The 57,671-nt window shown below is 61.0% G+C and carries 51 protein-coding genes, 2 pseudogenes and 1 riboswitch (1 of these 54 running past the window's edge); of the genes and pseudogenes, 24 read left to right on the forward strand and 29 right to left on the reverse strand.

All coding sequences use genetic code 11. The features are described 5' to 3' along the window. Complete coding sequence (locus tag ACZ5YV_RS17225; RefSeq protein WP_464789959.1) at positions 1–1,113, forward strand: tyrosine-type recombinase/integrase; 1,113 nt, start codon at positions 1–3, stop codon at positions 1,111–1,113. 142 nt (positions 1,114–1,255) lie between these two features. Here the strand turns inward: ACZ5YV_RS17225 and ACZ5YV_RS17230 are convergent, their stop codons facing one another. Genes ACZ5YV_RS17230 through ACZ5YV_RS17240 form a run of 3 tightly spaced genes read right to left on the reverse strand, consistent with a single transcriptional unit; the run spans position 1,256 to position 4,108 of the window. Beyond that, positions 1,256–1,819, reverse strand: a complete 564-nt coding sequence (locus tag ACZ5YV_RS17230) for an ATP-binding protein (protein WP_464789960.1) — start codon at positions 1,817–1,819, stop codon at positions 1,256–1,258. Continuing rightward, the gene (locus ACZ5YV_RS17235; protein WP_464789961.1) at positions 1,816–3,342 is read right to left on the reverse strand and encodes a GNAT family N-acetyltransferase; all 1,527 of its coding nucleotides are present in this window, start codon (positions 3,340–3,342) and stop codon (positions 1,816–1,818) included. The genes ACZ5YV_RS17230 and ACZ5YV_RS17235 overlap by 4 nt, the downstream gene beginning before the upstream one ends. Continuing rightward, entirely contained in the window at positions 3,317–4,108 is a 792-nt protein-coding gene (locus ACZ5YV_RS17240) for a helix-turn-helix domain-containing protein (RefSeq protein WP_464789962.1), read from the reverse strand. The genes ACZ5YV_RS17235 and ACZ5YV_RS17240 overlap by 26 nt, the downstream gene beginning before the upstream one ends. Positions 4,109–4,527: 419 nt before the next feature. Between ACZ5YV_RS17240 and ACZ5YV_RS17245 the strand changes: the two genes are divergently transcribed. The 4 genes and pseudogenes from ACZ5YV_RS17245 to ACZ5YV_RS17260 all read left to right on the forward strand — a co-directional run bounded on the left by ACZ5YV_RS17245 (position 4,528) and on the right by ACZ5YV_RS17260 (position 7,736). Continuing rightward, complete coding sequence (locus ACZ5YV_RS17245; protein ID WP_464789963.1) at positions 4,528–5,415, forward strand: HEPN domain-containing protein; 888 nt, start codon at positions 4,528–4,530, stop codon at positions 5,413–5,415. Positions 5,416–5,440: 25 nt separating this feature from the next. Then, the gene (locus ACZ5YV_RS17250) at positions 5,441–5,830 is read left to right on the forward strand and encodes a hypothetical protein (RefSeq protein WP_464789964.1); all 390 of its coding nucleotides are present in this window, start codon (positions 5,441–5,443) and stop codon (positions 5,828–5,830) included. A gap of 215 nt (positions 5,831–6,045) precedes the next feature. Continuing rightward, a pseudogene (locus tag ACZ5YV_RS17255) lies at positions 6,046–7,220 on the forward strand (IS3 family transposase). 69 nt (positions 7,221–7,289) lie between these two features. Next, complete coding sequence (locus ACZ5YV_RS17260; RefSeq protein ID WP_464789965.1) at positions 7,290–7,736, forward strand: hypothetical protein; 447 nt, start codon at positions 7,290–7,292, stop codon at positions 7,734–7,736. 37 nt (positions 7,737–7,773) lie between these two features. Here the strand turns inward: ACZ5YV_RS17260 and ACZ5YV_RS17265 are convergent, their stop codons facing one another. The 7 genes from ACZ5YV_RS17265 to ACZ5YV_RS17295 all read right to left on the reverse strand — a co-directional run bounded on the left by ACZ5YV_RS17265 (position 7,774) and on the right by ACZ5YV_RS17295 (position 14,452). Then, a complete protein-coding gene (locus ACZ5YV_RS17265; protein ID WP_464789966.1) occupies positions 7,774–8,745 on the reverse strand; it encodes a reverse transcriptase family protein in 972 nt (323 codons plus the stop codon). Continuing rightward, positions 8,702–9,031 (reverse strand): helix-turn-helix domain-containing protein, encoded by a 330-nt coding sequence (locus tag ACZ5YV_RS17270; protein ID WP_464789967.1) that lies wholly within the window; start codon positions 9,029–9,031, stop codon positions 8,702–8,704. Before ACZ5YV_RS17270 ends, ACZ5YV_RS17265 begins: the two co-directional genes overlap by 44 nt. 703 nt (positions 9,032–9,734) lie before the next feature. After that, on the reverse strand, positions 9,735–11,570 hold the full coding sequence (locus tag ACZ5YV_RS17275; RefSeq protein ID WP_464789968.1) for a ParB/RepB/Spo0J family partition protein: 1,836 nt from the start codon (positions 11,568–11,570) through the stop codon (positions 9,735–9,737). 47 nt (positions 11,571–11,617) lie between these two features. Continuing rightward, positions 11,618–11,809 carry a hypothetical protein gene (locus ACZ5YV_RS17280; protein WP_464789969.1) on the reverse strand — a complete coding sequence of 64 codons (192 nt, stop codon included), beginning with the start codon at positions 11,807–11,809 and terminating at the stop codon, positions 11,618–11,620. 291 nt (positions 11,810–12,100) lie between these two features. Continuing rightward, on the reverse strand, positions 12,101–12,850 hold the full coding sequence (locus ACZ5YV_RS17285) for a hypothetical protein (protein WP_464789970.1): 750 nt from the start codon (positions 12,848–12,850) through the stop codon (positions 12,101–12,103). A gap of 203 nt (positions 12,851–13,053) precedes the next feature. Continuing rightward, complete coding sequence (locus ACZ5YV_RS17290; RefSeq protein WP_464789971.1) at positions 13,054–13,452, reverse strand: DUF3768 domain-containing protein; 399 nt, start codon at positions 13,450–13,452, stop codon at positions 13,054–13,056. A 61-nt stretch (positions 13,453–13,513) separates the two neighbouring features. After that, complete coding sequence (locus ACZ5YV_RS17295) at positions 13,514–14,452, reverse strand: ArdC family protein (protein WP_464789972.1); 939 nt, start codon at positions 14,450–14,452, stop codon at positions 13,514–13,516. Positions 14,453–14,794: 342 nt separating this feature from the next. Further along, positions 14,795–15,038: riboswitch (cobalamin riboswitch) on the forward strand. A 176-nt stretch (positions 15,039–15,214) separates the two neighbouring features. Here ACZ5YV_RS17295 and ACZ5YV_RS17300 point away from each other — a divergent pair. Next, positions 15,215–17,356: a TonB-dependent receptor gene (locus tag ACZ5YV_RS17300; protein WP_464789973.1), complete on the forward strand. Its 2,142-nt coding sequence runs from the start codon at positions 15,215–15,217 to the stop codon at positions 17,354–17,356. After that, the gene (locus tag ACZ5YV_RS17305) at positions 17,343–18,818 is read left to right on the forward strand and encodes a PepSY domain-containing protein (protein WP_464789974.1); all 1,476 of its coding nucleotides are present in this window, start codon (positions 17,343–17,345) and stop codon (positions 18,816–18,818) included. The genes ACZ5YV_RS17300 and ACZ5YV_RS17305 overlap by 14 nt, the downstream gene beginning before the upstream one ends. 58 nt (positions 18,819–18,876) lie before the next feature. On the opposite strand, the gene ACZ5YV_RS17310 is transcribed toward ACZ5YV_RS17305, so the two are convergent. From ACZ5YV_RS17310 to ACZ5YV_RS17340, 7 genes are all read right to left on the reverse strand, one after another. Further along, positions 18,877–19,791, reverse strand: a complete 915-nt coding sequence (locus ACZ5YV_RS17310; RefSeq protein ID WP_464789975.1) for a cation diffusion facilitator family transporter — start codon at positions 19,789–19,791, stop codon at positions 18,877–18,879. A 30-nt stretch (positions 19,792–19,821) separates the two neighbouring features. Beyond that, positions 19,822–20,205, reverse strand: coding sequence for a hypothetical protein (locus ACZ5YV_RS17315; RefSeq protein ID WP_464789976.1), 384 nt, complete (start codon positions 20,203–20,205; stop codon positions 19,822–19,824). A 63-nt stretch (positions 20,206–20,268) separates the two neighbouring features. Next, positions 20,269–20,766: an SRPBCC family protein gene (locus ACZ5YV_RS17320; protein ID WP_464789977.1), complete on the reverse strand. Its 498-nt coding sequence runs from the start codon at positions 20,764–20,766 to the stop codon at positions 20,269–20,271. A 71-nt stretch (positions 20,767–20,837) separates the two neighbouring features. Beyond that, on the reverse strand, positions 20,838–24,080 hold the full coding sequence (locus ACZ5YV_RS17325) for an efflux RND transporter permease subunit (RefSeq protein ID WP_464789978.1): 3,243 nt from the start codon (positions 24,078–24,080) through the stop codon (positions 20,838–20,840). Between the two features lie 4 nt (positions 24,081–24,084). Next, positions 24,085–25,245 carry an efflux RND transporter periplasmic adaptor subunit gene (locus ACZ5YV_RS17330; RefSeq protein WP_464789979.1) on the reverse strand — a complete coding sequence of 387 codons (1,161 nt, stop codon included), beginning with the start codon at positions 25,243–25,245 and terminating at the stop codon, positions 24,085–24,087. A gap of 3 nt (positions 25,246–25,248) precedes the next feature. Then, complete coding sequence (locus ACZ5YV_RS17335) at positions 25,249–26,517, reverse strand: TolC family protein (RefSeq protein ID WP_464789980.1); 1,269 nt, start codon at positions 26,515–26,517, stop codon at positions 25,249–25,251. Between the two features lie 577 nt (positions 26,518–27,094). Then, entirely contained in the window at positions 27,095–27,733 is a 639-nt protein-coding gene (locus ACZ5YV_RS17340) for a cation efflux transmembrane domain-containing protein (RefSeq protein WP_464789981.1), read from the reverse strand. Between the two features lie 69 nt (positions 27,734–27,802). Here ACZ5YV_RS17340 and ACZ5YV_RS17345 point away from each other — a divergent pair, with 69 nt between their 5' ends. Then, complete coding sequence (locus tag ACZ5YV_RS17345; protein ID WP_464789982.1) at positions 27,803–28,210, forward strand: MerR family transcriptional regulator; 408 nt, start codon at positions 27,803–27,805, stop codon at positions 28,208–28,210. 39 nt (positions 28,211–28,249) lie between these two features. On the opposite strand, the gene ACZ5YV_RS17350 is transcribed toward ACZ5YV_RS17345, so the two are convergent. The 10 genes from ACZ5YV_RS17350 to ACZ5YV_RS17395 all read right to left on the reverse strand — a co-directional run bounded on the left by ACZ5YV_RS17350 (position 28,250) and on the right by ACZ5YV_RS17395 (position 37,701). Continuing rightward, positions 28,250–28,615, reverse strand: a complete 366-nt coding sequence (locus ACZ5YV_RS17350; RefSeq protein WP_464789983.1) for a copper-binding protein — start codon at positions 28,613–28,615, stop codon at positions 28,250–28,252. Further along, entirely contained in the window at positions 28,612–31,767 is a 3,156-nt protein-coding gene (locus ACZ5YV_RS17355) for an efflux RND transporter permease subunit (RefSeq protein ID WP_464789984.1), read from the reverse strand. The genes ACZ5YV_RS17350 and ACZ5YV_RS17355 overlap by 4 nt, the downstream gene beginning before the upstream one ends. Continuing rightward, a complete protein-coding gene (locus tag ACZ5YV_RS17360) occupies positions 31,764–33,248 on the reverse strand; it encodes an efflux RND transporter periplasmic adaptor subunit (RefSeq protein WP_464789985.1) in 1,485 nt (494 codons plus the stop codon). The genes ACZ5YV_RS17355 and ACZ5YV_RS17360 overlap by 4 nt, the downstream gene beginning before the upstream one ends. Then, complete coding sequence (locus ACZ5YV_RS17365; RefSeq protein WP_464789986.1) at positions 33,245–34,474, reverse strand: TolC family protein; 1,230 nt, start codon at positions 34,472–34,474, stop codon at positions 33,245–33,247. Before ACZ5YV_RS17365 ends, ACZ5YV_RS17360 begins: the two co-directional genes overlap by 4 nt. Positions 34,475–34,608: 134 nt before the next feature. Further along, positions 34,609–34,881 (reverse strand): hypothetical protein, encoded by a 273-nt coding sequence (locus ACZ5YV_RS17370; RefSeq protein WP_464789987.1) that lies wholly within the window; start codon positions 34,879–34,881, stop codon positions 34,609–34,611. A gap of 75 nt (positions 34,882–34,956) precedes the next feature. Then, on the reverse strand, positions 34,957–35,316 hold the full coding sequence (locus ACZ5YV_RS17375) for a hypothetical protein (protein WP_464789988.1): 360 nt from the start codon (positions 35,314–35,316) through the stop codon (positions 34,957–34,959). A gap of 292 nt (positions 35,317–35,608) precedes the next feature. After that, complete coding sequence (locus tag ACZ5YV_RS17380) at positions 35,609–35,905, reverse strand: type II toxin-antitoxin system RelE/ParE family toxin (protein WP_464789989.1); 297 nt, start codon at positions 35,903–35,905, stop codon at positions 35,609–35,611. Then, positions 35,902–36,159, reverse strand: a complete 258-nt coding sequence (locus ACZ5YV_RS17385; RefSeq protein WP_464789990.1) for a type II toxin-antitoxin system ParD family antitoxin — start codon at positions 36,157–36,159, stop codon at positions 35,902–35,904. Before ACZ5YV_RS17385 ends, ACZ5YV_RS17380 begins: the two co-directional genes overlap by 4 nt. A gap of 61 nt (positions 36,160–36,220) precedes the next feature. Continuing rightward, positions 36,221–36,820: a thermonuclease family protein gene (locus ACZ5YV_RS17390; RefSeq protein ID WP_464789991.1), complete on the reverse strand. Its 600-nt coding sequence runs from the start codon at positions 36,818–36,820 to the stop codon at positions 36,221–36,223. Beyond that, positions 36,817–37,701, reverse strand: coding sequence for a DUF7146 domain-containing protein (locus ACZ5YV_RS17395; RefSeq protein WP_464789992.1), 885 nt, complete (start codon positions 37,699–37,701; stop codon positions 36,817–36,819). The genes ACZ5YV_RS17390 and ACZ5YV_RS17395 overlap by 4 nt, the downstream gene beginning before the upstream one ends. A 91-nt stretch (positions 37,702–37,792) precedes the next feature. On the opposite strand from ACZ5YV_RS17395, the gene ACZ5YV_RS17400 reads away from it, so the two are divergent. From ACZ5YV_RS17400 to ACZ5YV_RS17475, 16 genes and pseudogenes are all read left to right on the forward strand, one after another. Next, positions 37,793–38,083 carry a hypothetical protein gene (locus ACZ5YV_RS17400; protein WP_464789993.1) on the forward strand — a complete coding sequence of 97 codons (291 nt, stop codon included), beginning with the start codon at positions 37,793–37,795 and terminating at the stop codon, positions 38,081–38,083. Positions 38,084–38,261: 178 nt separating this feature from the next. After that, on the forward strand, positions 38,262–38,567 hold the full coding sequence (locus ACZ5YV_RS17405; protein ID WP_464789994.1) for a hypothetical protein: 306 nt from the start codon (positions 38,262–38,264) through the stop codon (positions 38,565–38,567). Beyond that, a complete protein-coding gene (locus ACZ5YV_RS17410) occupies positions 38,567–39,238 on the forward strand; it encodes a lytic transglycosylase domain-containing protein (RefSeq protein WP_464789995.1) in 672 nt (223 codons plus the stop codon). Before ACZ5YV_RS17405 ends, ACZ5YV_RS17410 begins: the two co-directional genes overlap by 1 nt. Further along, the gene (locus ACZ5YV_RS17415) at positions 39,238–39,615 is read left to right on the forward strand and encodes a TrbC/VirB2 family protein (RefSeq protein ID WP_464789996.1); all 378 of its coding nucleotides are present in this window, start codon (positions 39,238–39,240) and stop codon (positions 39,613–39,615) included. The genes ACZ5YV_RS17410 and ACZ5YV_RS17415 overlap by 1 nt, the downstream gene beginning before the upstream one ends. A 64-nt stretch (positions 39,616–39,679) precedes the next feature. Then, the gene (locus ACZ5YV_RS17420; protein ID WP_464789997.1) at positions 39,680–40,024 is read left to right on the forward strand and encodes a VirB3 family type IV secretion system protein; all 345 of its coding nucleotides are present in this window, start codon (positions 39,680–39,682) and stop codon (positions 40,022–40,024) included. Positions 40,025–40,052: 28 nt separating this feature from the next. Further along, positions 40,053–42,534, forward strand: a pseudogene (locus tag ACZ5YV_RS17425) (VirB4 family type IV secretion/conjugal transfer ATPase). Between the two features lie 13 nt (positions 42,535–42,547). Then, the gene (locus tag ACZ5YV_RS17430; protein ID WP_464789931.1) at positions 42,548–43,258 is read left to right on the forward strand and encodes a type IV secretion system protein; all 711 of its coding nucleotides are present in this window, start codon (positions 42,548–42,550) and stop codon (positions 43,256–43,258) included. Then, a complete protein-coding gene (locus ACZ5YV_RS17435; protein WP_464789932.1) occupies positions 43,258–43,566 on the forward strand; it encodes an EexN family lipoprotein in 309 nt (102 codons plus the stop codon). Before ACZ5YV_RS17430 ends, ACZ5YV_RS17435 begins: the two co-directional genes overlap by 1 nt. A gap of 47 nt (positions 43,567–43,613) precedes the next feature. Then, on the forward strand, positions 43,614–44,600 hold the full coding sequence (locus ACZ5YV_RS17440; RefSeq protein ID WP_464789933.1) for a type IV secretion system protein: 987 nt from the start codon (positions 43,614–43,616) through the stop codon (positions 44,598–44,600). Positions 44,601–44,611: 11 nt separating this feature from the next. Further along, entirely contained in the window at positions 44,612–44,938 is a 327-nt protein-coding gene (locus ACZ5YV_RS17445) for a hypothetical protein (RefSeq protein WP_464789934.1), read from the forward strand. Positions 44,939–44,940: 2 nt separating this feature from the next. After that, positions 44,941–45,633, forward strand: coding sequence for a VirB8 family type IV secretion system protein (locus ACZ5YV_RS17450; RefSeq protein WP_464789935.1), 693 nt, complete (start codon positions 44,941–44,943; stop codon positions 45,631–45,633). Further along, positions 45,630–46,475, forward strand: a complete 846-nt coding sequence (gene virB9 / locus ACZ5YV_RS17455) for a P-type conjugative transfer protein VirB9 (protein ID WP_464789936.1) — start codon at positions 45,630–45,632, stop codon at positions 46,473–46,475. Before ACZ5YV_RS17450 ends, virB9 begins: the two co-directional genes overlap by 4 nt. A 1-nt stretch (position 46,476) precedes the next feature. Further along, positions 46,477–47,658, forward strand: coding sequence for a type IV secretion system protein VirB10 (virB10, locus tag ACZ5YV_RS17460; RefSeq protein WP_464789937.1), 1,182 nt, complete (start codon positions 46,477–46,479; stop codon positions 47,656–47,658). Continuing rightward, positions 47,655–48,668, forward strand: a complete 1,014-nt coding sequence (virB11, locus tag ACZ5YV_RS17465; RefSeq protein ID WP_464789938.1) for a P-type DNA transfer ATPase VirB11 — start codon at positions 47,655–47,657, stop codon at positions 48,666–48,668. Before virB10 ends, virB11 begins: the two co-directional genes overlap by 4 nt. Next, complete coding sequence (locus tag ACZ5YV_RS17470; RefSeq protein ID WP_464789939.1) at positions 48,665–50,461, forward strand: type IV secretory system conjugative DNA transfer family protein; 1,797 nt, start codon at positions 48,665–48,667, stop codon at positions 50,459–50,461. Before virB11 ends, ACZ5YV_RS17470 begins: the two co-directional genes overlap by 4 nt. Further along, a complete protein-coding gene (locus tag ACZ5YV_RS17475) occupies positions 50,462–51,241 on the forward strand; it encodes an LPD7 domain-containing protein (protein ID WP_464789940.1) in 780 nt (259 codons plus the stop codon). 24 nt (positions 51,242–51,265) lie between these two features. Here the strand turns inward: ACZ5YV_RS17475 and ACZ5YV_RS17480 are convergent, their stop codons facing one another. Next, positions 51,266–51,796: a toxin-activating lysine-acyltransferase gene (locus ACZ5YV_RS17480; RefSeq protein WP_464789941.1), complete on the reverse strand. Its 531-nt coding sequence runs from the start codon at positions 51,794–51,796 to the stop codon at positions 51,266–51,268. Between the two features lie 15 nt (positions 51,797–51,811). Next, on the reverse strand, positions 51,812–57,671 hold the 3' end of the coding sequence (locus tag ACZ5YV_RS17485) for a cadherin domain-containing protein (protein WP_464789942.1). Its footprint extends 7,061 nt past the window's final position; 5,860 of the gene's 12,921 nt are visible here — the last part of the coding sequence; its start codon lies beyond the right edge, outside the window; it ends in the stop codon at positions 51,812–51,814.

Here is a 57,671-nt window from a genome sequence, read left to right on the forward strand (position 1 = left end):
ATGCCTAAAAGCGCTCTCTCTCCCGCATCCAAACAGGTCTTGGCCGGCGTCGTCGCCGACGTCCAGAGCCTGGTCGGACCGGGGCGGCCGGTCGATATCGAGCTGATTGGCGCGGCGGTGCGGGGCTGGTCGGTTAACACGCGCCGCGCTTTCGCCTCCGATCTCGTGCTTTGGGGGCAATGGTGCCGCAGCCAGGGCGTGCCGCCGTCGGCCGCCGACGCGCGCACCGTCGCCGCTTGGGTTCGGGCGCTGGCGGGGATCGATGCCTCAAGTTGGACCATCCGCGCGATGGCGACGATCGAGCGCTATTGCGTCCATGTCGGCTGGGCCTATCGCATGACCGGGCTCGCCGATCCAACGGCCGCGCCGCTGGTCAAGCTGGAGAAGAAGGCGGCGCGCAAGCAATTGGGGGTCGCGCCGCGCCAGGCGCGCGCGATCCGCTACAAGGGTGACATCGCCGACCTCGACAGCCCGGCTGCGGGGGTCTGCCTCGCGCACCTGCTCCTCGCCTGTCGCCGCGACCTGATGGGCCTGCGCGACGCGGCGCTGCTGCGCGTCGCTTATGACAGCGGCTGCCGCCGGTCCGAACTGGTCGGAATCGAGCTCCGTCATATCGAGGAAGCGGACGGGGAGGGGAGCCTGCTCCTGCCGAAGAGCAAGACCGACCAGGAACGGCAAGGCGCCTATGCCTATTTGTCGCGCGCGACCATGGCGGCGATCGCGCGCTGGCAGGATGAGGCGGGAATCGAGAAAGGGCCGCTGTTCCGGCGGGTGCGAACGCATTTCGACGGATCGGTGCTGGGGGTCGGGGACACGCCGTTGCACGCCAACAGCATCAGCCCGATTTACCGTCGGTTGATCCGGGCGGCTTATGCGAAAAAGCTGCTCGGCGCGATGAGCGAGGCCGAGATGGAACGTTGGGTCGCGGCGGTGTCGAGCCATTCGATCCGGGTCGGCGTGGCGCAGGACAGCATCGCGGCGAACGAGGGGCTTCCGGCGATCATGCAAGCCTATCGCTGGCGCGACCCGAAGACGGTGCTGCGCTATGGGGCGCGGTTGGCCGCGCGCAACGGTGCGAGCGCGCGGCTCGCGGCGCGTTTCGCGGATGATTAGCGGGCGTCAATGGGCGACTGTGGGACTTAGTGACAGTCGGCTGCGGAGGAGACGCTTGACGATAGCTGCCGCTGAGAGGCTGAATTTGAGTTTGTCCTTTGCGCCAGCTCAAGCCAACCAGCCGCCGGGCTGCAACGCATCGTTAGTGGGCGGCTCGATCACATGCCCCGCTGATGAAATCCAGCACGGAGCCGAGTTCGCCCTCTGCGATGAGAATGAAGGGGCGTCCTAGGGTATCCGCGATGCGTCGGGCCTGGGCTTCGGCCAGATACTGATGCTGCTCCAGAGTCGGAATGTCGCGATGCGGCCGCTCGCGACCGACATCTGCGCGACGTCGCGCGGCAATCACATGGGGATCAGCCGCCATGTGGCAGATCGCATCCAGTTCGAGTTCCGCGAAGACCGAAGCCGGAATCTCGATGAGGCCATTTCGGCCGTCAATTATACTGTGCCCGTCGAAGACGATGGGCAGATCGGTAGCCGCAGCCTCCCGTCTGTAGGCTGCGATCATGAGCGACTGATTGTCGATCACGGCCCCGGTCCGCAGGGCTTCCGAACTATCCGGGCTCCTTTCTCGATGCGCCTGCTCGGCTTTGATCAACCCACTGGCCTGCAAATGCAGCAAGGGCACGGTCTCACGAATTCTTCCAATGAGCGTGGACTTGCCGACGCCAGACAGGCCGAGGATCGCTATCCGTCTTTTCATATCGCGAACCCAAACGCTCCCTGCCCGAGAACCGACATCTGCTGAGCCGGCAGAAGGTTCTTGATCGACTGTGGCGGGTGCCCGGCGAATACGCTGCTGCTCTTGAGGGTGGCGAGCTGCATGGGCGGCTCAAGATGAGCGGCCAGGAGAAAGTTGATCACTTTCACAGGGCGGCTTGGCGTCGCAGCCAAATTTCTGAGCTGCGTATCACTGTATACAGAGCGGCCACCTGCAAGTCGGCGCAGTTCCTCGGTCGAATGGGCGAGCTTCATCTCCTCGAACACGCCAACGGTTGTTATCGCCTGCGATGGCTGAGAACCTGACTTGCCCTTGTAGAAGAACAGTAGCGCACCCGGCTGGGTTAGCTGCGCGGGCGCCCGGCACAAATAGACCTTGCGGATGGTATTCCCAGGCCGCTGGAAACCTGTGTCGCTAAAGAGGCTGAGCTGGCTGCGGTTCACCAGTTCCGGAAAGAGGATTTCGTGAAACTCTTCCTGGATCGGGATCGCATAGGCGGCGACACCGTCTCCGGTCGCGAACCGAGGATAATTTTCGCGAGCAAGGTCGAAAAGCGACATGCCTTGAGGCGGCACAAGCCGATCACGGCCGATCATCTTCTCATAGACCTTCTCCCCGTTCGCATTGTCCTGCGTATGGCGGAAGCCGAAATATTCCAGCAGCGCCATCAGCGTCTGCTGCCCCGGAAAGGTCGTGAGATACACCACGTCGTGGTTGTTCGACTGGGCGTACCAAAGCACCTGCTTCAGCAGGAGTTCGCCCAGCTTCACCCCGCGGCTCTCGGCGCGCACCTTGAAGGTGCAGATCTTGAGAATCTTCTGCCCTGGCAGGGTGGCGTCGGTGTCGCCGGGCTTTTCGTCCTTGCGCACCAGAAGCCCCGCCACCCTGCCTTCATCCATGACGACCCAGCACTTGCGCATCGGCTTGACGCACTTCTCGCGCCACCAGTCATCGAAGCCCGGATAGTCTCCGCGCAGGCTCACGAAGATCGGGTCGTCCTGGGATATTGTGTTGGCCTCCATCTCCACCACCGCGGGGAAGACCACAGCCACCGCTTCGTAAGTGGTCCGCAGGAAGGAGACGGCGTCTGCGACGTACAGAACCCGAGCGCCAAAAGTCGAGGATATCCGTTCCGCGCGTTCGTGAAGGCCTTGGTCCTCCGTCACGAGGAAGTCTGCGACGCCGATGTCCAGCGCATGGAGCAGGGTCGCGTCGACCAGATCGTTGGGACGACGAATGCGACCATATTTCGCTTCAAGCGCCGTCTGGTCGACCCCCGCCATCTTCCCGATTACGGGGAATTTCTTGATCTTACTAAGCGAAACGCGACGACGCGTTTCATCCTTATCGCGCCTGATGTCGTCGATCGCTGCTTCATGGACGAAAATTTCGACGCCATGCCGCCCCGCAAGCTGTTGCAGGGAAGAGAAGTGAGGTGCCACCTCGGCATGGTCTTCCAAGCCGATGAAGACATTGGTATCAATCAGGAATCTGGGCGCGCTCATACAGAAGGGCTTCTCGCATCTTGGGCGTCGCGTAGAGGAAGGACTGCGGTGGTTCGAAGCTAAATCGGTCTCTAAGTTCGCTCAGCCCCAAAGGACGAGGCAGCGGCCGACCATGCGTCAGCTCAATGGCAAAAGCGCGGTCGGCACCATCAAAATAGGCATCAAAGTCTTTACGGGCAATGCAGGCACGATCCCCAAATGCCTTCCAGATCTCAAGCGGCGACCGTTTATGGACCTCGCCGATTTCAGCGATGCCCGATAGTGCACGGGTCGGGCTCGTCTCATAGATCAGAGCAGTGGTCCCGGCCGGCACCGACATCGGGAATCGCCGACGCAGCTCAACCGTCTTCTCGCCGCTGGCGATCTTCCGGCTGTATTCCGGCTTGATGCTGAAGACAACGTCACGATGAGGTGGAAGCCGGTCCTCGCCAATGATGGGCAGTAGAAGCTGGTTCTCATCGACCTGTTCGAAGCGATAGTGAGCCTCTCGCAGGCTGTTGATCATCGCAGCTGCATCTTCGAACTGAGCGTGAATACGCAGCGTCGCCCCCAGCGCGCCGAGATAGTCGCGCAGCGTCGACACGCGAATGTCTTTGCGATTTTCAAGCCTCGTAACGGCGGATTGGCCAATGTTAAGACGATCAGCAACCTGAGCTTGCGTGAGGCCAGCCAAGGTTCGTATTTCACGCAAGCTGCGGCCAATGTGGCCATTTTTGGCTTCGGTACCGTCCGGGAGCGGTTCGAATACCTTGCCAACGACCTTCATTTTTACCCTCATGCATCAATCATACTTTGAAGCATCAATATTACATTAAAGTCATATTCGTCCAACATTTTTGTGCAGTGCGAGAGATCGTAAATCACTGATTTACCACGTCCGCGCATTTCCCAAAATCGAGACCCTTCCGGCTTGAGGGCAGAGCGTGCAAAGTACGCCAAACAAAGCTAAGGGCGAACAATCGGTGAACGCTTAAGCGGCGCGGATATCTTGCGGCAGGTTCAGGGCCTTGCGGCCAGCGGTTGACCGAGGGGGTGACAATGGCGGTGCGGATGCGCTTCCCTAACAGCGGGAAGATGGTTGGATATGCGGCGCCGATTGACAGTCTCGGAGGGGTCGGACGGTTTTAGATACATTGCGCTGCTTACTGGGGTGACGCCAAACTGGTGCCCGGCTATCGCTGCGGGATGACCGACTGGACGATTCAGACTTTGCGTGAACTTGATCTTCGATATGCCGAGGCGGGAGTTCATCCTCATCAGCGTCCGTTCCGGGCTGCAAGCGAGATTCTTGGGGATGTCTTCTCGATTCGGGCAGGCGGCAACCCCGACGTTATACGCATCATGGATGCATATGCCGAGATGATGCCGGAGGTGCGCGACAACTGGCCCGGCATGGGTATTGGCATAGTGGCGGTAGTCGATCAGGTAAGGCGCGTCACGGTTCCAGTTGTTTTTGGATCTATGGGGGTCCAGGTTTGGAAGGGGCTCGGCTTCGCATCCGATCAGGAGTGGTGGACCTGGTGCAGGGAGGATCGCGATATTGCCTCTGGCACCAGCTTCGCATTTGCCGATCTGCATGACCTAACCTATGGGGCGGACGACATGCGTGGCAGTGCCGGTGGTGGGCTGGATCTCTGGCGCATGGCCACGTCGAACGTGTCCGACTTCGCCAATACCTTGCCGGGTACGTTCAGCGTCGACTCAGTCATTCAGCCCATCTGTCTCGCAGTCGAATTGTCGCTGAAGGCCGCGCTCGTCCAGAACGGTGCCGATCCGGAATCCTTCCGGAAGCGCGGAGCCGAGGGCCATGATCTGAAGCGGCTTGCCGACCGTCTGGCTACGGAGTTGCCGCATCGGGACGACAGCGAGATAGGAAGGATCGTTGCGGCCTTGCCACCCTATGTCGACAGTCGCTACTCACCCGCAGGTTTGAAGCGCCTGCAGGTCGTCCGCTTGGCGCTGGGAGCCCAATTCATTGCGGCATCATCAGTTCGCCGCTTCTCGTCACGGGATCTGGCTGAGCAAATGGAACAGGGCGGTTGGCCCGCGCCGCGCCGACAGTTATTTAGTTGAACGGATGCTATAAGGGGACAGGCCGGTGAAAGTGACAAAGCGCACGGGCGAAATCGTTGAGGTGCGGATCGATGTCGAAGGCGATGATGCGTTCGCCTATTCTGCCGGGCAGGAGATCGGCGAAGTCAGAACGACAGGCGAGGACGATCTCGGGCGCGGTTATGTAGTCTCGCCGACGATCACCTACATACACGTCGATGAGGAGTATCGCTGCAATGGTATCGGACTTGAACTCATTCGGGCTCTCTCGGAGGAGTTCGGGACGTTGCTCCCCGCGCAGCGTAACATCGGTATCGGCGGGATCAACGCGCTGACCGACGAAGGTGAACGGTTGACTCGTCGCGCACAGGCCGAGGGTTTGGTCGCGCCATTCCCCGAAGAGCGAGTCGAAGAAGAGCAGGTCGATGACGATTAATGCTTAGGGGGAAAATACATCATGGCATTTCTGACGATATTGGTCACGGCAGTAGTAACGTCAGGAGCAACTCAAGCGGCAATCTGGCTGAAGGACCGTTGGACGCTGGCACGGGAATCTAAATTCTCAGTTCTCTATGTCGCCTTATTCTTTGATCTGCCCCCCGCTGAGTGGCCCAGAGACTATGCTAGTCTGGACCACGAAAGGGACATTGAATGCCGAGCAAGAAGCACAAGCCGGAAGAGATTATCAGCAAGCTGCGTGAAGTTGAGATTGTGCTGGCGCAGGGGGCCTCGACTGCCGAGGCGTGCCGCCGGATCGGGGTCAGCGAACAAACCTATTACCGATGGCGCAAGGAGTATGGCGGCCTGAAGACCGACCAGGCGCGGCGGATGAAAGATCTGGAGAAGGAAAACCAGCGGCTTCGCCGTGCGATTTCCGACCTGACCCTGGACAAGCTGATCCTGCAGGAGGCTGCCAAGGGAAACTTCTAAGCCCCGCGCGGCGACGGCGCTGCATCGATCATGTGCGACGCGAACTTCCAGTTCCGGTATCCGAACGACGGATCTGCCGGGTTCTGGGTCAGCATCGATCGACACAGCGTAAAGTGCCGCGCGGGGCGGATGACGAACAGGCGCTGACGGAGGACATCATCGCGTTGGCGAAGCAATATGGCCGATACGGCTACCGCCGGGTGACGGCGTTGCATGTGCCATGCGGGGTGGACGGTGAACCATAAGCGGGTCGAGCGGATATGGCGGCGCGAGGGGCTCAAGGTGCCGCAGCGCCAACCAAAGCGCGGGCGGCTTTGGCTCAACGACGGATCCTGCATCCGCCTGCGGCCCGAATATCCGGGGCATGTATGGGCCTACGACTTCGTCGAGGGACGAACGCATGATGGCCGCAAGTTCCGCATCCTGACCATCATCGATGAGGCCAGCAGGGAGTGCCTGGCCCTGATCGTTGCCCGGCAGCTCCGTCACGAAGACGTGCTGGCGGCCTTGGCTGACCTGTTCGTCACGCGTGGTCCGCCAGCGAATATCCGGTCTGACAACGGCAGCGAATCGCGACTGCCGTCCAGAAATGGCTGGGGCAGATCGGCGTGAAAACGCTCTACATCGCACCTGGATCACCATGGGAGAATGGCTATAACGAAAGCTTCAACGGGTCGCTTCGCGACGAACTGCTCAATGGCGAAATCTTCTACAGTCTCGCCGAGGCCAAGGTGCTGATCGAAGCCTGGCGGCGGCATTACAACACTGTCCGCCCTCATAGCAGCCTGGGCTATCGGCCGCCGGCCCCGGAAACGGCGACACCGCCATATCCGGCTTCCGGTTCCGCTTCGCTCCACCTCCACCCGGATATGGCGGCAGCGGCTTTAATCCACTAACAAACCAATCGGTCCACTCGGTGGGGGCAGATCATCTTCGAGCAATATGCTGGTGAATGCTCACACAGATTGGGCGAGATCGAAGCTCATATCTCTTCTGGGGGCCATGCCGGGACGGATTATGGATCGCTTCCAGATCTGCCAGCGTTTCCTCACGAGATTGAATGGAAGCGTGTAGGCATCCGCCTGACCGAAGAGGCTTTTGCATTCCAGGTCGCCGTCGAAGCGATGAACTCAAAGATCAGCTATCTCTACGATTTCGATCCACCCGATGGCGGTGACGCCGAGGTGCGAGCGCAACTCATCGGACTTGGTCTAAAGGCTTTGGGGCTGGCCGGTAGGCTTCGCCAATCCGCGAAGCTAAGCCCAGCCCATGCACCAGACCCGGAGTACACGCCCGCCCGCCACCTAGAGAGCAGGAAACGGCATCATGAAGAGATGTTGGCGAAGTATCTGGAGAGCCAAGCTACATCCCATGAGGCGCTTGTGGATAATAGTGTGACACTTCCTGTCTAATATCCATGGCTTGCGCCTTAGTGGAGCGCCGCAACTATCAGGCCGCTTCTGCTATCGAAAGAGGAACCGTTGCCGACGCGACCGCGTTTCGCTTTAGCTGCCGCCATTGATTGTGATAATATTCCGCACGAACACGGCACCTCGGATCAATTTGCGTCGCCTCATAAAGGCGAGAAACCAAGCGCGGATAAAGTTCCAGTTTGCGGACAGGATCAGCGCACCGCTCCAACTCGCGCACCTGCTCACGTATCTTCTGCCAGCGAGAAAAAGGCAGGCCGATACCGCGTTCTCCAACCATAACGCCCGTGACGATTTTCGCACCTTCAATCGGGAAGTGACGATCTTTATGCGCGCGAAGGCCCGCGCGGAAAATCATGGTCCGCACCTCATGTAGGACGAGGCCTGAAGCATTTGCACCCGACATGGTGATGTCATCGACATAGCAGGTCATCACCAAGCCGTTGCGCGCGGCGACCTCGGCGATGCTGTCGAACAGACCCTTGTAGGTATAGTAGGAGATGATCGGACTGATCGAACTTCCGGTGGCCAGCTTACCCTGAAAGCAAATGAGATTTGCCAACAATCCCGCCACATCTGGCGCGCAATTCAGCGTGTCGCGGAAGAAATGCATGACTTTATGCTGCGGGACGGATTGGTAGAATTTGGCGATATCGATCTTTACCAACGATCCGACGCCGACATGGGCACGTGCGTTGGTCAAATATGACCTACCTTTCACCGCCGAGTGAAGGTAATCCGGCACCTGGATTCGTGCGAGATACCGATGCAACTGGCGGTGCAGGCTTTGAAGGGCGGCGCCAGGTTCCTGAATCTGCCGCCCCGTTTCCTTATGCTTAAAAACGCGATAGCCGCCATCTGCGGCTAGAAGGTCGAGCTTATTCAGTTCCCACCCCAATCGCTTCGCAAGCGCGTGGGGAGACCGGATACCAAATAAATGGCACCGATCAATGGGTATCTGCGGGCCGCTTGTCCGCCGAACTTTGCTCATCTTCTTCCCCTTCGGCTACCCATTCAAGCATCTTCAAAACCTTGTCGGCGAAGAACACCCTAGCCTTATCATACGTAGTTTCATTCGTTTGCTCTGCAAATAGTAGAAGTGACGACAAAGGAATATCAAATCTATTTGCGTATTTAGTTAAAACCTCTAAACTTGGATCTTTTTTATCCCGTTCAATCTCATTCAAATAAGAACGCGATATGTTCAGCTGATCAGCCAGATCAGATTGAGATAGCCTGTGATATTGCCTTATGGCTTTCAATGCTCTGTTGTACATTTTCCATGTCCTCCAACAAATCCCCTTTGTTGGTAAGAAATTAAGGGGGGTTTACTCGAACATGTCCCAGAACTTCGCGCCAATCCGGACGATCTTGAGAATTGCTCCCAAAATCGCGACCGCAGCCTTCCATGTCTTCGGTCTCAGCAGAGCATCCCGGATAGGGTGCTTACTTCGACTTGCTCTCGCACGCTTCTTCTCGGCATTCGGTAGGGTTGGACCCATGGACTATACTCCTGTTATGCTCGCTTCGGAATTGAAGCCAGCTCCACCAACAAGAGTAACAACTAGAGAAGAAGCACCCCCCCTAACCCTTCGCGTCCGGTCCACCCGGACGCGCCTTATCGGGGACGGCGGCGGCTCCCGCGTGGCGCGGGAGGCCCCTCGACCTGCCGACAAGTGGGAGAACCTACCGAAGTCGGTCCCGCAGGTGATTTCTCACCCAGAGTTTAAGGTGGGCTGTTGCCACTATCCCGTTTGCCTTGCGCCTGTTTAGACATAAGTTCTATCAGAGTCAACTGAAATTCTCTTATGGCGAACATTTTTTGTTTAATTGAGACATTGGTGCCGCACGACCTTGGGAGCGCGGCACCATCGCCGGTGTCAGGCGGCGAGGCGCGATGGGTTCGCAGGGCCATCGCGCCGATCTCACCGAGGGCCATGGGAAGGAAAGGGGGACGGCTCGCGCCGCCCCCCGGTCCACTCATGCCATTTCGTCGGCATCCTCATCGCACCCGCCATCTTCAACGGCGTCGGCCTCATCCGTGCCCGGCTGCTCCGGCATGTCGAAGGCACCAATTCGCAAAGGATCAGGGAGCCAGTTGCCGGGGAGACGCCCCGACACGTTGACAGCAAGGTCCGCCTTCTTCTTGATCGTCGCGCAATTGTCGGCGCTGGCATCGCCCGTCTCCTGACGCAGAAGCGAAATGAGCGAGGCGCGCTTCATGCGGTCGAACAGCGCGATGGGCGCGGTCCACCGTTCCGCCATGTCCACGCCGCTCGCCTTGGCGATCTGCTCGAAATGATGGTGCCGTTCTGATGGCCAACCGCCAGCGAATATCGTACCGTCCAGCATCACGGCGACCAGTCCAGCCATAAGGGCCATCTTGTCGTCGTCCGCCATGGCGCGGATCGCCTCAAACCGCCCCTCGATCGGCAGCGCCGCAAAGCGGGATGCCATCATTTCCTCGACAGGCCGAACATCGCTGGTCGCCATCATGTCGTCGGGAACGTCGGTCGCAACCGTCTCCGCCTTCAATTCCAGCGCGAGGTTATAGCCCTGTGCGCCATGCAACAGTTGCCCAGCCAGCGAGTCCAGAAGTACGTCGAGCGCCAGCGCCGGGTTGGCGGCAACCGCCTCCTGCACGATTTGGGTCTTGATCCGGCTAAGGTCGGCGTAGAGACTATTTGGATAAAGCGGGGCAGGGCCGCCCGTCGCGCCCGTTGCCTTGGGCTTTTTCTCGGCCTTGGCGCGATAGATACGCTCACCAAGGGAGCCATCCCGCGAAATCCAGAGCGCCACGCCACCCACAGCCTTCTGATCGGCATTGTAGGATCGCAGCCCCGCCGCAATGGACTCCCGTTCTTCCATCAGGGGCGCGATGCGGTCGCTATCCTCCCCTTCGGCTTCGGCAATGGCCTCCATCTCGGCATCCAGCGCGGCCATGCGTTCGGCCTCCACCTCACTCGGCTCCCGCTCCGCCGGATAGAGGTAGCCCTTGTTGTAGAGGTCATAGGGCTGATCGAAAGTCGCAGTCACTTCATACCAGCCCGCCGACCGATATTCCCCGGCCACGCTGTCCAGCTTGGCTTGGGCCAATTCCTCCACGATTTCAGGATTGTCGGCATAGCCGCCATCGCCCTGCGAAAACAGGTCAGGGGTGATTGTGCCGCCATGCTCCATATAGGCATCGCGCCCGACAAACAGGAACGCGCCGCTCTGCGTCGTCAATTTCTCTTCGGTCAACATGCTCCTGATCCGGTGAGCTTGGCCGCTCGACGCCTTGAAAACGCGAAGCTGCTCGGCATGATCGTCCGACAGGGTGAGCGCCTTCGCCGCCTCAAGGGTAAGCTGGTCCTTGGAGAGAATGTCGATCAGCTTGGGATTGAGCGCCGACAACCGCAGCATCTTCGCCACATAGCTTTCGGAATAACCGAACCGCCCCGCGATCTCCGACGCCGACATGCCGATATCGCGCATCGCGGCAAATGCCCGGATCGCATCGGCAGGGTGCATGTCCTCACGCGCCGCATTCTCGGCATAGGATAGCTCGATGGCCTCTTCCTTGGTCCGCAATTCGATGGGGAACAAATCGCTGTTGGCGATCTTCTTGCGCTTCACCAGTTCCTTGAGCGCACGATAGCGCCGTCCGCCTGCGAAAACCCAGAACAGTTCATCCTCTTCATAGGCGACAAGGTTCTGCAACAGGCCATGCGCCGCAATGTCGTCGGCCATGGAGTTGATCGCGGAAGGCTTAACCCGGCGCGTGTTGAGCGGGGAAAGGCGAAGCTGCGACAGTTTGACGGTCATGATAGCCATGATGGTAGCTCCTGAAAATCTTAATGATCGAATGGGGAAGGGGAGGGTCAGCCCTCCAAGGCGGCCAGTTCCTCGAACTCGACCGATGCGCGGTGCGCTGCGTCTCCGGCGTAGGTCGCGCCGGTGCGCGGGTAGTAGAAAACCCGCTCGCCTCGTTTGTAGGGGGTGCCGTCAACGGCCAGCCCGTCCACCTTCGCGCGTTTCCAGTAGGGATCGCCTCGATACCGTGTGTAAGTCATTCTTTTGACCTCCTTCCTTGGCTGAAAGCCGCTGCCTGCGGCCTGCGGCTCTGCCACTCCGGCGAGGAGCGGGACGGGGAGGGAGGGCAAAAATCGACCGCTGGCGCGGGCGAGCCGCCTTAGCCTGGTCGCCGCCCCAAAGGGCGGCGGACCACCGGGCTTGGCGGATTACACGGGCGGTCTATTTTTGTTCGGGAACGAAAGGGCGGCCGCCCTTGGTGTTCCCCTGCATCAGAGGCCGTCAAGGAGGGCTGACGGTGCCATGAACTGCGCCACGCGCGAGCGTGACCGTTAGCGGCTTCTGCCCTTGTCCGGCCCATTGGGAGCAGGGGAGAGGGGCAAGGAGATTCCATCGTCAACAGGCTTCCCAGCCCTGATATTGGCGGCGACCGCCGTGCGAGCAGCATCGGTCGCCGCTTCGATCAGACGGGGGCCATCGCCGCGCGCCTGCGAAACGGCCTGTATCTTGTCGACAATGACCTGCGCGGCAGCAAAGCGGGGATCGGCCTTATTCTGGTCGGGGTTATTTTTCAGGAAGGTCTCGGCCAGGCCCTCATGGGCAGGCGATTGGCCGGGAGCCAGGATCGGCCGTTCCAGCGAACGCACAGCGCGCAAGATGTTCGCCGGCTGTTGACTGTTGATGCGCGTCGCGAGGGCAGCGCCGATCTCTCGCACCCGCTCCAGGGGCGTTTGCTGCGGGGAAATAACGGCATCGACCTCCCTGTGCCCCAAATGGGTCAGCAAATGCGATTGATAGGTCGGACCTTTGGCATGACGGAGATAGGCCAGTTCGATCCGCGCAGCCACGATGCGAGGCTCAGGCGCGCCATTTTTGACCAACGCCTGAAGGCGGTCCGCCGCCTCACGGCGCGCCGCTGGCAGATAACGGTCAAGTTCATCCCGAATTTTTCCAAGGGAAATGCGGTAACGCTGGCCGATGGGAGGATCACGCGGAGGAAGAAAGGCGATGCCTCCCGGCCCCGTCCGGGCCTGTACAGGCTCATCGCCGTCATGGGCGGAGGCAGGGTCATCGGATACCAAGGGGATCAGCCAGCAAGCTCGCCAGCCGCCTCACCCCGCATGAAATCCATCGCCGTAATCTGCACTCTGACCGCCCCGATGTCGAACTCAAGCATGGTAAATTGCCCTCTCAGCATCCTATCCAGAATGGAGCGAAAACACAATAAATCGCTATTGACCAACAGCCCATATGGCCGCCCCGCCGAGCGGGGCGGCAGCGATATTCAATACTCGCTCGCCAGCATGATTGTCAGCAGGCGCGTTGTCCGTTCGTCATCCCAAGGGGCTTCACTGCCAAACTCCAACGCTTTGTCATAGCAGTCAATTTTCCAGAATATGGTCTGACTGATGGCATCTTCCTTGCCGGGACGGCGCTGCATCCATTCACCCGTATGAAGGCGATAGACAGCGCCAAAATCATGTTCGGCATAAGGGTCGTTACCCTCGTCAAACTGATCGAAAGCAATGATCTGGGACACAGCTTCATGACGGTCACGCTCATCAAGCGAGGCAAAACCAATCGTCATAGTTGCACGGCCCGATACGCCGGGCTGCTGGCGCGCTGCATCGTTGAGGAAGCGGATACGCTCGATCTTCTCGGCGTAGGTAAATTCGAGGCTCATGGGTCAGTCCTTGGGAAATAGGGATGGGGAGGGCAGCGGCATTCCACTGCCCGTTTCGCTGTCAGGCGGCGCGCTGGATGGGATGCCCTGCCATGTAGGACAGGATATGTTCGCTTGCGGACTGCGCGGCGGTGGCGGCCCTGAAAATGGCGCGCTTGTCGTTCCGCAAGGCGGTCAGCCAGGACGCGACATAGGCGGCGTGATCTTCCCGCTCGGTGGGTTCCATGCCAAGCTGGGCGCACAGCATCGCGGCGCCGATCTCGGCAATCAGTTCCTCGGCGGCTCGCATTTCGCGGCTCTCGCCGTAGCGATGCAGTGTTTCGCGGTTCAGCCGATCCCTATGGCCGGTGCTGTGGACAGCCTCATGAGCGAGGGTTGCGAAAAAGGCATTGCCGCTTACAAAGTCGGCAAAGGCGGGCATCTGAATACGATCGCTGACGCTGTTGTAAAATGCGCTGGTGCCGCCCTCGCTATAGGGAACGGGATAGAGGGCAAAGGCAGCATCCAGTTCGCTGTCACGCTCGTCGCGGTTCCTGATCTCGATGGATGGCGCGGGATATTTGCCCATGTCGAGGCCGTCGATCTGCTCGACGTTGAACACGACATATTTCTTCAGATAGCCGCGGCTGCTCTCCTCCTCATCATCGCCGCTCTGGCGCTGGTCGGTGTCATCATCCTTCGGCGTGAAAGTGCCCGCGTGGACAACGAGATTGCCCTTCTCGCCCTTCCTGACCTGCCCGCCAAGTTCGTGGGCCTGCCGGTAGGTCATCCAATAGGGATTGGCATAGCCGCGCATCATGGCGGCGGACCAAAGCAGCAGGATGTTGATGCCGCGATAGGGCGTGCCTTCATGACGCAACGGAAGCGAACTGGCCCCGCATGCCCAGGACGGCGACCAAGGGCGGGTGCCAGCTTCCAGCAATGCCACAATCTGGTTGGTGACTTCCTCGTAAATGTCGATCCGTGCGGCCTTTGCGCTGCGGGTGGTGCTGCGAGCCATATGCTTGTTTCCCTTCCAAAATCGGAGCCGAAGGCGATGGGTGCCATCGGCTTCTGCCCGCTGGCGAAGCGGGTCGGGGAATGGCGCAAATCGGGGCCGATCAGGGGGAGGGGGATCACCCGCCCTGCACAAGCGCAGCGCGGAAGGGTGGGGATACCGCCTGATCGCCAAGGGAGGCCGCAGGCCGAGACGGCTTGGCTCTTGCGCCAGGGGGCCGGAACAGGCCCCAAAATCAAAAGCCTGCAACGGAATGATAATGGACCGCCAACGGGAATGCCCATGCCCGCTTGTCTGCACCGCACAATTTCACTACAGGAGCGCCGTCCGGGACGCGCCAAGCGGCCAGGACATGATCGCGCCGGTGTCCCGAGAGGGACTTAATAGGGAACGCGGTGAAGGTGGTTCGCCACCCTAATCCGAGGCTGTCCCTGCAACTGTAAGCGGTGAGCGCGATGTACATGCGCGGATAGGCATTGACCTATCCGCCAGCCACTGGGCCGGACGCTAAATCCTGCGAGGCCTGGGAAGGCCGTGCATCAAGCGATGACCCGTGAGCCAGGAGACCTGCCGGCGTCTGGTCGCTCTTGCCATGGTCCAGGGGATGGTCGAGGCACGGTGAACTCCGTCTGAGCGACGAACGAGCGGTGGGGGCCGCATCGGTTCGTGCGACGGGCGCCAAGGCGTCCGCCCGTGGTGCGCGCCGACCGTTCGTAACGGCACGCCCCTGCCCGACGTCGAATGACGCCGACGGGGCATGATAGAATGAAGAAGACTATCCGCAATATATCCAGTTATACTCTCGCCGTACTGCTGCTGGGCGCGCCGCTCGCCGCCCACGCCGACGATTCCGCCGCCAGCGCAACGGAAAGCGACACCATCATCGTCTTCGGCCAGCGGCAACCTGCTCTCGCCATTCCGCAATCCACCGGCAGCCGGCTTGGTCTGACGCCCCTGGAAACCCCCGCTAGCATCGCGGTTGTCGATGGCGAGGAATTGCGCGCGCGCGGTGATCTTACCCTTCAGGATGCCGTCACCCGCGCACCGGGCATCACCAATATTGCCGATCCGGGCAATGGTAACACGGCGCTGGCGGCCCGCGGCTTCAGCGGCCAGGGATCGGTGCTTCAACTGGTCGACGGCATCCGCCTGTTTCCTGTCGCGGGAACGATCACCTATCCAACCGATCCCTGGATTGCCGAGCGGATCGACGTGCTGAGCGGGCCAGCATCGGTCCTCTATGGCCAGGGCGCGCTTGGTGGCGCGATCAACGTCATCCTGCGGCAACCCAATAGCGAGCGGTTCGAGGCCCAGGGCGAGATCGGCTATGGATCGCAGGACAGCTTCCATGCCGCCGCCGGCGTAGGCGGCCCGATCGGCGAGATGTTCTCCTTCCGCATCGACGGCAGCTATCGCCGGTCGGACGGCTATGTCGATCGCGGTCAGTCCGAGAGCCACGCCCTGTCGGGCGCGCTTAAATTCGCGCCCACCGACAATTTCTCGCTCACCCTGCGCTATGATGACGGCGACCAGAAGCCGAGCAAATATTTCGGCACGCCTCTGATCGAAGGCCGCATTGATGAGCGGGTGCGGGACCGCAATTTCAACGTCGCCGACGCGGAGATGCGCTTTCGCGACAAGCGCGCTACGCTGACTGCCACCTGGTCCCCGATCGAGCAAATCACGATCTCGAACACCGCCTATCGCCTGACCAGCTATCGCCGCTGGAAGAATCTGGAGAGCTACAGCTATGACGGAACGACCGGCCTGGTGGACCGTGCGGACAATCTGGGCATCGTCCATGACCAGACCCAATATGGCGATCAGGGCACGGTGAAGCTCAGCCTGCCGGTCGCGGGCGGCATCACCAATGATCTGGTTGTCGGTTTCGACGTCAATCTGGTCAAGCTGACCTACAGCAACGATTTCGGGTCGGACCCGCAGGAGGATTCGGTCGATCCGTTCAACCCGGTGCCGGGCCTGTTCTTCGACACGCAGGGCATTGCGCCCCGCTTCCGCACGCGCACCAGCGAATATGCGGTATTTGCCGAGAACCGGCTGAAGCTGAACGACCAATTCTCGATCATCGGCGGCGTGCGCTATGAGGAGAACCGGGTCCGCCGTTGGACCTTCGCCTATTCGCCAAGCAATGTGCGGAGCGAGACGCAGGTGCTCGACAAGCGGCTCGACAACACGACCTGGCGAGTAGGCGCAGTCTATCAGCCGACACCGGCATTGTCGCTCTACGGCCAATACACGACCGGCGTCGATCCGCTTGGGACGCTCACCACCTATTCGACGGGTCAAGTGCAATTCAGCCACGCAACCGGCGATCAGGTCGAGTTCGGCGTGAAGGGGAGCTTCCTCGATGGACGGGGTTCGGCGACCCTAGCCGCCTATCGCATCGTCAAGAAGGGCCTCCTCTCCCAGCAGACGCTCACCAGCCCGGTCGAGCAGGTCGGCCAGCGTTCGGCCAAAGGCATCGAAGCCTCGGTTTCGGTGGACCTTGCCGACGGGTTTGGCATCGACGCCAACGGCACGGTGCTGGATGCGAAGTTTGACGACTTCATCAGCGGCGCGACCAATTATAACGGCCTCACGCCCCCCGGTGTCGCGGAAACCGCCGCCAATCTGTGGCTGCGCTGGGAGCCGATTACGCGGTTGCAGACGCGCGCCGGCCTTCGCTACGTCGGCAAGCGCTATTCAGACAATGCCAACCAGTTCCGCGTGCCGGCCTATGCCGTGGTCGACGCCAGCCTGTCCTATGCTGTGACCGACAATGTCGCGCTGGACCTGCGCCTCTACAATCTCTTCGACAAGGACTACGCGATCACCGCCTATAACAACGAACAATGGGTGCTCGGCCGCCCGCGCTCGGTGGACGTGTCCCTGCGTGCACGGTTCTAAACCGACCAGAAAAGCAGCGGCGGGCCATGTTGCCCGCCGCTGGCTTTATCTTGGGCACCGCTGGATCGGCATCGCCACATGCCTGCTCTTCGCCATGTGGTTCCTATCGGGCCTGGTGATGATCTATGTGCCCTATCCGTCGCTGACGGACGCGGAACGGATCGCACGGCTCGAACCGATCCGCTGGGCCGATGTCACCGCGCCGCCGCCGGACAGCAGCCGCCTGCGCTCACTCACGCTGGAAATGCGCGACGGCAAACCTCTCTGGCGTACAAATCCATGGGACGGGGAAGCTGAGATCATCTCCGCGACCGCCGGACAGGCCGTGCCGGCTGTGACAGCCGCCATGGCCGAACGCGCTGCGCGCCGTTTCGGCGGGGCCGCCGTCGCGTCGATCCATTCCTTCGAACGGGACCAATGGACGGTCGCCCAACGCTTCGACCGACACCGCCCCTTGTGGCAAATCGCCCTTGCTGACCGGGCAGGGACCGAAATCTACGTTTCGTCCCGAACCGGCGATGTCGTGCAGGACACGATCCGCAGCGAACGCTTCTGGAACTGGCTGGGTGCGGTTCCACACTGGCTCTATTTCACGGCATTGCGACAGGATGGCGCACTGTGGCGACAGGTCATCCTCTGGGTCGCGGGGCCTTGCTTCGCGACCGGCGTTACCGGCTTCTGGATCGGGCTGCTGCGGGCACGGCTCGGGCGACGGCGCTACAAGGGCGGACGCATAACACCCTATCGCGGATGGATGGTCTGGCATCATATCGCGGGCCTCGCGGGTGGCATTTTCCTCGTCGCATGGATCTTCAGCGGTTGGCTTTCGGTCGATCCGGGGCATCTGTTCCGGTCCGAAGGCATCGCGGAAAAGAACCAGCGTGATTATCTCGGCACCCTGTCGATCCCGTCCAATGCCTTCATCATGGCCGGGAAGCAGATGCCCAGCGCGGTCCAGATCACGGCGATGCCCTCGCCGGGCCATGAAATTCTGATGGTCGCGAAGGACGGGCAGGGGCGACGCGCCTTGATCGACGGACGGACCCTGCGCCCTTTCAACGCATCGCCCACGACCCTGACGCGCGCAGCGACACAATTGCTGCCTGGAGCCTCCATCGGCAACGTCCAGATGATAAGGCAGCCCGATGCCTATTGGTATGGCCCCGATGAGCTGGCATCCCTCCCCGTCTTGCGGATCACGTTCACCGATCCGGCGCAGACATGGGTGCATCTCGATCCCCGGACCGGCGAGCAGCTTGGTTCCATCGACGCTCGCGGTCGCCTTTACCGCTGGCTTTTCGACATGCTGCACAAATGGGATTTGAACATTCTCACCTCCCACCGGCCATCATGGGATGTCCTGCTCTGGGTACTTTCCTTCCTCGGCCTGACGACCTCCGTAAGCGGCGTGTGGATCGGAGCCAGAAGACTGCGATCAAACCGGCGCCGCAGCCCTTGTTGATCTCTGACGCCACTGAACAGCGAAGGCGAATGGCAGCCGGTAGCAGGGCTACAAACCATCAGGGATGAAGATGATGGGTGTCTGCGCAGGCTTCGCTCTCGGTCTGGATCGTGACATGCTCGATCCCAAACTGACGCTGAAGCATGGCCTGGACATCTCTGCGCACCACCTCGCTTTGGCTCGGATCGGTGATCTCGATATGAGCGGACAGGCTGGCGTCGTTGGTCGTCATCGACCAGACATGCAGGTCATGCACGCCGCCGACGCCGGGCACCTGCGAAATGGCGGCTCGGATTTCGCCAAGTTGCAGCCCCCCTGGCACGCCTTCCAGCAGAACATTGGTGGTATCTTTGAGCAAGATCCATGTGCGCGGAAGAACCCATAGGCCGATACCCACGGCCACGATCGGATCGACCAGCGTCCAGCCTGTGAAGCGGATGACCAACGCGCCCGCGATCACGCCGATCGACCCCAGCATGTCGGCCCATACCTCCAGATAGGCGCCCTTGATGTTGAGGCTTTTATCCTTCCCCGCCATGAGCAGGCGCATGGCGATGAGGTTCACGACCAGGCCCAGCGTGGCGACCACGAGCATTCCTGTCGAACCGACAGGCTCCGGTTCACGGAAGCGCTGGATGGCCTCGACCAGAACATAGATCGCGACCGCGAACAGCATGATCGCGTTGAAGGCCGCCGCGAGTATCTCGAGCCGCCGATAGCCAAAGGTTCGCTTGTCATCGGGCGCCTTTTGCCCGATGCGGATCGCCATGAGCGCGATCACCAGCGCCGCCACGTCGGTCAGCATGTGCCCCGCATCGGAAAGCAGGGCCAGGCTGTTGAAGACAAAGGCACCGATAACCTCGGCAACCAGAAAACCGCCCGTCAGGACAAGGGCGATTAAAAGCATCTTGGCGTTGGCGCCAGCGGTATGGTCGTGGCTATGGCTGTGTCCGCCTGCACTGTGGTCATGCATTTCTACTCTCCCAACATCCGTCCCAATTCGTCAGTCATTTGCCGGGTGCTTCGGCCCGTCGTCATATGACACACTGATCAAATCCAAATTCTCGGCGCCCTCGACTAAGCGCCCGCGAAAATAAGCGGGCCGTGGTCGTTGGGGTGAGAAGTACAGAATGTCTGCCGTTGCAGAACGAACCTTCGACCCTTTGGCATAGCCAGCAATATCGACATGCCCTTTTAGCGACAGGCTACGGACGGACTGTATGTTGCCCGACACGATCATGGTCTCTCCGCGTCGCATCGTCTTCAATGCGGAGAACTTTGCGTTTGAATGCGGTGAAACTTCTATTGCGACGTCCGACCTTTCGATCATCGGTGACGCGCAGCCTGGGCTTGCCAGTGCAAGAAGAATGGGCAGCATTTGCTTCATGATGACCTCCTCAATGCGAGAGTCTTTCGCAGTATATCTACTGGGGTCACAGCGATCCGCCGGTCAGTCATTGTCAGCCCCGCGTGAAAGGGCACCGGGCGCGGGTTTGCGGACAGAACTCCTGCCAGACTGCGGCTTGCGCCCCTGCTTTTTTAGGTGTGTCAGGAAAGCCGCATCCTGCACCGCCATATTTTTGCGGATGCCGCCGCGCTTGATGCTCCCAAGAAGCATGCCAATAAGACCCCGACACTCAAACGAATGACGTATTTCCGCGCCATTGGCGATTGGGCTGATCTCATAGCGTTCCTTGAGTACCAGCAGGCCCCTGATGCCGTCGCTCCAGCCTATCGTTCGCGGTTTCTCGACAGGATCGAGCCGAACCAAGATTTTGACGCGCCGGTCATCAAAGATCAGCCACGACAAGAGAAAGTCCTTGCCGGGGATCGCATCGCTCAGAACGCGATAATGCGGATGCCACCGCCCATAGCCAGGAAGGTCGGACAACAAGCTCCATATTTTCAGTATCGAGCTATGCGCCGTAAATATGGTTTCCTCTACCATGATATATTCCCGATCTTCTCCGAAGCGGGACGGGGAGGGCTGTGCTGCATAAGACCCTCCCCGTCCGAGCCTCAGAACTGCGGTTGCGGTTCGTCCACACCGCCCGTCAGATGTTGCGGTTCGTCCAGATTCTCCTCACCGGGCATCTCCTTGCGCCCATAGCGCGCGTAGAGCGTCGGCAGCATGAACAGGGTAAGCAACGTCGCGGAGATGAGGCCGCCGATAACCACCGTGGCGAGCGGCTTCTGCACTTCCGCCCCTGCGCCCGTGCCGAGTGCCATCGGCACGAAGCCGAGGCTCGCAACCAGCGCCGTCATAACGACGGGGCGCAGACGCTGGATGGCTCCCGCACGCGCTGCATCGGCCCGATCCATGCCTTTCCGCATGAGATCCTGGATGGATGACACCATGACGAGACCATTCAGCACCGCGATACCGGAAAGCGCGATGAAACCGACTGCCGCCGAAATGGAGAAATCCATGCCCCGCAGGAACAGGAGCAGCACGCCGCCCACCAGCGCCAAAGGAACGCCAGTGAACACGATCGCGGCATCCCGCACCGAACCCAATGCGCCATAGAGGAGCATCATGATCAGGATGAAGCAGGCCGGGATCACGAGCTGAAGACGCTCGCGCGCTGAAGCCAGATTCTCGAACTGGCCACCCCATTCGAGATAGCTGCCCGCCGGAAGACGCACCTCTTTGGCGATATTTGCCTTTGCCTCCTCCACCACACTGGCAATGTCACGGCCACGGACATTCGCTTGCACCACCACGCGACGCTTGCCATTTTCCCGGCTGATCTGGTTGGGACCGTCCACGACCCTGATGTCAGCGACACTCGCCAACGGCACGAACTGGCCGCCAGGGACCGGAACCTGCACCTGCTGGAGCATCGAAAGATCGGCACGCTGAGCTTCCGAAAGCCGGATAACCACCGGAAAGCGCCGATCGCCCTCAAAAATCATGCCCGCCGTGCGGCCGCCGAGAGTGGCCGTCACTATGTCCTGCGCATCCTGCGCGGTGACGCCCAGACGCGACATGGCGTCGCGATTGACGCGGATGTCGAGCATAGGAAGGCCGGTGGTCTGCTCGACCTTCACATCCGCTGCGCCCTTGGTGCGGCGGAGAACGCCGGCGATCTTCTCGGCCGTTCTATTCATGGCGTTGAAGTCGTCGCCGAAGACCTTGACCGCTATATCGCCACGAACGCCCGCGATCAGTTCATTGAAGCGCATCTGGATGGGCTGCGTGACCTCATAGGCATTGCCGGGAAACTCGTTCAGGTTCTTTTCCAGACGCGCGATCAGCTCCTCTTTCGCAAGGCTCGGGTCCGGCCAATCGGCATGGGGTTTCAGGATCACGAACATATCCGTCGCGTTCGGCGGCATGGGGTCGGACGCCAGTTCAGCCGTGCCTGTCTTCGAGAAGACAAACTGCACTTCCGGCTGCTTCGACATCATGCGTTCGATCGGCACCTGCATGGCCTGGCTCTGTTGAACCGACGTTGCCGGGATACGCAGAGCTTGGATCAGCAGATTGCCTTCATCAAGCTGTGGAAGGAAAACCTGGCCCAGCGACATGAAGGCGATGGCAGCCACGACGAAGCCGCCGATACCGGCACCTATCGTCAGCGCCGGGCGCTTCATGGCCTTATCGAGACCGGGTTCGTAGCGGGCCTTCAGCCAGCTCATGATCCGGCCTTCCTTCTCCTCGATGCGGTTCGAGAGCCAAATGGCAATAGCCGCCGGAACTGCGGTCAGTGAAAGCACGAAGGCAAAAGCGAGCGCGATGATGACGGTAAGCGCCATCGGCACGAAGGTCTTGCCTTCAACCCCGGTGAGGGTGAGGAGAGGCACATAGACGAGGATGATGATGGCCTGACCATAGACCGACGGGCGGATCATTTCACGCGCAGCAGTAGCGACCGTCGCAAGACGCTCCTGCAACGTCAGAATCCGGCCCTCATAATGTTGCTCTTCAGCCATGCGGCGCAAGGCATTCTCAACGATGATGACCGCGCCATCGACGATCAGACCAAAGTCGAGCGCGCCAAGGCTCATCAGATTCGCCGATACGCCTGCGCGTAACATCCCGCAGCTGGTGAGCAGCATCGTCACCGGAATGACCATTGCCGCGATCAGTGCCGCACGGAAATTACCTAAGAGGGCAAACAACACGACGATGACGAGCAGCGCGCCTTCGCCGAGGTTCTTGGCGACCGTCTTGATGGTCGAATTAACCAGCTCCGTGCGATCCAGCACCGGCTGCACGATGACATCCGGCGGCAGGGAAGCGTTGATTTCCTTCAAGCGATCGGCAACGGCCGTGGCAACCGTGCGGCTGTTCTCGCCGATACGCATGACGGCGGTGCCAACCACGACTTCGGTCCCATTTTCGGACGCAGACCCCATGCGAATGGCCTGCCCCAGCTTGACGGTGGCGACTTGGCCCAGCGTGATCGGTACGCCGTCGCGGGAGGCCACCACGATACGGGACAGTTCGTTTGCGTTGCGAACGAGAGCATCGGAGCGAACCGCCAAGCCCTCACCGTTGCGGTTCACAAAACCACCGCCAACGCTGGTGTTATTCTTTTCCAGCGCATTGGCGAGATCGGTCAACGTCAGCCCCATGGAGGAAAGGCGCTGGACATCGGGCACGACAAGGAACTGCTTGGTATAACCTCCAATGGAATCGACGCCCGCCAACCCTTTGGTGTTTTTGAGCAGCGGCGCGACGATCCAGTCCTGCGCGGTGCGCAGATAGGTCGCCTTGTCGATGTCATTTGTCAGTCGCTCGCCTTCGGGCGTCAAATAGCTGCCATCGGGCTGCATCCCCGGCTCGCCGGGCAGGTGCTTGTCATCCTTGCGATGCTCAAGCCGGACCGACCACATATAGACTTCGCCCAGACCCGTCGCGATCGGTCCCATTTCAGGGTTCACGCCGTCGGGCAGGTTCTCGGCTACGCCGGTAAGACGCTCGCCAACCTGCTGGCGCGCAAAATAAATGTCGGTCGTATCTTCAAAGACCGCCGTTACCTGCGCGAACCCGTTGCGGCTCAACGATCGGGTATATTCCAGGCCCGGAATCCCCGCGAGTGCCGTTTCGATTGGGAAAGCGACCTGCTTTTCGACCAACTCGGGCGAAAGGGCAGGGGCGCGGACATTGATCTGGACCTGGTTGTTGGTGATGTCCGGCACCGCATCGATCGGTAGCCGGTAGAGGGCCGCAGCACCAATGGCGGCGGCGATGGCGGTCAGAAGCAGGACAAGCCAACGCTTGTGAACCGCCCAGTTTACGATAGGCGCAATCATCGGCTCAATCCTCGTGCGCTGCTTCGCCCTTGCCGAGTTCGGCCTTGAGCGTGAAGCTGTTGACGGTTGCGATCTGCTCGGTGCCCTTGAGGCCCGACCGGACAATGACGTTGCCGCCAGCATTGTCGCCGAGTGTCACGGGCGTAGCTTGGAAGCCGGTCTTGGTCCTGACAAACACGACCGACTTGCCCTCGACGGTCTGGACCGCGGTGGAGGGGACGCGAACGGCGCCATCGCCGCCACCGTCCGAAAGCTCGACCGAAGCTGTCACAGGTTCGCCCACACGCCATTGGCCATCGCTATTGTTGAGCGTGGCGATCATCGGCACGAGGCGGGTCTGCGGATCGAGCGCAGGCGATACGAAAGTGACGCGCGCGCTGGCCTGACGGCCCGCCGCGACGACGCGAACCGTATTGCCCGGTTTCACACGGCCTGCATCCGCGGGCTGAAGGTTGAGGGACATCGACACGCTGGAAAGATTGGCGAGCCGGTAAAGCTCCGCATCGGCCGCCACTGTCTGACCCAATACGACGCTGCGCGAAATAACCTGACCCGACATTGGCGCGACGATACCAAGCCGGTTGAGGCCACCGCCGCCGCCGCCAGCAGCCGCTACCTGACCTTGCGCCTGCTGATAAGCGATGCGGGCTTCGGTCGCCGCTGTCCGCGCCGCGATCAAATCCTGCTCAGGCGAAACGCGCTGCGAGAAAAGGCGCTGCTCGCGGGCGAGATTGGAATTTGCAAGCGCCAGACGTGCCCGAGAAGCCTCGACTTCGCCTTTGAGCTGGGCGGCCTCCCGGCTCTCGATCACAGCCAAAACCTGCCCGCGCGAAACGCTTTGCCCCAGATTGTGCGTTAGCGAAACCACGCGCCCGCCAATAGCGGCTGACACGACCTGCGTGCCCTGTGGATCGCCTTCAATCGTTGCGGGCAACTCGATAGTGCCGGAACCGCCCATTGTGGGACGGCCGATCTGGATGCCAGCGGACGCGATTTGGTCCTCCGAAAGCGTGACCTTGCCCTCATCGGCATGGGCAGCTTCCCCAGCGGCCTCGCTATCGGCTTTGGTCGCACCGGCATTCTCATCCGCCCCGCCACCGCACGCGGCAAGCATCAGCCCAAGGGTGAGAGGAAATGCAAGATAGAGCGGCTTTCTATAGTTCATGGATCAATTCCCCTGTTGCGGCGCGGGAGCGGTGAGACGCTCCAACCGGGCCTTCGCGTTCTGATAAGCGGCCAGCGCGTCGATCGCGGCGACCCGTGTGTCGGCAAGCGTGCGCTCGGCATCGAGAAGATCGAGCTGACCGAACTTGCCTTCCCGATACCCGATCCGTGCAATGCGGGCCGCCTCCTGCGCCGCCGCGAGGGCCGGTCCACTGGCGGTTCGGGCGGTGATCGCAGCGTTGTCAGCCTCCGCCTCAGCATCCGTAATGGCCTGTTCGACGTCGAGCGCGGTGACACGGCGCTGCGCTTCGGCCCTGCTGCGCTCGGCACCCGCCTGCGCAACGGCAGCCCGCCCAGAATTGAACAGCGGGATCGGGATGGAGAGAGTGAACACGGCCGCGGTGTCATTGGTGGCGTCGAGGCGCCGGATACCCGGCCCCAAGGCAACGTCAGGAACGCGCTGCGATTTGGCGAGCAGCACACCCGCATCCGCCACGGCTAGATCCCCATCCGCCGCCGCAAGCGCTAATGTTCCGGCACTTGTCGCCGCCACCGGCCCATAGACCGCGGCGGGCAGGCGATCGAGCGCCATCACATCCAGCGGTCCCGTGACCGGCTGCCCGACCCGGCGCGCCAGATTGATGCGCGCCGCATCAGCGAGACGTTGCGTGCGTTCAACTCCCGCCTGTGCGTTGAGCCTGCCAACATCAGCCCGCTGTTCTTCAATGGGAGAGGCCCGACCCGCCTGTACCCGCACCTTTGCGGCATTAAGGGCATCCTGCGCGATGCGGGACTGATCGCGGGCCGTCATGGCCCGCCGCTCCGCCGCAATGGCTTCAACATAGAGCTGCGTTACCTGAAGGCGGATGTCAGCCTGCGTTATCGCTGCTATTAGAAGGGCGCGCTGCATCTGCGCGTCGGCGACCGCAATACGGGCCGAACGCTTGCCTCCCAGCTCGATAGGAATGTTGAAATTGACCGTCGTTTCGGTCTGACCGAACCCCTTATACGCACCCGACCCAGCGAAATTTTCTACTTGGGTTTGAACGCTGGGATTAGGACGCAGCCCAGCAATCGTGAGGGCAGCCTGCGCCGCCTCCATGCCGGCCTGTGCCGCATCCGCCGATGGCGCGCTGCCGCCTGCGACAGCGACCGCCTGATCGAGCGTGAAAATTGCGCCCGCGGGCTGTTGCTGCGCCGTGCCCATTTCCTGCGCTTGCGCCACGGCGACGCAAGACGTGGCGGCCAGAAAGGCCGCAATGATCCTGTACATGCATGAAATCCTGATTGAATGGCATCACGCTGCCTGCCCGCAAGCAGGCAGCAGCCGGTGAACATCAATCAGGCAATAGGCGGTCTTAAATCAGGACCGGGCGACCAGCGGCCCGGCGCCTCTGAATTGACAAAGCCCTCCGGCTCGCCAGCGCGGTCAAACAGAACAGGTGTCGTAATTCGGGCTGGAAGCAGCGAGGCAGCGCCATGGCAACTACCATGATGGTGCGGCACAGCCTTGTCCGCATCCCCTTGTGACTGGTCCGCATCCCCATCGGCATGGACAAAACCAGAGCATTCCAGAGTCGGCGCATTCGGAAATTCCTGTGCGTGCACCGTCCCCGACGTGAGCAACGCCGCAGTGATGAAACACATCAGGAAATACCGAAGGCGATGCATCACTTTCCCATATTGAAGAAAATAACTTATGTCACGACGAAAAAATCAACTTACTCAAACTCGCTAAACCACAGATGATCTGTTTTAGTCGTGTTTATGGTACATCATAACTATTATATTATTCAACATCGCACCCGAAAATATGCGATATTCACTTAGCATATCAAGAAATCAATCGATCAACGCCCATTCCCTGCCAGTCTATCTGACGAATACATCTCGACTATCGCTTGCTGGATTATTTGTCCGCCACCCCACAATCCCAACCCGGCCATAATGGTAGCAACGATGATGTCGGGAAGTGCTGAGCCGGTGCCCAAAACCCCCAATGCCGCAAGAAGAACGGCGGCGTTTCCGATCGCGTCGTTGCGCGAGCATATCCAGACCGAGCGCATATTTGCGTCACCATCGCGGAAACGATAGAGCATGAGCGCCACCCCGCCATTGGCGAGCAGGGCAATGCAGCCGACGGCGCCCATCACCTCGGCATGGGGAAGCGTCCCGCGCGACAAGGCCCAAAGCGCGCTCAGCAGCACATAGAGGCCGAAGCTGAAGATGGTCGCGCCCTTGACCAGCGCGGCGCGGGCACGCCAAGCCAGCGCCAGCCCCGCTACGCCCAGGCTGATCGCATAATTGGCGGCGTCTCCGAGAAAATCGAGCGCATCGGCCTGCAACGCCCTCGAACCGCCAGCGATACCCGCGATCAATTCGACGGCAAACATGATGGCGTTGATGGCAAGCGCGATCCAAAGCGCCCGTCGCCATTTGGGGCTATTATGGGAACCGGCCTTGTCGGCATCACAACTGGAACAGACCATAGGTTGCTCTCGCGCTTTTCGAGTCGACCTTCTATATGCACCCTGTAGCAACTACAGGGTCAAGTGAAGATGCCGGTACTGACGAGAGGGCAGCTTGCCAAAGCGACAGGCACCAAGATCGAGACGATCCGCTTCTATGAGAAGATCGGGTTGCTGGCCGCGCCCGAACGGACGTCCAGCAATTACCGCAGCTATGGATCGCCCGATGTTGAACGCCTCAGCTTCATTCGACGGGCGCGGGATCTCGGATTTTCGCTCGATCAGGTGCGCGCGCTGCTAGACCTGGCTGATGATCGCACGCGCTCCTGCTGCGCCGTCGATGAAATCACGCGGGAACAGCTCAAGGCAGTCGAGCAGAAGATCGCCGATCTTCTCGCGCTGAAGCGGGAGCTGTCCCATCTCATCGACCAATGCAGCCGGGGGACGATCGCCGATTGCCGGATCATAGGTGCGCTCGCGCCGCATGACGCCGGGTAAACGGGGAGCGCGGGCCTGTCACCTATGCTCCCCGTCATATTATTTCTTGCTGATGGCGGTGATCTCGCCGGCGTTACCGTCCAGCTTCAGCTCAAAATTCACTTCATCGCCCACCTTCACGCTGTCGATCAGCGTCGGCGGCGCCTTGAACGCCATCGTCATCGCCGGCCAATTGGCTTCGGCGATCGGGCCATGGTCGAGCGTGATCGTCCCGGCGCTCTTGTCAATGGCCGTCACCTTGCCTGTGGCCTTGGCCATCTTGGCTGTCGGCGACATCGCCATGTTGCCCATGTCACCCGCCATCGCATTGCTTTCTGCCGCTGCCTGATTGGTCTCGGTCTTGGAGCCACAGGCGGCGAGAGCTGCCGTCAGAGCGAGAACTGTCGTCATGTGCAATTTCATCATAGGTTCCTTTCATGGTGCTTCGTTGAAATGGTGAGTTGAGAGGACCGCTGCCTCAGAAGCAGATAGGCGGCGGGGATGACGAACATGGAAAGAAGCGGCGCGGTCAGCATTCCGCCGATCATGGGCGCAGCGATCCGGCTCATGACTTCCGACCCGGCCCCGGTGCCGACGAGAATGGGCAGGAGGCCGGCGATGATGACAGCGACCGTCATCGCCTTGGGCCGGACCCTCTGCAGCGCGCCTTCGCGGACCGCCTCGGCTATATCCCCCTGAGACGGCTGCTCGCCGCGTGCCTGGAGCGCGTCCTTCAGGTAAATTAACATGACTACGCCGAACTCGGCAGCGACACCGGCCAGGGCGATGAAGCCAACGCCGGTCGCGACGGACTGGTGATAGCCCAGCAGATAGAGAATCCAGAAACCGCCGGTGAGCGCGAAAGGCAGCGTGCCCATGATGAGCATCGCTTCATCGAGCCGCCGGAAGATCAGATAGAGCAGCAGGAAAATGATCGCGAGCGTGGCGGGCACCACGATCTTCAGCCGCTCGATCGCGCGCGCGAGATATTCGAACTGGCCGGAATAAGCGAGACTGACGCCGGGCGACAGCTTGACCTCATGTGTGACCGCGTGCTGAAGATCCTCGACCACAGACGCGAGATCGCGGCCACGCACGTCGACATAGACCCAGGTGGAGGGCCGCCCGTTTTCGGTTTTCAGCATGGGCGGCCCGTCGCTGATCGCGATCTGGGCCACGCTTCCCAGGGTGATCTGTTGGCCGGAAGGGGTGAGCAAGGGAAGGGTGCGCAGCGCGTCAGGGCTGTCGCGCAGCTCACGCGGATAACGGACATTGATGGGATAGCGCGCCAGCCCTTCTACGGTCTGACCGACATTTTCGCCGCCGATCGCACCGGAGACGATGGCCTGGACATCGGCGATGCTGAGGCCGTAGCGCGCGGCAGTCATCCGATCGATATGCACATCGACATAGCGCCCGCCGGTCAGCCGTTCGGCCAGCGCGGAACTGACGCCGGGCACGCCCTTTGCAACCTGTTCTACCTCGCGCGCGATATGGTCGATGGCGGCAAGGTCCGATCCCGAAACCTTGACGCCGATCGGACTCTTGATGCCGGTCGCCAGCATGTCGATCCGGTTGCGGATGGGCGGCACCCAGATATTGGCGAGGCCCGGCACCTTCACGGCCCGGTCAAGCTCATCGACCAGCTTGTCCGGGGTCATGCCGGTCCGCCATTGATCGCGCGGTTTGAAGCGGATCGTCGTCTCGAACATTTCGAGCGGGGCGGGGTCGGTGGCACTTTCTGCACGCCCCGCTTTGCCGAAGACGCTCTGCACCTCGGGCACGGACTTTATCATGCGGTCGGTCTGCTGAAGGAGGTCCGATGCCTTGGCGGCGGACAAGCCGGGGAGGGCAGAGGGCATGTAAAGAAGATCGCCCTCGTTCATGGACGGCAGGAACTCACCGCCGAGCCGTGTCAGCGGCCAGGCGGTCGTCAGGAAGATGATGCCCGCCAGAACAAGGGTCGCCTTGGGCCGCTTCAGCACCCAGTCAATGGCGGGGCGATAGGCTCTCGTCAGCGCGCGATTGACCGGATTGGCCTGCTCGGAAGGAATCTTGCCCCGGATGAGCCAACCCATCAGCACCGGCACCAGCGTCACGGACAGGATCGCCGCGGCCGCCATGGTGTAGGTCTTGGTGAAAGCGAGCGGCGCAAAGAGCCGCCCTTCTTGCGCCTCAAGCGTGAAGACGGGCACGAAGGACAGGGTGATGATGAGGAGCGAGAAGAAGAGGGCTGGCCCCACTTCGCGGGCTGCATCGGTGATGACGGTCCAGCGCGTGGCCCCCGTCAGGGCTTCACCGGGATGGTCATGCTCCCATTGCTCGATCCGCTTGTGGGCGTTCTCGATCATCACGATGGCGGCGTCCACCATCGCGCCGATCGCGATGGCAATCCCGCCCAGCGACATGATATTCGCGTTCACGCCCTGAAAATGCATCACGATGAAGGCGGCGAGGACGCCGAGCGGCAGGGTGACGATGGCGACCAGCGCCGAGCGCACATGCCAGAGGAACAGGGCACAGACGATCGCCACTACCACAAATTCTTCGGCCAGCTTATGCGTCAGGTTCTCAATGGCGGCATCAATGAGCTGCGAGCGGTCATAGGTGGGTACGATCGCAACGCCCGCAGGCAGGCTCTTCTTCAATATCTCCAGCTTGTCGCGAACCGCCTGAATGGTGGCGCGCGCGTCCGACCCGGAACGCAGGATGACGACCCCACCGGCCACCTCGCCATCGCCATCCAGTTCGGCGATGCCTCGGCGCATTTCGGGGCCAAGCTGGATGGTCGCGACATCGCCCAGCGTCACCGGCACGCCGCCTGCGGCGGTGCGCAGCGGTATGGCGCGGAAGTCATTGAGCGTTTTCAGATAGCCCGAAGCGCGGACCATATATTCAGCTTCGCCCAATTCGAGAACCGAGCCGCCGGTTTCCTGATTGGACTGCTGGATCGCCGCGACGGCCTGGGCATGGGTGATGCCGTATCCGGCGAGCTTCACCGGATCGAGAACGACCTGATATTGCTTGACCATCCCGCCGATGCTGGCGACCTCGGCGACCCCTGGCAGGCTCTTCAATTCATAGCGGAGGAACCAGTCCTGCAATGAGCGGAGCTGGGCGAGATCATGCCCGCCAGTGCGATCGACCAGTGCATATTGATAGACCCAGCCCACGCCGGTAGCATCAGGACCGATCGCGCTGCGCGCGCTGTCGGGCAAGCGGCCCTGGACCTGATTGAGATATTCAAGGACGCGCGAGCGTGCCCAATAGAGATCGGTCCCATCCCCGAAAATGACATAGACGAAGCTGTCGCCGAAGAAGGAATAGCCGCGCACGGTCTTCGCCCCCGGCACCGACAGCATGGTCGTGGCAAGCGGATAGGTGATCTGGTTCTCGACAATCTGCGGGGCCTGGCCCGGATAGCTGGTGCGGATGATGACCTGCGTGTCGCTAAGGTCGGGCAGGGCATCGATCGGCGTGCTGCGGACAGCGACAAGCCCGCTGAGAACAAGCGCCAGCGCTCCCAGCACCACGAACAGCCGGTTGTTGGCAGACCAGCCTATGAGCTTGCCGATCATCGGCCTGCCTCCCGACTCAGCGTGCGAACGACAGGGCCGTCCGCTGCCTGATCGAAGCTGAAGCCAACACGGTCGCCCTTCTTGAAACCGCGGGCGAGCGCGGGCGCACCGAGCCTGAACGTCATCGTCATGGCGGGCCATTTGAGCGCGGGGACGGCCTCATGGCTGAAGGTGATCCGGTCGCCCGCGATGCCGGTGATCTCGCCTGTCGTCCTATAAGCGCCGGGCGGTGGCGTTTCAGCCCGCGACGCATCGGTTGTGTTCCCAATCGGACGCGCCTCGATACCGAAAAGGCTGGCTTCGGAATCGATCAGGAACTGACCGGAAGCGACGATCTTCTCGCCCTCGGCCAGCCCGGCCAGGATTTCGGTCTGGCCTCCGGTTTCAGCGCCGGTTCGCACCTCTGCGGGCCTGTAACGCCCTTGCGGCAAGGCCAGCATGACGATTGCACGCTTGCCGGTCTGGATGACCGCTTCCGACGGAACCAGTAATGCGGGTCGTGCAGCACCGCCAAGATCGACCGACGCGAACATGCCGGGGCGCAGGCGTCCGCCTCGGTTGGGCAGTTCGATCCGCACGGTGAGGGTCCGGCTTTCGGCAACGACGCTCGGAAGGATCGCGGCGATACGGCCTGTGAAATGCTCACCCGGATAGGCGGCAAGGGTCGCGGTGGCGCTCTGGCCGGGGCGGAGCCTTCCAGCCATTGCCTCCGGCACGGCGGCGTTCAGCCATACCGTCCCCAATCCATTGACCTCTGCCAATGTTTGCCCGCTCGCCACCGTCATCCCGGCCCTGACGCCAAGCGTCTTGATGGTGCCACCGGTCGGGGTGGAGACTGTCACCACATTATGCGGTCGCCCGCTCTGCTCCACGGCGCCAACCGTCCCTGCTGGCATACCCAGCAGAAGGAGGCGTTGGCGCGCAGCGCGGCTGAGGCTGGCATCGCCCATCCGCCGCACCGCCAGATATTCCGCCTGCGCGCCCGCCCATTCCGGCACGAGGATGTCGGCAAGCGGCGCGCCCGCGCCGATCACATCGCCGGGCGCACGCGCATAGACACGGCTGACGAAGCCGCCCGACCGTGCCTGGACGATGGCGACGTCTCGCTCATTGAAGTCGATCGTGCCGGTGGCTGTGAGGTTCGACCCCAGCGTGCCGCTCCGCGCCTCCACGACGCGCAGACCAAGGGATTGCGTGCGTGCGGGATCAATCGTCACACCGGGATCGCCGCCCGCCGCTTCATCGGCATATTTGGGGACTAGCTCCATATCCATGAAGGGCGATTTGCCCGGCTTGTCGAAATGCTGGCTCGGCACCATCGGATCATACCAGTAGAGGATCTTGCGGCCGCTCTGCGCCGGTGCGGCCGCCGGGTCTTCATGGCGCCAGTTCGCAAGTCCGTAGCCAAGCCCCCCTGCGGCAAGCGCAAGGGCGAGGGCGGCAAGACCGAGCTGCGCGCGCGGGCTTGTGTCGAATGTCATTGGCTGTTTCCCCCAAAGGTGAGGACGAGCCGCACGGCGTCGCGCGCGACTTCGGCCTCCCTGTCGAGCAATTGCAGTTCGCTGTCGGCGAGCATGGTCTGAGCTTCGATCACATCGAGCAACCCGGCGCGGCCCGCACCATAGCTGGCGCTTTCAAGGTCTGCCCGGCTTCGCGCCAGCGGCAGCAGCGTATCCCGCGCGCGCATCCACTGGTCATGGTGCATCACATGATCGGCGAGGCCCGCCTCAAGATCGGCGAGGAGTGTTCGGCGCATATCCTCCTGCTGGGCCAGCGCGGCGCTCGCGATCGCCGTGCTGGCAGCGATCATCGGGTCTTGCCGGTGCCTAGCGAACAGGGGCAGGCTGACCGTGACGCCTGCCGAAACCATATCGCCATACCGGTCTGCTCTGCGCTGATAGGCGACATCGAAACCCCAATCGGGGCGCTTGTCGGCACGGGCAACAGCAACATCCGCCTCGGCCTGGGCGACCCGCGCATGGGCCGCGCCAAGATCGGGATGCGTCGCTATGGCTGCGCGCAGGACCTCCGCATCGACGGGGAGCATGGGAATATCGCCGACGGTTTCGGGCGCCGGTTCGCCGGTCCAGCGGAAGAGGAGCGCACGCTGGCGTCCCACATCGGCCGCGAGTTCGCTCCTGCGGTCTTCCAGGGCTGCGAGTGACTGCCGTACCTGCAATGTCTGGGCAGGGCGTGCCGCGCCCGAGATCATGCCCGTCTTCGCTGCGGAGGGCAGGGGGGCGAGCCGGACAAGGATCGCGTCGATGGCTGCGAGACGGCGTTCCGCGCTGGCGAGATCGATCCACGCCAGCGCCGTCGCGACCTTGACCCGCCGGGCGTCCGACAGCAGCGTCGCTTTGGCGGCCCGGATGTCAGTCTGCGCCCGCGCTTCGCGAGCGTGGCGCTTGGCGGCATTGGGAACTTCCTGCGAAATTCCCACCCGCGCCATCGCCATGCTGTCCTGAACAAAGCTGCCTGCCGGCGGCCCCGACACCGGAAAATTGTCGATGCCAAGGCCGAGCTTGGGATCGGGGAGCTGTCCGGCGGCAGGCAAGGCCGAGCGACGCGCATCGGCCTCCAGCGCCTTGGCTGCAAGCGAGGGAGCCTGCGCTTCAGCGCGGGCAAGCGCCTCCTCGAAGCGCAGCGGCCCGGCGAAGGCGGTTGTCGGCAGAGCGAGCAACGGCAAGGCAAGAAATAGGGGGCGCATGAACATCTCCCGTTCAGGAGTCCCCGGCGTGCGATCACAGGGCTACCAACGCGGCGCCGACGCGGGGATTATATCCCGCGCCAGCGCCGTGCGCCTGGCCTTACTGTTGTGATCTGATGGCCGGGAACCCGAGTTTAGCCGGCCGAAGGCTTGTCGTGGCCGCGATGCATGGCGGCCATGCAATCGTCAGCGCTCATCTGCATCATGTCACAGTTGCAGTTCGCCATCCGGGCATGATCTGCAACCCAGACGCGCTGCTGGGCCGGGCCTGTCGCACGCGGGCCATATTGCGGCGCCGATCGCCATTCATAATGGCCCTGAGCGGGGTCATGCGAAGCATCTGCCAGAGCAGGCGCGGCAAAGCTGAAGGCGGCCGTCATGGCAGCCAGAATCATCATCTTGTTCATCACGAATATCCTTGTCTGAATTGAAGAGGGCGCGCCGCCGCGCGAGAAGCGCGTGCGTCGGACACAATGGTTCAATCAGCCAAGGGTTGTGGGAGGCTCTGGATCAGGAGCCAGGGACTTGCCGGTCAGCACGACTTGGGTCGGCCAAAAGGCTAGTTCATCGTAGATACGCGGCGTCGCAATGCCGCTGGCAAGATCGGCGGTGGCCAGAGGAACGACGCAGCCCATGGCAGCGATGCAGTCGAGCGTGAGGCCCTTGCACGGCTTGTTCTCCGGCGCAGGCTTTTGCTTGGCCATCATCGCCATGCAGTCTGCATCCATCGCCATTGCTGTCGCGACCTTCACCGCTACAGGTCCACGCGCATAAGCAGCCTGAGCGCCGAAAAGGCCGATCATGGCTCCCAGCAGGAGCAGCGAGGCGAGAAAGCGTTTCAAGACATCATGCTTTTAGCGCAACGATCGATGCGCGCCAACCGAAGTTTAGATGGCCAATGTCAGACATTCGAACACGACATCGCTGTGTCAACCTATGGCAGTCAAAAAGTTTGATAATAGTAATTATGTAAAATCAATAACTTATATGATTTTAACCTGTGCTTTGCCGGGCAGCAACTGCGGTCTTCACCGCTAGTCGATCGTCACCCGAACGGGCGGAAACCGGCTTGCGGGGTTCCGTGCAGCCCCAACCATGGGGCGGCATAGAGCGCGGGCCGAAGGCAGCGGCCTATCATGACGAGAAGAGTATTGTGCCATAATCTTGGGCACCGTTCAGGATGTGGATGATGACCACCTGCTCCACCTCGACCCGATAGAAGATCAGATAATTGCCATGCCCGCGACGCCGCACGCCCATCACTTCATAGCGCGGCACAAGCGGGAAGCGTTCGGACAGGTCCGCCAGGCCAAGGCATTTCTCGCGCAATTCGCGCAGAAAGCTGATCGCCCGCGCCGGATTGTCCCGCGCAATATAGTCACCGATTGCCTCAAGATCATGCTCGGCCTCGGCCGAAAGATGGACGATCATTCCAGACCGGCACCCATGGCGCGATATTTGGCTTCAAGGCGATCGAACACGTCGTCCGCCGGCGTCGTGTTGCCCGCATCGGCATCGGCAAGCCCGCGCGCAATAGACGCATCAAGGGCGGCAAGGCGGGTTTCCCGGTCCTGAATCAGCCGCACCCCTTCACGCAGCACTTCGCTTTTCGAATTGTAGCGACCCGTCGCGACCAGGCTGGCGACGAAGGTTTCAAGCTGCTGTCCGAGATCCGCGCTAATCATATGGGCGCCTCCTTGGCCCAGCCTATAGCATCTTATCAACAGTTGATAAAGCCGATCTGGATCAGCGCCGGAGCGAGTCCGCCGCGCACCCCTTCGGCAACGTGGCACGTTCGACCGCAAGCTGGCGCATCGCCTCATAGTCCTGCCCCCACAGGCCAAGGCGCTGCCGCGCTGCATTCTGCATCAGCCCGACATAGGCGCCCCCGGAATATCGCCGGAAGTCGACCGCATAGCCCTGCGCCACCATCGTCGCTGCAACGCTCGCACCATTGGCCTTGAAACGACAGGAGAGGTTGAGGCGGCCATAGCTTTCTGCCGGAGTCCGGCACTGATTTTCATGCCGCAGGACAAAATCGAAGAGGCTGGTGGCGCATTCCACGCCGCCATCGCGCTCGACCAGCCCTTGCATCGTCAGCGTCGAAAGCCGCTTGAGCTGCGGCCGATCCTCATCCGGCGCGTCGATACCAACAATCCGCACCCGCGACCCCGGCACATCGAGCGTATCGCCGTCCACGACGCGGGGTGCGCGATCATTCAGGCGCAGCGATGCTATCTCGGCCACGCGCTCTTTCTGCTGTGCCAGGGCATAGACGGAAACCGCGCCGAACATGACCGCGATCATTACGCGCTGGTGCAAGGGAAGGCCGGGAAACAGTTTCATGCAGCGCGAATCTCGCGCAGCAGATCGTTCCAGTCACCTTTATGCGGCGGCAGCTTCACACTGAGTTCCCGATCATGGGCCGTCAGATGAGGCGTTGCGCGCTTGATGGCCCGCGCCGCCTCCACGCCATGCTGGCTGTAGATGATGATCTTGCGGATGCTCTCGGGGATCGTGAGCGTCTGATATCGCTCGATCCCCAGGACCGGCCAGACATAGGTTTCCGGCTCCAGCATGTTCATCACGCTTGCCGCCTCCTCGACGCCTTCGGCGAGACGCAGAACGCCGTCGGTCGGGATTCCGCCCCAGCGCACCGCTCCGCCACCGGGATTGCCCAGCATCCTCTTGGGCTTGGCGATCTCGGCCTTGCCGCGGCCATCGGGCATGAGGAAGGTGCGGTGGATGGCGACCACTCCGGCATCCTCCTCAACCGGCACGATGAGGGCGGGCGCGAACGCCTTGTCCTCCCCAGCGCCGAACTGACAGCGGGCGTCGAAGCGGGCGTTGATCCCTACAGGGACAATTGTGCGCGAACGCAGATAGCGTTCGGCCAGGCTGCCGGCGAAGGGTTCGGCAAAGCGCCAGATGGAAAGGGCGAGCTTGTTGAAATCCCCTTTCCCATTCTCGTGGCGCTGACCCGGATCATGATGAGTGGGCGCGGCGAATTTCCCGCTTCGCAAGGCATTGACGATCGCGTCGGACGTGCATCCAGCGAAACAATGGAACAGGACGGCGCGATCTCCGATCCGCACCGACAAACTCGGGTCGCCATCAGCATGGGCGGGGCACCGGCACATGGCATAGTCGCCGTGCCATTTGCCGCCGAGCTGGCGCACAATCTTCTCTGCATCGCGCGCAACGGCGTCAGGGTCGCGTCCGCTCACTGGACCTCCTTTCGCTTGCCTCTTACCCTATGGCTAACGGAAACGCTCATAACAAACCAGCGAAAACAATATAAATCGCTAAAGGGAAAAGATGGAACTGGAACTGATCTTGGAACGCGAACTGACCTCCCATCGTCCAGTCGCCGGAACGATCACCGACGTTCAGGTGCATCAGCGGGACGACGATGGCAAATGGTACATCAATGTCCGGGTGAGCTGGCTCGGCACCACCGCCTTCCATGTCGCGCTCTACGACAAAAAGCGAATCCGTTTATATTCAAAGGTTTCTTCGGCCATAAGGCACATCGTCAGCGCCTATGAATATCATGCCATGATCGGTGTCCACCCATCGCCCCTATGGAACGACCCATCCCGTTTCTGATACGGAAAACCGCCACAAACCCGTAATCTTGCTTATTGCGATCCTCTCGCAGTCTAGGCACGTCGGAAAAAGCGATTTAGGATGTTTTCCCAAGAAAGGTTAAAACATGCGAAATCGCTTGTCTGTACCGATCGCAGCATCCGCATTGGTGCTGGCCTCGGCAACACCGTCCCCGGCCATGGCTGCCGACAGCACATGGGCTTGTGAAGTCCTGCTGTGCGCCAGCAATCCGGGGGGCTGGATGCAATATGCCCAATGCGTCCCCCCGATCCGCAAACTGTTGCGGAGCCTGGCATTGGGAGGCGGCTTCCCGACATGCAGCGCAGGCGGCGTATCCGTCGCCAAATATACCAAGCCGAAAAATGGCCGTCCTGGCTATGTCGTGATGACCATGCGCGACGGGAGCCGGACCAGCTACACGGTTCCGAACGAAACCGACGTAGCGCGGGCAGAGGCCACCGCCATTCCAGGGGGGCCGCGATAATGCAGTTCACCACGGCGGCGATCCTCGGCCTCGCGGCGCAATGTGCATCAGGCGTGGCGCCGTCCACGATCGCCGCGGTGGTCCATACCGAGAGCAAGGGCTATCAGTTCGCGCTCAACGTCAACGGGGTCGCTCGCCAACCCGTCCGCCCGACCAACGCCACCGACGCGGCACGGGTTGCTCGCTCATATATCGCACAAGGCTATTCGGTGGATCTCGGCCTCGGCCAGATCAACTCGAACAATATGGCTGCGCTGGCCCTGACCTGGGACAACGTGTTCGATCCCTGTACGAATATCGGCGCCGCCGGGACGGTGCTGGCGGGCAACTATCATCAGGTCCGCGACGGAAGGATGCCGCAGGAGGCGCTGCGGATCGCCCTCTCCATGTACAATACCGGCTCCAGAACACGGGGTTTTCGCAACGGCTATGTCGGCCGCGTGCTGGGCAATGCGGGCGTTTCCGATGGGATCACGGCCGCCGCCTATATCCCCACCGCCCCATCGGCGGCGGCCGACAAGCCGCCCACCACCATGCTGGCCAATCTCGTCGCTGAGAACCTGCCCGATGCTGGTCCAGCGCAGGCGGCATCACCCCCACCCCCGGCTTGGGATGTCTTTTCACGAGCCGCTTACGAACGTGCGCGCAACGCGAAAACAGGAGGAAGCTGATGAAATCACTCGCATCAAGGGACAAGCCGGCGATGTCGGTGCGATCGAAGGTCCAGCGGTATGTCGCGGCGATATCGCCGCGTCAGCGCAGGACAGCGACGATCGCCGCCATGGTCGCGGTCGCCGGCATCGCCGCGATCGCAACCCCGGACCCGGCCTTTGCCCAATCCGCCAATCTGGAGGGCTTCGCGAACAATGTGCTGGGCCTCCTCAGCAATGGCCTGCTGCGCGCCCTGGCGGTCATCGCCGTCATCGTTGCCGGAGCGGGATGGCTCATGGGCCGCGTCAACACCGGCGCCGTGGTCACGGTCATCATCGGCATAGCGATCATCTTCTCTGCGCCGTGGATCGTGGATCAGATCGCAGGATCGGCCTGACGAGGAAGTGGCCCGGTCAATGGCCGGGCCGCCATCATTACCGCCGGTTCGTAGGAGAGCGCCCATGGCCGAAGAAAGAGAAGAGAGTGCGCGCAACACGCTGTTCCTTGCGGTAACGCGGCCCGCGCTGTGGGCTGGCATCCCGATCGAAGCGGCCGTGCCGATTCTGATAACCGCTGCCATCGTGCTGATCGGCACCAATAATCCGGTCGATGCCGCCGTCACGGCGGCGGTCTGCTATGGTCTTGCCCGCCTTGTCGTGCGCCAGGACGTCAACGCCTTCCGGCTGATGTTCCTCTTCTTCCGCACCAAGGCGGCCAACCGCAATCGCGCCTTCTGGGGCGGGTCGAGCTACACCCCCCTCCCCCTCAAGGGCATTGCGCGCAAGGGCTTCGGCCGCCGTGGCTAGAGGGACACGCCTTTCCGCCCAGGTGCCGATGAAGGTCGCGCTCAAGGAAGTGCTGCCGACCAAGTTCCTGCCCTATGCCCGGCATATCAATGACGAGATGATCGTTCTCGATTCCGGAGCGATAATGCTCACCTTCGAGTTGCAGGGCCGCGCGTTCGAGACGGCCGATGTCCGCGACCTCAATGACTGGCATTCCAAGCTGAACGGGATGCTGCGCAACCTGCACGATGATCGCCTGTCGATCTGGACGCATCTGGTGAGGGCGCGGGTCGAGCAATATCCCGGCGGCAATTTCCGGTCGAAGTTCGCCCGCGATCTCGATGCCGCCTATTTCACGCGCATCAATCGGGAGCGGATGTTCATCAACCGCTTCTTCGTCACGATCCTCGCACGTCCCGCCGTGCATGGCGCTGACAAGCTGATCCACCTATTTCGAACCAAGGCCAAAATTCAATCCGCCGCCGATGCGGTGGACGAGGATCTGATCGAGTTTCTTGAGGACAAGGCCCGCGATTTCGAGAAGCTGATGGCGCGCTGCGAGCCGCGCCGCCTCGCCATCTATGGGCATAATGGCCTCAAATTCTCCGAACCGCTCGAAGTCGCCGAAATGGTGATGACGGGGCGCCATCGGCGTGTGCCGATCATCCGGGGCCATCTCGGCAGCGCCCTTTATCGGCAACGGGTCATCTTCGGCGGCGAGACGGTCGAGGTCCGCGATGCCGACCGAAGCTCATTCGGCGGCATATTCGGCATCCGGGAATATCCGGCCTACACGACGCCCCGCCAGTTTGAATCCCTGCTGGCCGTCGATTTCGGCTTCGTCCTCACTCAATCCTTCACCTTCCTGAGCCGCGCCACGGCAGCCGAACGGTTCCGCCTGCGGCAACGGCAGATGGAGAATGCCGACGATCGGGCAATCAGCCAGATGCACGATCTGGTCGATGCCGCCGACGATCTCATGTCCAACCGCTTTGTGCTGGGCGATCATCATTTCACCCTCGCCGTCTATGGCGGGAGCCTGAAATCCCTGCGCGATCATATGTCGATCGCGCGCGCAGCCCTCGCCGACACAGGCATGGTCGCGGCGCGCGAGGGGGCGGCGCTGGAAGCCGCCTATTGGAGCCAGCTTGTCGGCAATTTCGCGTGGCGGGCGCGTCCCGCGCCAATCACGTCATTGAACTTCGCCGCCTTCGCGCCCTTCCACACCTATCCCGCTGGGCGGACCACCGGCAATCATTGGGGAGATGCCATTGCGCTGCTCAAGACGAGCGCGCGCAGCCCCTATTTCTTCAGCTTCCACAAGCGCGATGTCGGGCACACGATGGTCATCGGTCCGACAGGCGGCGGCAAGACGGTCCTGCTCAACTTCCTGATGGCTCAGGCGGAAAAGACGGGCGCGCGGCAGATATTCATCGACAAGGACCGGGGCGCGCAAATCTTCGTGCTGGCAAGCGGCGGCACCTATTTGTCGCTCGCCAACGGCACGCCCACCGGCTTCGCGCCATTGAAGGCGCTGGCCGATACGGCGGAGGATCGGGCCTGGCTGTCGCTCTGGGTCCGCCAGCTCGTCCGCGCCGAAGGGCGGCCGATCACGGTGCAGGAGGAAAGGCGCATCGATGACGGCATCGCCGCCGTCATGAAGTTGCCCCCGGCATCACGGTCGCTCGACGCGCTACGCACGATGCTCGGCATGGCCGATGAAGGCGGTGTTGGCGCGAGGCTGGAGAAATGGACCTCACGCGGCGCGCTGGGATGGGCGTTCGATAACGCGGAAGATGAAATGACGCTCGAAGCCCGGTTCATCGGCTTCGACATGACGGATTTCCTCGACAATGCCGATATCCGCGCACCCTTGATGCTCTACCTGTTCCACCGGATCGACAAGATGTTGACACGCGGAAGATGAAATGACGCTCGAAGCCCGGTTCATCGGCTTCGACATGACGGATTTCCTCGACAATGCCGATATCCGCGCACCCTTGATGCTCTACCTGTTCCACCGGATCGACAAGATGTTGACCGGCGATCGGACGATGATCGTGATAGACGAGTTCTGGAAGGCGCTGGGGGACAATGCGTTTCGCAGCTTCGCCCAGGACGGGTTGAAGACATACCGCAAGCGCAATGCGCTGATGGTGTTCGCCACCCAATCCCCCGGCGACGCGCTCAAAAGCGACATCAGCCATTCCATATTGGAGCAGGTGGCGACCAGGATCATGCTGCCCAATCCGAACGGGCAGCGCCGCGATTATATCGACGGCTTCTCCATGACGGATGCCGAATTTGCGCTGATCCGCGAGGAACTCAGCCAAGAATCCCACAAATTCCTCGTGAAGCAAGGTCATGACTCTGTCGTCGTGGAACTGGACCTGACCGGCCTCGACAACGAGTTGGCCGTTCTGTCTGGCCGCGCGGAGACGACTGCGGTGGCCGCGCAAGTGATCGCCGAACATGGCCGCGATCCGGCTGTGTGGCTTCCGATATTCCATCAACGTCGACGCTCAAGTTGAAAGGAGAAGTCCGATGACGGCCAGGAAACTTCGCTATCTTGTGACGGGAGCCTCGCTCCTGACAATCGCGGCGTCCGCGCACGCACAGGGCATCCCTGTGACCGATACGCGCAGCCTGTTCCAGCAGCTTGAGCAGGTGCGCCAAGGCGTGTCGATGCTCGCCCAAGGGGCCGATCAGCTTCAGCAGGCCCGCGATCTCTATCGCGATCTCAACAAGGCGACGGATATCGGGCGTACAGTGGAGAGCCTGCGCACCGATGCGATGCGCGAGCTGAACGTGTCGTCCGGCAGTCTCGATGGCTATGCCAATGGCGATCTCGATGTGATCGGCCGCCTCCGTGGCCGCTCCGATGGCGTCTTCCAAGATTTGATGGGCCAGCTCTCGCCCGACACGTCGGAAAGCACGCGGGCAAGCTATGAGGTGGGCGCGCGCAGAGCCGCCGTCACCGCTGGATTGGCAGGCTCCGTTGGAGATTCCGTGACGACCCGGCGCGAGGGTCTGGAAGAATTGCGATCACGCCTCGCGACCGCAAATTCAGCGGCGGAACGCGCTGACATGAGCGCCCGCCTCCAGCTTGAACAGGCCCAGATGACGAATGACATGATGGCGCTTCAGGCTATCGAGTTGCAGCGACGCGCCAAGGTCGAGGCCGATTATCAAAGTTATTCAGCACAACAAGATAAGCAGCTTGCCCGCCTTAAAACACAGGCAGGGATCGAATAATGCGCCGCTTCCCGATCCTCACAGCCGCAGTTTCGCTGATGCTGTCAGCCTGTTCGCCATCGGAGAAATCACAATCCGGCGACGGTCTGCGTTCAGACATCCCTCTACGTTCCGTTGAATTTCTCATGAGCCATCCGACCGAGGCGGCCGAAGTCCGTGCCATGTGCGACAAATGGAAAGGGGCGCAACGTCCTATCGCGAGCTGGCCGGCTGTCGTCACCCAGAACTGCAACAATGACGACTCGGTTCGGATGCTCAAAATCCAAGACGAGCAGAGAGAAAAAATGAAGCGTCAGATGGGCATTTGAAAGCTGATCTCAGGATATAGGCAATGAATTTCCCGATCTTCGAGAACATGATGAATTCAGTGGATGGTGCCCTCGCCGGTATCATCGCACTCTATTCCTCGGTGATCGGCATCATTTCTGGCCCGCTCCGGGTCGGCGTCACCATCTACATCATCCTGTTGGGCGGGGCGATCCTGCGCGGAGCGGTCCAATATCCCGCTCGGGAATTTGTGTATCGCGCGCTCAAGCTGGCCGCCCTCACTTGGGCAGTCAGTTCGCTCTATGGGGCATCCGTCGGCCTCTTCACCATGAACGGCTTGCCTGGTCAGTTCGCCAATGCGCTTGGTGGTGCTGATGTGGGTGGGTTGGGAGGCTATTTCGACACCCTGCTCCAAGGCGCGTTCAGAGCCATCACGAAGATCGAAGAGATAGTTCGCGCCCACACTATTGTCGCAGGTAAAAACCTGATCGGGATGCCCAACAATATCGTTGAAATCATCCTCGCGGCCTTTGCCAATCTGATGATCCTCTTCGTCGCCCTGTTGTCCTGCGCGCTGGGGTTTACCATTTGCGCTTTTGCCCTCTTTGCGCTCGCCCTGCTGGCAGTCGTCGGCCCCCTCTTCGTCGCCGCACTGCTGTTCGATTCCACGCGGGGATGGTTCTTTGCGTGGCTGGGGTCCGCCATCAGCTACGTTATGCTGGTGGTGTTTGCGCTGCTGGTCACGCTGTTCATCTCGCAGACGACGGACACCTTCATCAATTCGATTACGAATAACGATGAGGTGTTGATCGCGGTGCTGAAGGCCCTGTCATTCTATGTGCTGGGCTTCTTCTTCTTCCTGCAAATCCCAAGCCTTGCGTCGGGCCTGGGTGGCGGCGGCCCTGCCTTGGCAGCCCAATTCGCCAACGCCGTTACCGGAAACCTCGCCCCGATCGCCGGCCGCACCATGGCTGGCGCGCCCCTGAGCGGCGCCCGCGCTGTTGGCGCCGGTGCGCGCCGGTTGGGGGGAGGTATCGGTAGCGGCACCGGCGGAACGCTGACCCGGACGCGATAGGAGATATAGTCATGAACATTGCCAAGGCGTTGGCGCCTTTCGCCCTTCTCTCGCTCTCGACGGCAATGCCGGTCCTCGCGGCCAAGGAAGCCAAAGTTCCGCGCTGCAACGGGCAGTCGAAGCGGCCCGCCAATCCCTATGGGACCATCCTCCCTGCCCTGCCCGCCCGCAATGCGTCAGGATCGGCCACGCCACCGACGCAACTCTTCCCGTCATCCGCCACGCCGAACACCAATGCCCCTGCGGCACGCGAAGATAACGGCGTGCCGCCGATCAGTGCGGCCACGCCACCCCCTGTCAACAACGCGGCCTCACGGCCCTTCTATGCGAGCTGCTGACGATGGCGATCGGGGTCAAGGATAGCGCCGAGGATCTGAAGGCATATTTTGCCGAAGCTCAAAGCTGGGACCGGGAGCGCTTCGTCGCGGCGGATCGGTCGAAGCGCCTTGCATGGATTGTCGCGGGCGCCGCCAGCGTCATCGCCGTCGTCGCCGTCGCGTCGGTTGCGATGCTGTCGCCGCTCAAGACCGTGGTGCCCTATGTCGTCACCGTTGATCGCTCGACGGGTGCGACCGAAGTGACCCAGCAGCTTCGCGGGGACAAGGCCATCACCTATGACGAGGCGGTACGGAAATATTTTCTCGCCAGCTATGTGAGGGCGCGCGAGGGCTGGATTCCGCAGGCACGCCAGGAATTCTTCAATCAGGTTCTCGCGCTCTCGACACCCGAGGAACAACGCCGTTGGATCACCTTCTATAAGAAGGACAACCCGGATTCCCCGCAAAACCAGCTCACCTCCAGCGATACGGTGTTCGTCGCCGTCAGGGCTGTATCCTTCATCTCGGCGAACGTCGCCCAGGTGCGCTTCACCAAGCGGCTTGAACGCGATGGGCAGGCCACCGAAACCCCGGCCATCGCGACCATCACATTCGATGTGCTGTCGAAGCCGGAATCCGAGGCGGGGCGCTACGCCAATCCGCTCGGCTTTCAGGTCAAATCCTATCGCGCCGACGTGGAGGTAGGTGGAAAATGAGACAGCTTCACATCCTTGGCACAGCAATCATGGCCGCCGCGCTGTCGTCGGCCGCCAACGCCGAAAACACGCCCCGCCCCGTCATCGCCGATCACCGGGTTCGGGAGGTCAACTATAGCGATCAGAATGTCATCGCGATCCGCAGTGCCTTCAGGACCGCGACGCAGATCGAGTTTGCGGTAGGAGAGGTCATCAAATTTGTCGCCATGGGCGATACCGTCTCATGGGAAGTCGCCCCGGCTGAAAATTCGCTGTTCATCAAGCCGCGTGAACGCGCGGGTGGAACGAACCTCATCGTCGTGACGGACTATGCCGGACAGAAGCGGAACTACACCTTTGCCTTGGCGGCGGTCGCCAATAGCCGTGCCGCCGAGACATTCTTCAAGGTTCGTGTCCGCTACCCGGAACAGGAAGCCGCAGCGCTGCGCGAAGCGTCTGCCCGCCGCCAGCTCTCGCAAGTCCTGGCGCAACAGAATGGAGCCATAAAGTCCGCCCTGGATCTCGGTGTGCTGGAGGGCACCCGCAATCTCAATTACACGGTGCAGGGGTCATCGGAAATCCAACCATCCGAAGTCACGGACAACGGACAGTTCACGGTGCTGCGCTTTCCCAACCAGCGCGAAATCCCCGCTGTCTTCACGGTCAATCCCGATGGCAGCGAGGCGACAGCTTCTTTCGACGTTCGGGATGAATTTGTCGTCATCCATGGCGTTTTTCGGGAACTGCGGCTGCGCCGGGGCAAGGTGGTGCTGTGCATCTACAACCACAATCCCAATTTCTACGGCCGCGATCCGAAGACGGACACCGCCTCTGAAGTGGTGGAACGGCAGACGGAGAATTGATGTGAGCGACAAGAGATTCGACGTCGATGCCACCCCAGACATGAACGAAATCGACCGCGAAACGCCCGCGGTCGATCGGCCGAACCGCATCCCCTCCCTCAAATCCTTCCAGTGGGATACGAAAAAGATGATCGTGGCCGGCGCTTTGGGCGGCTCGGTGCTGTTTGCTGCCCTCACCATCGCTGCCGGTGTCGGCGGCAACAACAAGATGCCGGAGGTCAAACCCAAGCCGCCCGCGCCGGAAGTGCCCTATGATCCCAAGACCGTGATCGCGCCGACACTCCAGTCGGCGGCGCATGACCCCAATGCGCCGGTTCCGCTTGCGGGCGAACAGGTGCCGCCGATCGGGCCAGGTGGTGTGGCCTCTCATGGCGCACAGTCAGCGGAAGCCACGGCAGCGCAACGCCGCATGGCAGAAGCTCAGGAATTACGGGATACTGCCCGGCGATCTACCCTCGTCGCCTATAATGGAACATCAGGCCAACAAATTGCTGGCCGCCTCGGCAGCCTGAGGACCGAGACGTCACAGTCCCCCGCATCCGAAAGGGCATCCGGTGAAGCAACGCCCCTGGATGACCTGAAGCGCACATCGGCCATTGGCCGCACCAGCGCCCGCATGATCGGCGACCGCAACTATCTCGTCACCGCCGGAACGATCATTCCCTGCACCCTTCAGACCGCCATGGATAGCAGCGTTCCGGGCTATGCCACCTGCATCGTTCCCCGCGACATCTATTCGGATAATGGCCGCGTCGTGCTGATGGAAAAGGGCACGCGGGTTTTCGGCGAATATCAGGGTGGCCTCAATCGCGGCCAATATCGCCTTTTTGCAATGTGGAGCCGCGCCGTCACGCCGCGCGGCGTGTCGATCGACATCGCCTCCCCCGCATCCGACAGCCTTGGCCGCGCCGGTATCGGCGGCAAGGTCGATCGCTTCTTCTGGGATCGCTTCGGATCGGCGCTGTTGTTCAGCGTGCTGGAAGATGGAGCCTATGTCGCTTCCACCGCAGTCGGCCGCGCTGGCAATAATGTCACGCGCGTCCCTTCGGATTCCGCGTCAACCATCCTCCAGGATACCCAACAGATAAAGCCCGTTCTCCGGGTCGCCCAGGGCACCGATCTCGCCATCACCGTGGCGCAGGATTTCGACTTTGCCCAAGTTTACGGATTGGGTTTGAAATGAGCGTCACCACCTTTCGCAACACCGCCGTCCTCGATGACGCGATGCAGCCCTTACGGAAATATCTCGATGATGAGGAGGTGACGGAGGTCGTCATCAATCAACCCCTTGAGGTGGCGGTGGAACGCAAGGGCGGTTGGACCTGGGCTGTGGAAGAGGAACTGACCTTGCCCCGCCTCAACATATTGGCGACCGCCGCGGCGGCTTTCACCTCGCAGGATGTCACCCGCGAAAACCCGATCTGCTCTACGATCTTCCCGACAGGCGAGCGCGTCCAGATTGTCGCCCCGCCCGTCGCGCCCGATGGGACGGTATCCATCACGATCCGCAAGCCATCGACCAGAACGATGAACATGGCTGATTTTCACGCCAGCGGCCTCTTCACGGAAACGACAGTGGCGGCGCGAGGCATGACTGAAAACGAACATCGCCTGCTCGCCCTTCTGAGCGAAGGGCGGCACGTCGAGTTTTTCGAGCTGGCGGTACGCAGCCGTCTCAACATCCTGATTTCAGGCGCGACGGGATCGGGCAAGACGACATTGGCGAAAGGGCTGATCCAACTCATCCCAGAGGAAGAGCGGCTGCTGACCATTGAGGACACGCGCGAGCTGGTCGTCCCGCATCGCAATGTCGTCCACATGACCTACAGCAAAGATGGGCAGGGAACCGCCAAGGTGACGGCCAAGGAATTGCTGGAAAGCGCATTGCGGATGCGCCCCGATCGCATCTTGTTGCAGGAGCTTCGCGACGGCACCGCCTTTTTCTACCTGCGCAACGTCAACAGCGGCCACCCCGGCTCGATCACCACAATCCACGCCGCATCCGCCGAACTCGCGTTCGATCAGCTCACCTTGCTCGTCAAGGAGAGCGAAGGGGGCGCGGACCTCGGGCGCGACGACATTCGCTCGCTCCTGAAAATCCTCGTGGATGTCGTGGTGCAGATGAAGAAGGTGCAGGGCAAGTTTCGCGTCACGGAGATTTATTATGATCCTGCCGGGCGACACGCTGCATGAGCAGAGGAGTGACGTTGGCGATCGGTACTCCGATCGCGCTTGTCCTCCTGGGCCTCACCGGCTCAATCGTCGCGTGGTTCGTGCTGGGCCTTCCGGCATCGGCTTATGACCCGCTGAAGATGCCGACATTTTTCTGGTATTATCGGGGTGATCCCGTCGTGCTGAAGGCGCTGGGTGCGGGCCTCGCAGCCGGATCGCTCCTGTCCGGCCTGCTGCTGTTCTGGTTCGTGACGCGCAAGCCGCCGCTGCACGGCGCCGCCTGCTTCGCCAAGGAAAACGAAATTCGGCGCAACGGTTTCCGGGGGGATGAGGGTATCGTCCTCGGCAAGAAATCGGGCCGCTTTCTGATTTTTGAAGGCAATGAGCATTGCATCGTGGAAGCCCCGACCCGTTCGGGCAAGGGCGTGGGCATCGTCATTCCCAACCTGCTGAGCTGGGCTGGCTCGGCCGTCGTTCTCGATGTGAAGCGGGAGAATTATGAGGCGACGGCGGGATTTCGCGCCAAACACGGCCAGGCCGTGTTCCTGTTCAATCCGACCGACCCGGAAGGCCGAACCGCACGCTACAATCCGCTGGCCTATATCGACAGGACTGATGCCGACCAGGCCATCATCGAGCTTCAGAAGATCGCGACGATGCTGTTTGTGCCACCGGAGCGCGGCGAACCGTTCTGGACCGATTCTGCCAGGACCGCATTTGTGGGCATCGGCGCCTATCTCGCCCAGGCAGACGCCCCGTTCACCATTGGCGCCATCTACCGGCTGATGACGACGGGCGACACGCGGGGATATTTCCGCAAGGTGCTGGATGATCCGGGACTTTCCCTTTCGACGGGATGCCGCAACGCCCTCGCCGACTTCACATCGGGGGCAGACAATACGTTCGCCGGCATCGTCCAGACCGTCACCTCCAAGCTGAGCCTTTGGCTCAATCCGCGCGTCGATGCCGCGACGGAGGAAAGCGACTTCGATCTGCGCGAACTGCGTATGCGGCCGATGTCCGTCTATCTCGGCGTTTCGCCCGACGAACTGGACCGTGTGGCGCCGCTCTACAATCTCCTGTTTCAGCAACTCATCGATCTCAATGTGCGCGATCTCCCCGATGGGTCCACATCGATCAAGGTACTGGTGCTGCTCGACGAGTTTGCCCGCCTCGGCCGCGCCCAGGTGATCGCCGGCGCCTTTTCCTATGTGGCAGGATATGGAGTGAGGCTGTTGCCGGTGATCCAGTCCCGATCGCAGCTCCGCGCCGTCTATGGCGAGCATGTGGCTGACGAAATCGTCTCAAACTGCGGCGTGGAAGTGGCCTTCACGCCCAAGGAATTGCGCGTCGCCAACGAATTGTCGGAACGGATCGGCTATATAGGCCAGGAGGCCGTCACGCGCTCACTGACCATCCACGGCATATTGGCAAACCGCTCCAAGTCCATGTCGGACCATCGACGCGCCCTGTTGCTCCCGCAGGAGTTGATGCAGTTTCCCGCTGACGAACTGCTGCTGATGCGGGGCGGGATTCCTCCGATCCGGGGCGACAAGATCCGCTACTATGCCGACAGCCACTTTACGCGCCGGATCATGCCGGCGCCGATCGTCGCGCCGATCCCCCGGCGCATTCGGGAGGATGAGGATCTTCCTCCTTGCGTGTTGCCCGACGCTGACCAGCTCGCCAACCCCGATCCCGAAACCTTCGCGATGGATTGCGTCATGATCTCGGATTTTCCTGACATGCTGGTCGACGTCGAGGCGGAGCAGCACGGCCACGAAAAAGTGGGCGTGATCGAACAGGAGCGATAAATGGCTGAAAACCTCAACCCTCCCGACCCGCGCGGTGAAACCACCCGGAGACGCCCTGGCGTCGAAATGCCCGAAGAGCTGGAATCCCGTTTTCTGCGTGTGGGCAATAAGCTCTACCGCAGCGCTCATGATAAAACGCCGGTCGCCACGATATCGCCCGATCGTATCAGGGCGCGCGATGCCAGCGCCCTCCCAGATCTGGTGCGTCTAGCGAAAGCGAATGGTTGGACCTCCCTCAAGATCAACGGCGATGCGGATTTCAAGAGAGCCGCCTATTTGGCTGCGGCCGCGCAAGGGTTGACGATCGAAGGCTACAGGCCAGACGCCAAGACCCGTGCTGCGGCCGAACGGGACCAGGCCGGGCAAACCGGATCGGCCATGACACGCACCCAGCCCCGTCAAGCCAACGAAGCGGAGAACCGACAGCGCGCGCAACGGACACCCAACCAAGTCCGCGATGCCAAGGAAAGGCCCGATCAGCGCCTCGACTTGGCGGAGCGCTTTCGTCGCCAGTCCCATACCGAAAATGCCAAAGACCCGGCCCTACAGCGCGCGCAAAGCCATGTGGCGCACGCCATGTCGATCGCGGCAGCACGCTTCCCCCAAGACACACAACGACAAGGAACTTTTGTCGGCCAGCGCAAAGAAGAGATCGCTAACAGGATTGAACGCGGCGACAACATCGCCGGCGTCCAGATCCGTCAACAGCAGGATGAACGCATCCGGGCAATCCAACAGCACCAGATATTGCAGCGCCAGCGATCACCTGGTGGTCGCTGAGCTGGGTCAATTAGAAAACTGACCTCATTGTCCTTTGGTTAGCGCTGCTTCTATGTTCGCCTTCAGTCTGTCAGCCGAGTCAGCGCCAATATTTGTTACGGAACGTGCGCCAGACACGGGGTCCGTCTGATGGAATTTGAACGCCTTGCCGCTCAGCGGCCCAGAGATCAGATCGGCGATCATGATCTCCCGATGCTTGTTCTCCCCGTTTGCGAAGGGCGCGATAAGATCGACAAGCCAGATCGCTTCGCCAGACGTCCACTCCTCGAGCGTCAGGCGATTGGCCGGTGCGATCATGCCGCCTTCCAGCTTCTTTTCAGCTTCCGGGCTGCATTTCGCCCAAAGCGCGAGACCCACGGGCTTGTCGCCGTCGCGGAAGACATAGAATTGCTGGTGGATCAACGCCGGCATCAACAGCCATTCGATGTCGCCGATCGAAAGCCCTCGATGCAGCGGCGATTGCGTCAGCAGCCAGGTCATTTCTCCCAGCATATGGCTGACCGTGGGCGGCGTGGAAGCGGCCGCCGCCGCTCCCTTCTGTATCGTCTCGTTCATGCGAAAATCCTATAATCAGGCCGCGAAATAATCATAGAGCGCTTCGGCCTTGACAGAGCGGGTGTTCAGTTCGCCCTCTCCCCCTTCTGCCCCGAACGCCGCCATCTGCTGCGTCATGCGCGCCAAAAGGGTCTCCCACCCGGTCGCGGGCTGGCTAGCTTCTTCGCCGGGCTTGTAGGCGAGCGCCACATCGCCCAGGGTCCCGACCGAACCGTTCGCGCGCGTGAAGGTCGAGGTCGCCAGCACGACGTTCGATCCGATCTTCACATTCTGCTCGACCGCGCGTGACGACAGGCTGATCGAGGTGATGCCGTGATCGGCCAGGGTCATGAGTTCCCCGCTATCGGTCGCGCCATCCCCATCGCCATCCACCCAGATCTTGAGTTCACCGAAGCGGGTGTCGCTTGCGTCGATCTTGCCATCCTTGTTGGAATCGAGCGCCCCAAGCGCATCAAGGTCGCTCTTGGCGTCGCTCTTTTCGGTAAGGAAGCTAAGTTCCGAAGCACTGGTGATGCTGCCGTCACCGTCGCGGTCGATGACGAGGAACCCATCACCCTTCCCAACCCAGCCGCTATTGTCGGCAATGCCATCTCCATTCATGTCGAATGCGGCCTTGGCTTTCTTGATCGAACGCATCTCAACGCCATCGCCATCCAGATCGAGGATGATCGGCGAAACCATGCCGATATCCTTGTTGGAGAAGGAGAGGATGGTCGCCGGATCGACCAGGCCCGAGCGTCCGTCCAGAACGGCGGTATCACTCCGCCGACGAACGAACATCTGGCCGCCGGCCGTCGAGATCATATAGCGCTTCGACTTGCGCTCATATTCCTGCCGCTCGACGTCGATCGCCGGGACAACGGGATCATCCGAAGTGGCGGGCGTTTCGGTGCCCGTCCATGCCGAATAAGCCTCACCCGCGCTGCCGTCACCGCGCACATAGGCTAGCCCGGCGTCAAGGGCCGTGCCGTTCGTGCCATCCGTCCGCGTAAAGCTCGCCTTGCCGTAGATGATGTTGCCGCCGTCATCGCTCTTCTCCGGCGCTACAGACGAAAGACCAATGGCGCTGACCCCGGCTTCGGCGAGACTCTTCACCTCACCCGCATCCGAGACGCCGTTGCCATTGGTGTCGAACCAAAGCTTGAACTCGGCAAAGCGCGCATCGAGCGCGTCCAGCACATCATCGCCGTTGCTGTCGAACGCCTTGAGGCCTTCAAGGTCGGTCTTGGCGCCTTCCAGATCACCGACGAAGGAGATTTCGGCAATGTCGGATATCTCGCCATCGCCATTGCGGTCCAACGCCAGGAAAGCGTCCCCGGACTCGATCCAGCCTGTGCGTTCCGTCGTACCATCGCCGTCCATATCGAAGCGAACGGTGCTTGAGGTCACGGACACAAGGCCAGCGCCATCGCCGTCATAGTCAAGGATGACGGGCGCCGCAGTTGCAAGTTCGGAAGGATCGAACGAAAGAAAAACGTCGCCGACAGTTCCCGTCGTGCCATCGGTCTTAAGATATTCGGACGTCGCGTATATCACATTGTCACTCCCGCCAGGCTCTTCGCCGGTCGGATTGAAGGTGAGGTTGATCTGCGAGATGCCAGCATCAGCCAAGCTATAGAGTTCTTCGCTTTGGCTGATCCCGTCCTGGTTGGCATCTCTCCAAATGCGGAATTCAGCATAGCGATCATCGCTACTATCAAAGAAGCCATTTGCGTCGCTGTCGAAAGCACGAAGTCCCTCGAGATCGGAGATCGCTCCGGCAGTTTCGTCGGCGAACGATATCTCGTTGACATCGTCAATCATCCCATTGCCGTTGCGATCAAGTACCAGCATGCCATCATCACGTCCGATCCAACCTGTGCGGTCAGCCACTTTGTCACCGTCCATGTCATAGTACACTTCACTGCCGTTTGCGGATACCAATTCTATACCATCGCCATCCAAGTCAAAAATAATTGGAGGAACGCTGGAAGACGAAGCGCTCATAAACACTACCTGCATATGATTTACTGAATACGCGCCGCCGCCATCATAAACTCTGACATTAAAATCATATACAAGCGACATATTATATGTACCGTCCGACTTTTTAAAAAGCCCATCCCATCTTAAATAATCTCCAGTAAATATAATTTCCCCATTTGCGTTAACCGATAATGAAATTTGACTAGTAGTGTCACCCCAAAATCCTAGCTTGCCATGATTTATTTCACCGACTGTAAAATCAGTTATCTGATAAGAAAATGAAGTTGATCCTTCTGGATCATAAGGATTCAACGAGACGATTGCTCCATTTGGCCTGTTATTATTTACCCAGAAAACATTTGCACTTTTTTTAGATACCGTTCCCTTGAAAAATGAATTTGTTACGGGAGAGGCGCTAGAATTTATTATCGGAGCCTCATTAACATTTTGAACATTGATCGCTACATCCGTTTCAGAAGCTATTCCCATTCCATTTTGATCAACCACACGGACCCGAAGATTAAAGGCACGGTGTGCCGCATCTTCATAATCTAAAGTTTTCACCGCAGACAGGCGGCCAGCGTTATCAATCTGCCAATAGCCATCGGCGTTGCCGCTCACGATCGAGAAGACATGACCGTTGGCAGGCTGCCCATCTGGGTCTCCCCAATTGAGCGTGATGATCGGGGCCGTCGGATTGGCCGGCTGTTCGTTGATCGCGAAACTCTGCCCACCAGCAATCCAGGGAGCCTCGTTGATGTCCTGGATGAATACTTTCGTCAGCGTCGAAGCCGACACATATTGGCCATCATTCGTCCTAGTCCAAACATCGGCGATATACGCCTCAGTTCGACCGTCTCCATTATAGTCGCCATATCCATAGCCGTTATTTTTGAACCAGTCGAAATCGAGGTTTGCACCCGTGAACTGGATCTGGTTGCCGACCACCTTGAACCATCCACCCGGATTAGTAACCAACTCCAACGTGGGTGTGGTTCCATCGGGATCGCTGAGCGGCAGAGTGCGAACGACCACATTGGTGTTGGCTGGATTACTGCCCAGTCCGGTCTCATCAAAGAACGCCCACTGCTCGGCACCCGACGAATTGGGTGCCTCATTCACATTGGCGATCTCGATCCAGAAATTGGCCGCGCTTTCCGTATAGCCCGCATTGCCCTGGTTATCGCGCGCCCTCACAACATAGTTGCGTCCGGGCTCCGCCGCTTCCCGATTGAGCGCCGCGTTCGTCTTGATGACGCCGGTGACATTGTCGATCACATAGCGGCCATCATAGGACTGGCTGGAATAGTTTGTGCCGTCCCAGAACCAATAGCGCTGCTGACCGAAAGCCACGCCCGATCCATCGGGGTCACTCGCCGTAACGGTTCCGACGGTTGTTCCGACGCCGACATTCTCGTTCACATATAGGGTCGAGCCAGCGAGGCTATTGGCCTCGTTCAGGTTGTTGATCCCGATCGTCACAGTGGTCGAGCTTTGGCTGTAGCCCGCGTTGCCCTGATTATCCCGCGCGATTACGGTGTAGGCGACGCTAGGGCTACCGGCTTCATAATTGAGCGCGGCATTGGTCTTGATCTGGCCGGTCACCGCGTCGATGGCATAACGCCCATCCGCGGAGGTGCCGCTCGCCGCCGAGCCATTCCAGAAATAATAGCGCTGCTGGCCAAAGGCCGTGCCCGCACTGTCCGGATCGCTCGCTGCGACCGTGCCCACAAGCGTGCCGATGGCGACATTCTCGTTGACCCCCATGCCGTAGCTCGCCGGCATGCTGTTCGCCTCGTTCACATTGTTGACGGCGACATTAAGCACCTGGTCCTTGATCTGGCCGAAGCTGTCGGTCACCCGCACGGTGATCGCATGCGAGGTTGCCGCCTCATAATTGAGGAGAGAACCATTGGCGACGCTAAGTAAGCCGGCAGATGTGAGCGCAAAGCGCCCACCCGCATTGTCGATCAGCGTATAGCTGAAAGTGTCGCCAGCATCAGGATCGATGCCGGTAACGGTTCCAACCGTCGTTCCATTTGCCGCATTCTCGTTGACCGACCCCGACAGGCTCGCGCCCGTCGGCGGGGCGTTGATGACCACAGTGGTCGTCTTCACCGTCGAAACCGCTGTCTGCCCCGCTTCGGTCGCGCGCGCGGTAACCGAGAGCGAAAGATCCTGGCTCCAGCCCGCCGGCGCATTGACCTTGAGGCCGCTGGTCTGGGCAGGGGTGAGCTTCCAGACACTTGCCGAACTATCATAAGTGCCCGCGCTGAGCGTGACTCCCGACGGCATGCCCGAAATCCAGATTTCCTGGATTTCCGAACCATCGGTGTCAGGGAAGGTGACGTTGAGCGTCAGCGGAATGCCGCCTGCCTGCCCCGCCGTCCCCGATCCGCCTGCGAACGTCGCGACCACCGGCGTATCCGCGACGGCATTGACCGTAACGGTAAATTCCTGGGTCTCTGTGACGCCACCTGCATCGGTCGCCTGTACCCGGATTGTCGCCGTCCCGCTGGCGTTCGCAATCGGGTTGATCGTGAAACTGCGCTGGCCGTTGGAGTTGGGGGCGCCGAACACCAGCCCCGAATTGGCGATGACGGACGATCCGGAGATGACCGTTGCCGACATCTGGATATTGGCATTGGGCGTGATGTCGTCGGTCGCGGTGACCGTCAGACTGATCGTCCCGTCCTCGTTGACCGTCCGGTTTCCGATGGCGGACATGACCGGTTTGGCGTTGGTGCCCCAATAGGTCGCCCATTGCGCCTGATAGGTGAGATCGGCCATTAGCGCGTCGCGCTGGGCGGCCGTCGTCGGCTTCGTCTTGGTCGCCATCAGCTGGACCAGACCCTCGACATTGATCTGGCTGCTGTAGCGGGTACCCGCGATGATGAAGTCGATCTTGTAGTTGGACCGGCTGCTTGCATCGGAAATGACGTACCAGTCCTTGATCAGGACACTGGAGGACGTGCCGATCACGCTGATCCGCATGTCGTTGCCGACGGCCTCGAACCAGAGATCCTCGTCATTGATGGCGCCATTGGTGTCCTGGAAGCCCAGCACATCGACATCATCGCCAGAAGGATCATAATTGTAGATGGTGTCGGCCTCGGACGAGCGGGTCACGATATAGGTGTCGTTGTCGATACCCCCGTTCAGCAGGTCATTACCCGCGCCGCCATCAAGATAATCGTCCCCGCTCTCGGCGTAGAGTTGATCGTTGCCCGCTCCGCCCAGCAACGTGTCGTTGCCAGCGCCGCCATAGATGATGTCATCGCCATCGTCGCCCAGCAGGGTATCGGCACCGTCATCGCCATATAGCGTATCGTTGCCGCTGCCGCCCTGCAGATTATCATCACCCGCGCGGCCACGTAGCGTATCATTGCCCCCTAGACCTTCCAGCCGGTTGGCGGAGCCGTCTCCATTCAGCGTATCGGCAACGCCCGTGCCCCGGAGATTTTCAATGCTGGAATAGCTGTCGCCCGCTGCAGTCCCAGTATTGGCGGAAGGCGTGGCGAGATCGACCGTCACGCCTGTCGTATCGGAAACCCCCGAGCTTGAGAAACTATAATCAGCCCAGTCCGAACCCGCGCCGCCGACCAATTGGTCGCTGCCAAGACCGCCGAGCAGGATGTCGTCACCATCCTCGCCATTCAGCTGGTCATTGCCGTCCCCGCCATAGATGACATCGAACGTGCCGCCATTATTGGCACCGCCATAAAGGCTGTCATTGCCCACGCCGCCGTAGATGCTGTCGGCGCCGTCCCCACCATAGATGGTGTCATTGCCATTCTTGCCGTGCAGCTCATCGTCACCGGCCCCGCCGTCGATCCAATCGTCGCCATCGCCGCCATCGACATAGTCATTGCCGCCAAAGCCATAGAGAAGATCGCGGTTCTGCTGACCA

Source organism: Sphingobium sp. TomTYG46 (assembly GCF_055396345.1).

Bases quoted from the DNA above. Each gene is read 5' to 3' on its own strand.
- ACZ5YV_RS17225 (WP_464789959.1), top strand. From the start codon at position 1: ATGCCTAAAAGCGCTCTCTCTCCCGCATCCAAACAGGTCTTGGCCGGC.
- ACZ5YV_RS17230 (WP_464789960.1), bottom strand. From the start codon at position 1,819: ATGAAAAGACGGATAGCGATCCTCGGCCTGTCTGGCGTCGGCAAGTCC.
- ACZ5YV_RS17235 (WP_464789961.1), bottom strand. From the start codon at position 3,342: ATGAGCGCGCCCAGATTCCTGATTGATACCAATGTCTTCATCGGCTTG.
- ACZ5YV_RS17240 (WP_464789962.1), bottom strand. From the start codon at position 4,108: ATGAAGGTCGTTGGCAAGGTATTCGAACCGCTCCCGGACGGTACCGAA.
- ACZ5YV_RS17245 (WP_464789963.1), top strand. From the start codon at position 4,528: ATGACCGACTGGACGATTCAGACTTTGCGTGAACTTGATCTTCGATAT.
- ACZ5YV_RS17265 (WP_464789966.1), bottom strand. From the start codon at position 8,745: ATGAGCAAAGTTCGGCGGACAAGCGGCCCGCAGATACCCATTGATCGG.
- ACZ5YV_RS17270 (WP_464789967.1), bottom strand. From the start codon at position 9,031: ATGTACAACAGAGCATTGAAAGCCATAAGGCAATATCACAGGCTATCT.
- ACZ5YV_RS17275 (WP_464789968.1), bottom strand. From the start codon at position 11,570: ATGGCTATCATGACCGTCAAACTGTCGCAGCTTCGCCTTTCCCCGCTC.
- ACZ5YV_RS17280 (WP_464789969.1), bottom strand. From the start codon at position 11,809: ATGACTTACACACGGTATCGAGGCGATCCCTACTGGAAACGCGCGAAG.
- ACZ5YV_RS17290 (WP_464789971.1), bottom strand. From the start codon at position 13,452: ATGAGCCTCGAATTTACCTACGCCGAGAAGATCGAGCGTATCCGCTTC.
- ACZ5YV_RS17295 (WP_464789972.1), bottom strand. From the start codon at position 14,452: ATGGCTCGCAGCACCACCCGCAGCGCAAAGGCCGCACGGATCGACATT.
- ACZ5YV_RS17300 (WP_464789973.1), top strand. From the start codon at position 15,215: ATGAAGAAGACTATCCGCAATATATCCAGTTATACTCTCGCCGTACTG.
- ACZ5YV_RS17310 (WP_464789975.1), bottom strand. From the start codon at position 19,791: ATGCATGACCACAGTGCAGGCGGACACAGCCATAGCCACGACCATACC.
- ACZ5YV_RS17315 (WP_464789976.1), bottom strand. From the start codon at position 20,205: ATGAAGCAAATGCTGCCCATTCTTCTTGCACTGGCAAGCCCAGGCTGC.
- ACZ5YV_RS17320 (WP_464789977.1), bottom strand. From the start codon at position 20,766: ATGGTAGAGGAAACCATATTTACGGCGCATAGCTCGATACTGAAAATA.
- ACZ5YV_RS17325 (WP_464789978.1), bottom strand. From the start codon at position 24,080: ATGATTGCGCCTATCGTAAACTGGGCGGTTCACAAGCGTTGGCTTGTC.
- ACZ5YV_RS17330 (WP_464789979.1), bottom strand. From the start codon at position 25,245: ATGAACTATAGAAAGCCGCTCTATCTTGCATTTCCTCTCACCCTTGGG.
- ACZ5YV_RS17335 (WP_464789980.1), bottom strand. From the start codon at position 26,517: ATGTACAGGATCATTGCGGCCTTTCTGGCCGCCACGTCTTGCGTCGCC.
- ACZ5YV_RS17340 (WP_464789981.1), bottom strand. From the start codon at position 27,733: ATGGTCTGTTCCAGTTGTGATGCCGACAAGGCCGGTTCCCATAATAGC.
- ACZ5YV_RS17345 (WP_464789982.1), top strand. From the start codon at position 27,803: ATGCCGGTACTGACGAGAGGGCAGCTTGCCAAAGCGACAGGCACCAAG.
- ACZ5YV_RS17350 (WP_464789983.1), bottom strand. From the start codon at position 28,615: ATGATGAAATTGCACATGACGACAGTTCTCGCTCTGACGGCAGCTCTC.
- ACZ5YV_RS17355 (WP_464789984.1), bottom strand. From the start codon at position 31,767: ATGATCGGCAAGCTCATAGGCTGGTCTGCCAACAACCGGCTGTTCGTG.
- ACZ5YV_RS17360 (WP_464789985.1), bottom strand. From the start codon at position 33,248: ATGACATTCGACACAAGCCCGCGCGCGCAGCTCGGTCTTGCCGCCCTC.
- ACZ5YV_RS17365 (WP_464789986.1), bottom strand. From the start codon at position 34,474: ATGCGCCCCCTATTTCTTGCCTTGCCGTTGCTCGCTCTGCCGACAACC.
- ACZ5YV_RS17370 (WP_464789987.1), bottom strand. From the start codon at position 34,881: ATGAACAAGATGATGATTCTGGCTGCCATGACGGCCGCCTTCAGCTTT.
- ACZ5YV_RS17380 (WP_464789989.1), bottom strand. From the start codon at position 35,905: ATGATCGTCCATCTTTCGGCCGAGGCCGAGCATGATCTTGAGGCAATC.
- ACZ5YV_RS17385 (WP_464789990.1), bottom strand. From the start codon at position 36,159: ATGATTAGCGCGGATCTCGGACAGCAGCTTGAAACCTTCGTCGCCAGC.
- ACZ5YV_RS17390 (WP_464789991.1), bottom strand. From the start codon at position 36,820: ATGAAACTGTTTCCCGGCCTTCCCTTGCACCAGCGCGTAATGATCGCG.
- ACZ5YV_RS17400 (WP_464789993.1), top strand. From the start codon at position 37,793: ATGGAACTGGAACTGATCTTGGAACGCGAACTGACCTCCCATCGTCCA.
- ACZ5YV_RS17405 (WP_464789994.1), top strand. From the start codon at position 38,262: ATGGCTGCCGACAGCACATGGGCTTGTGAAGTCCTGCTGTGCGCCAGC.
- ACZ5YV_RS17410 (WP_464789995.1), top strand. From the start codon at position 38,567: ATGCAGTTCACCACGGCGGCGATCCTCGGCCTCGCGGCGCAATGTGCA.
- ACZ5YV_RS17415 (WP_464789996.1), top strand. From the start codon at position 39,238: ATGAAATCACTCGCATCAAGGGACAAGCCGGCGATGTCGGTGCGATCG.
- ACZ5YV_RS17420 (WP_464789997.1), top strand. From the start codon at position 39,680: ATGGCCGAAGAAAGAGAAGAGAGTGCGCGCAACACGCTGTTCCTTGCG.
- ACZ5YV_RS17430 (WP_464789931.1), top strand. From the start codon at position 42,548: ATGACGGCCAGGAAACTTCGCTATCTTGTGACGGGAGCCTCGCTCCTG.
- ACZ5YV_RS17435 (WP_464789932.1), top strand. From the start codon at position 43,258: ATGCGCCGCTTCCCGATCCTCACAGCCGCAGTTTCGCTGATGCTGTCA.
- ACZ5YV_RS17440 (WP_464789933.1), top strand. From the start codon at position 43,614: ATGATGAATTCAGTGGATGGTGCCCTCGCCGGTATCATCGCACTCTAT.
- ACZ5YV_RS17445 (WP_464789934.1), top strand. From the start codon at position 44,612: ATGAACATTGCCAAGGCGTTGGCGCCTTTCGCCCTTCTCTCGCTCTCG.
- ACZ5YV_RS17450 (WP_464789935.1), top strand. From the start codon at position 44,941: ATGGCGATCGGGGTCAAGGATAGCGCCGAGGATCTGAAGGCATATTTT.
- virB9 (WP_464789936.1), top strand. From the start codon at position 45,630: ATGAGACAGCTTCACATCCTTGGCACAGCAATCATGGCCGCCGCGCTG.
- virB11 (WP_464789938.1), top strand. From the start codon at position 47,655: ATGAGCGTCACCACCTTTCGCAACACCGCCGTCCTCGATGACGCGATG.
- ACZ5YV_RS17470 (WP_464789939.1), top strand. From the start codon at position 48,665: ATGAGCAGAGGAGTGACGTTGGCGATCGGTACTCCGATCGCGCTTGTC.
- ACZ5YV_RS17475 (WP_464789940.1), top strand. From the start codon at position 50,462: ATGGCTGAAAACCTCAACCCTCCCGACCCGCGCGGTGAAACCACCCGG.
- ACZ5YV_RS17480 (WP_464789941.1), bottom strand. From the start codon at position 51,796: ATGAACGAGACGATACAGAAGGGAGCGGCGGCGGCCGCTTCCACGCCG.